The 57,671-nt window shown below is 58.3% G+C and carries 50 protein-coding genes and 2 pseudogenes (1 of these 52 running past the window's edge); 26 read left to right on the plus strand and 26 right to left on the minus strand.

The features are described from left to right. Window positions 1–415 precede the first annotated feature (415 nt). From FHT73_RS26825 to FHT73_RS26835, 3 genes are all read left to right on the plus strand, one after another. Window positions 416–2,137, plus strand: coding sequence for a penicillin-binding protein 2 (locus tag FHT73_RS26825; RefSeq protein WP_112610998.1), 1,722 nt, complete (start codon window positions 416–418; stop codon window positions 2,135–2,137). 630 nt (window positions 2,138–2,767) lie between these two features. Next, complete coding sequence (locus FHT73_RS26830) at window positions 2,768–3,265, plus strand: HIT family protein (RefSeq protein ID WP_112611000.1); 498 nt, start codon at window positions 2,768–2,770, stop codon at window positions 3,263–3,265. Between the two features lie 566 nt (window positions 3,266–3,831). Further along, complete coding sequence (locus FHT73_RS26835) at window positions 3,832–4,002, plus strand: hypothetical protein (RefSeq protein WP_181476491.1); 171 nt, start codon at window positions 3,832–3,834, stop codon at window positions 4,000–4,002. Between the two features lie 184 nt (window positions 4,003–4,186). On the opposite strand, the gene repC is transcribed toward FHT73_RS26835, so the two are convergent. The 4 genes from repC to FHT73_RS26855 all read right to left on the minus strand — a co-directional run bounded on the left by repC (window position 4,187) and on the right by FHT73_RS26855 (window position 9,630). Then, window positions 4,187–5,410: a plasmid replication protein RepC gene (gene repC, locus FHT73_RS26840; protein WP_112611002.1), complete on the minus strand. Its 1,224-nt coding sequence runs from the start codon at window positions 5,408–5,410 to the stop codon at window positions 4,187–4,189. Between the two features lie 186 nt (window positions 5,411–5,596). Then, entirely contained in the window at window positions 5,597–6,631 is a 1,035-nt protein-coding gene (repB, locus tag FHT73_RS26845; RefSeq protein ID WP_112611004.1) for a plasmid partitioning protein RepB, read from the minus strand. Beyond that, entirely contained in the window at window positions 6,628–7,851 is a 1,224-nt protein-coding gene (repA, locus tag FHT73_RS26850; RefSeq protein ID WP_183716049.1) for a plasmid partitioning protein RepA, read from the minus strand. The genes repB and repA overlap by 4 nt, the downstream gene beginning before the upstream one ends. 873 nt (window positions 7,852–8,724) lie before the next feature. Beyond that, a complete protein-coding gene (locus FHT73_RS26855; protein WP_112420499.1) occupies window positions 8,725–9,630 on the minus strand; it encodes a LysR family transcriptional regulator in 906 nt (301 codons plus the stop codon). A gap of 90 nt (window positions 9,631–9,720) precedes the next feature. Here FHT73_RS26855 and FHT73_RS26860 point away from each other — a divergent pair, with 90 nt between their 5' ends. After that, complete coding sequence (locus FHT73_RS26860; protein ID WP_183716051.1) at window positions 9,721–10,692, plus strand: nitrilase family protein; 972 nt, start codon at window positions 9,721–9,723, stop codon at window positions 10,690–10,692. A gap of 28 nt (window positions 10,693–10,720) precedes the next feature. On the opposite strand, the gene FHT73_RS26865 is transcribed toward FHT73_RS26860, so the two are convergent. Then, the gene (locus FHT73_RS26865; protein ID WP_183716053.1) at window positions 10,721–11,341 is read right to left on the minus strand and encodes a class GN sortase; all 621 of its coding nucleotides are present in this window, start codon (window positions 11,339–11,341) and stop codon (window positions 10,721–10,723) included. Beyond that, entirely contained in the window at window positions 11,338–13,596 is a 2,259-nt protein-coding gene (locus tag FHT73_RS26870) for a marine proteobacterial sortase target protein (protein ID WP_183716055.1), read from the minus strand. The genes FHT73_RS26865 and FHT73_RS26870 overlap by 4 nt, the downstream gene beginning before the upstream one ends. A 170-nt stretch (window positions 13,597–13,766) precedes the next feature. On the opposite strand from FHT73_RS26870, the gene FHT73_RS26875 reads away from it, so the two are divergent. Further along, window positions 13,767–14,528 carry a helix-turn-helix transcriptional regulator gene (locus FHT73_RS26875; RefSeq protein WP_183716057.1) on the plus strand — a complete coding sequence of 254 codons (762 nt, stop codon included), beginning with the start codon at window positions 13,767–13,769 and terminating at the stop codon, window positions 14,526–14,528. An 8-nt stretch (window positions 14,529–14,536) separates the two neighbouring features. Here FHT73_RS26875 and FHT73_RS26880 read toward each other — a convergent pair whose 3' ends face one another. Beyond that, on the minus strand, window positions 14,537–15,286 hold the full coding sequence (locus tag FHT73_RS26880; RefSeq protein ID WP_183716058.1) for a 2OG-Fe(II) oxygenase: 750 nt from the start codon (window positions 15,284–15,286) through the stop codon (window positions 14,537–14,539). 196 nt (window positions 15,287–15,482) lie between these two features. Between FHT73_RS26880 and FHT73_RS26885 the strand changes: the two genes are divergently transcribed. Beyond that, on the plus strand, window positions 15,483–15,992 hold the full coding sequence (locus FHT73_RS26885) for a cytochrome P460 family protein (protein ID WP_183716060.1): 510 nt from the start codon (window positions 15,483–15,485) through the stop codon (window positions 15,990–15,992). A 474-nt stretch (window positions 15,993–16,466) separates the two neighbouring features. Continuing rightward, complete coding sequence (locus FHT73_RS26890) at window positions 16,467–17,753, plus strand: epoxide hydrolase family protein (protein WP_183716062.1); 1,287 nt, start codon at window positions 16,467–16,469, stop codon at window positions 17,751–17,753. 151 nt (window positions 17,754–17,904) lie between these two features. Here FHT73_RS26890 and FHT73_RS26895 read toward each other — a convergent pair whose 3' ends face one another. The 3 genes from FHT73_RS26895 to FHT73_RS26905 form a co-directional block, all read right to left on the minus strand. Beyond that, window positions 17,905–19,056 carry an MFS transporter gene (locus FHT73_RS26895; RefSeq protein WP_183716064.1) on the minus strand — a complete coding sequence of 384 codons (1,152 nt, stop codon included), beginning with the start codon at window positions 19,054–19,056 and terminating at the stop codon, window positions 17,905–17,907. Window positions 19,057–19,338: 282 nt separating this feature from the next. Continuing rightward, complete coding sequence (locus tag FHT73_RS26900) at window positions 19,339–20,550, minus strand: MFS transporter (protein ID WP_183716066.1); 1,212 nt, start codon at window positions 20,548–20,550, stop codon at window positions 19,339–19,341. Between the two features lie 11 nt (window positions 20,551–20,561). After that, window positions 20,562–21,386 carry an aldo/keto reductase gene (locus FHT73_RS26905; protein WP_112611022.1) on the minus strand — a complete coding sequence of 275 codons (825 nt, stop codon included), beginning with the start codon at window positions 21,384–21,386 and terminating at the stop codon, window positions 20,562–20,564. A gap of 167 nt (window positions 21,387–21,553) precedes the next feature. On the opposite strand from FHT73_RS26905, the gene FHT73_RS26910 reads away from it, so the two are divergent. After that, a complete protein-coding gene (locus tag FHT73_RS26910) occupies window positions 21,554–22,462 on the plus strand; it encodes a LysR family transcriptional regulator (protein WP_112611024.1) in 909 nt (302 codons plus the stop codon). Window positions 22,463–22,554: 92 nt separating this feature from the next. Beyond that, window positions 22,555–24,006: a GAD-like domain-containing protein gene (locus FHT73_RS26915; RefSeq protein WP_183716068.1), complete on the plus strand. Its 1,452-nt coding sequence runs from the start codon at window positions 22,555–22,557 to the stop codon at window positions 24,004–24,006. A gap of 15 nt (window positions 24,007–24,021) precedes the next feature. Here the strand turns inward: FHT73_RS26915 and cueR are convergent, their stop codons facing one another. After that, on the minus strand, window positions 24,022–24,471 hold the full coding sequence (gene cueR / locus FHT73_RS26920) for a Cu(I)-responsive transcriptional regulator (RefSeq protein WP_183716070.1): 450 nt from the start codon (window positions 24,469–24,471) through the stop codon (window positions 24,022–24,024). 317 nt (window positions 24,472–24,788) lie between these two features. Between cueR and FHT73_RS26925 the strand changes: the two genes are divergently transcribed. Continuing rightward, complete coding sequence (locus FHT73_RS26925; RefSeq protein WP_183716072.1) at window positions 24,789–26,264, plus strand: multicopper oxidase family protein; 1,476 nt, start codon at window positions 24,789–24,791, stop codon at window positions 26,262–26,264. A 181-nt stretch (window positions 26,265–26,445) separates the two neighbouring features. Further along, window positions 26,446–27,780, plus strand: coding sequence for an acetyl-CoA hydrolase/transferase family protein (locus tag FHT73_RS26930; protein WP_183716074.1), 1,335 nt, complete (start codon window positions 26,446–26,448; stop codon window positions 27,778–27,780). Between the two features lie 170 nt (window positions 27,781–27,950). Here the strand turns inward: FHT73_RS26930 and FHT73_RS26935 are convergent, their stop codons facing one another. The 4 genes from FHT73_RS26935 to FHT73_RS26950 all read right to left on the minus strand — a co-directional run bounded on the left by FHT73_RS26935 (window position 27,951) and on the right by FHT73_RS26950 (window position 33,570). After that, a complete protein-coding gene (locus FHT73_RS26935) occupies window positions 27,951–29,042 on the minus strand; it encodes a porin (protein ID WP_015343906.1) in 1,092 nt (363 codons plus the stop codon). A 365-nt stretch (window positions 29,043–29,407) separates the two neighbouring features. Then, window positions 29,408–30,613, minus strand: a complete 1,206-nt coding sequence (locus FHT73_RS26940) for an adenylate/guanylate cyclase domain-containing protein (RefSeq protein ID WP_112606103.1) — start codon at window positions 30,611–30,613, stop codon at window positions 29,408–29,410. A gap of 30 nt (window positions 30,614–30,643) precedes the next feature. Then, entirely contained in the window at window positions 30,644–32,266 is a 1,623-nt protein-coding gene (locus FHT73_RS26945) for an MDR family MFS transporter (RefSeq protein ID WP_183716076.1), read from the minus strand. A gap of 77 nt (window positions 32,267–32,343) precedes the next feature. Next, a complete protein-coding gene (locus FHT73_RS26950; RefSeq protein ID WP_183716078.1) occupies window positions 32,344–33,570 on the minus strand; it encodes an HlyD family secretion protein in 1,227 nt (408 codons plus the stop codon). A gap of 138 nt (window positions 33,571–33,708) precedes the next feature. Here FHT73_RS26950 and FHT73_RS26955 point away from each other — a divergent pair, with 138 nt between their 5' ends. From FHT73_RS26955 to FHT73_RS26965, 3 genes are all read left to right on the plus strand, one after another. Continuing rightward, window positions 33,709–34,611, plus strand: a complete 903-nt coding sequence (locus FHT73_RS26955) for a LysR family transcriptional regulator (RefSeq protein ID WP_112606112.1) — start codon at window positions 33,709–33,711, stop codon at window positions 34,609–34,611. Window positions 34,612–34,678: 67 nt separating this feature from the next. Next, window positions 34,679–34,945 (plus strand): type II toxin-antitoxin system prevent-host-death family antitoxin, encoded by a 267-nt coding sequence (locus FHT73_RS26960; protein WP_162708031.1) that lies wholly within the window; start codon window positions 34,679–34,681, stop codon window positions 34,943–34,945. Further along, a complete protein-coding gene (locus tag FHT73_RS26965; RefSeq protein WP_112606115.1) occupies window positions 34,942–35,385 on the plus strand; it encodes a type II toxin-antitoxin system VapC family toxin in 444 nt (147 codons plus the stop codon). The genes FHT73_RS26960 and FHT73_RS26965 overlap by 4 nt, the downstream gene beginning before the upstream one ends. Window positions 35,386–35,431: 46 nt before the next feature. Here FHT73_RS26965 and FHT73_RS26970 read toward each other — a convergent pair. The 5 genes and pseudogenes from FHT73_RS26970 to FHT73_RS26990 all read right to left on the minus strand — a co-directional run bounded on the left by FHT73_RS26970 (window position 35,432) and on the right by FHT73_RS26990 (window position 41,367). After that, window positions 35,432–36,199, minus strand: a pseudogene (locus FHT73_RS26970) (SDR family oxidoreductase). Window positions 36,200–36,356: 157 nt separating this feature from the next. After that, entirely contained in the window at window positions 36,357–37,118 is a 762-nt protein-coding gene (locus FHT73_RS26975) for an ABC transporter ATP-binding protein (RefSeq protein WP_112606121.1), read from the minus strand. After that, window positions 37,115–38,164 carry an iron ABC transporter permease gene (locus tag FHT73_RS26980; RefSeq protein WP_348648169.1) on the minus strand — a complete coding sequence of 350 codons (1,050 nt, stop codon included), beginning with the start codon at window positions 38,162–38,164 and terminating at the stop codon, window positions 37,115–37,117. Before FHT73_RS26980 ends, FHT73_RS26975 begins: the two co-directional genes overlap by 4 nt. Before the next feature lie 5 nt (window positions 38,165–38,169). After that, window positions 38,170–39,198, minus strand: a complete 1,029-nt coding sequence (locus tag FHT73_RS26985) for an ABC transporter substrate-binding protein (RefSeq protein WP_112606197.1) — start codon at window positions 39,196–39,198, stop codon at window positions 38,170–38,172. 393 nt (window positions 39,199–39,591) lie between these two features. Continuing rightward, a complete protein-coding gene (locus FHT73_RS26990; RefSeq protein WP_246712249.1) occupies window positions 39,592–41,367 on the minus strand; it encodes a tetratricopeptide repeat protein in 1,776 nt (591 codons plus the stop codon). On the opposite strand from FHT73_RS26990, the gene FHT73_RS26995 reads away from it, so the two are divergent. The 4 genes from FHT73_RS26995 to FHT73_RS27010 all read left to right on the plus strand — a co-directional run bounded on the left by FHT73_RS26995 (window position 41,353) and on the right by FHT73_RS27010 (window position 46,911). Next, window positions 41,353–41,601 carry a hypothetical protein gene (locus tag FHT73_RS26995; RefSeq protein ID WP_162708032.1) on the plus strand — a complete coding sequence of 83 codons (249 nt, stop codon included), beginning with the start codon at window positions 41,353–41,355 and terminating at the stop codon, window positions 41,599–41,601. The genes FHT73_RS26990 and FHT73_RS26995 overlap by 15 nt on opposite strands. A gap of 127 nt (window positions 41,602–41,728) precedes the next feature. Then, window positions 41,729–42,202 (plus strand): VOC family protein, encoded by a 474-nt coding sequence (locus tag FHT73_RS27000; RefSeq protein WP_183716080.1) that lies wholly within the window; start codon window positions 41,729–41,731, stop codon window positions 42,200–42,202. A 503-nt stretch (window positions 42,203–42,705) separates the two neighbouring features. After that, entirely contained in the window at window positions 42,706–43,827 is a 1,122-nt protein-coding gene (locus tag FHT73_RS27005) for an efflux RND transporter periplasmic adaptor subunit (protein ID WP_246712250.1), read from the plus strand. 9 nt (window positions 43,828–43,836) lie between these two features. After that, window positions 43,837–46,911 carry an efflux RND transporter permease subunit gene (locus FHT73_RS27010; protein ID WP_183716082.1) on the plus strand — a complete coding sequence of 1,025 codons (3,075 nt, stop codon included), beginning with the start codon at window positions 43,837–43,839 and terminating at the stop codon, window positions 46,909–46,911. Window positions 46,912–47,233: 322 nt separating this feature from the next. Here the strand turns inward: FHT73_RS27010 and FHT73_RS27015 are convergent, their stop codons facing one another. Next, on the minus strand, window positions 47,234–47,818 hold the full coding sequence (locus FHT73_RS27015; protein WP_183716084.1) for a protein-tyrosine-phosphatase: 585 nt from the start codon (window positions 47,816–47,818) through the stop codon (window positions 47,234–47,236). A gap of 221 nt (window positions 47,819–48,039) precedes the next feature. On the opposite strand from FHT73_RS27015, the gene FHT73_RS27020 reads away from it, so the two are divergent. After that, a complete protein-coding gene (locus FHT73_RS27020; protein WP_246712251.1) occupies window positions 48,040–49,338 on the plus strand; it encodes a divalent metal cation transporter in 1,299 nt (432 codons plus the stop codon). Between the two features lie 122 nt (window positions 49,339–49,460). Here FHT73_RS27020 and FHT73_RS27025 read toward each other — a convergent pair whose 3' ends face one another. Continuing rightward, on the minus strand, window positions 49,461–49,664 hold the full coding sequence (locus FHT73_RS27025) for a cold-shock protein (protein ID WP_015343887.1): 204 nt from the start codon (window positions 49,662–49,664) through the stop codon (window positions 49,461–49,463). 328 nt (window positions 49,665–49,992) lie between these two features. Here FHT73_RS27025 and FHT73_RS27030 point away from each other — a divergent pair, with 328 nt between their 5' ends. Further along, window positions 49,993–50,262, plus strand: coding sequence for a hypothetical protein (locus FHT73_RS27030; RefSeq protein ID WP_112606136.1), 270 nt, complete (start codon window positions 49,993–49,995; stop codon window positions 50,260–50,262). A 10-nt stretch (window positions 50,263–50,272) separates the two neighbouring features. On the opposite strand, the gene FHT73_RS27035 is transcribed toward FHT73_RS27030, so the two are convergent. The 3 genes from FHT73_RS27035 to FHT73_RS27045 form a co-directional block, all read right to left on the minus strand. After that, window positions 50,273–51,238, minus strand: a complete 966-nt coding sequence (locus FHT73_RS27035; RefSeq protein ID WP_183716086.1) for a DUF72 domain-containing protein — start codon at window positions 51,236–51,238, stop codon at window positions 50,273–50,275. Between the two features lie 68 nt (window positions 51,239–51,306). Beyond that, on the minus strand, window positions 51,307–51,516 hold the full coding sequence (locus FHT73_RS27040) for a hypothetical protein (protein ID WP_112339117.1): 210 nt from the start codon (window positions 51,514–51,516) through the stop codon (window positions 51,307–51,309). Between the two features lie 110 nt (window positions 51,517–51,626). Continuing rightward, on the minus strand, window positions 51,627–51,953 hold the full coding sequence (locus FHT73_RS27045) for an oxidoreductase (RefSeq protein WP_183716088.1): 327 nt from the start codon (window positions 51,951–51,953) through the stop codon (window positions 51,627–51,629). A gap of 168 nt (window positions 51,954–52,121) precedes the next feature. Between FHT73_RS27045 and FHT73_RS27050 the strand changes: the two are divergent. The 3 genes and pseudogenes from FHT73_RS27050 (at window position 52,122) to FHT73_RS27060 (ending at window position 53,678) form a co-directional block, all read left to right on the plus strand. Then, window positions 52,122–52,516, plus strand: a pseudogene (locus tag FHT73_RS27050) (hypothetical protein). A gap of 330 nt (window positions 52,517–52,846) precedes the next feature. Next, a complete protein-coding gene (locus FHT73_RS27055; RefSeq protein WP_162701062.1) occupies window positions 52,847–53,341 on the plus strand; it encodes a sigma-70 family RNA polymerase sigma factor in 495 nt (164 codons plus the stop codon). Window positions 53,342–53,516: 175 nt separating this feature from the next. Further along, on the plus strand, window positions 53,517–53,678 hold the full coding sequence (locus FHT73_RS27060) for a hypothetical protein (RefSeq protein ID WP_183716090.1): 162 nt from the start codon (window positions 53,517–53,519) through the stop codon (window positions 53,676–53,678). A 232-nt stretch (window positions 53,679–53,910) separates the two neighbouring features. Here the strand turns inward: FHT73_RS27060 and FHT73_RS27065 are convergent, their stop codons facing one another. Further along, window positions 53,911–54,264, minus strand: coding sequence for a hypothetical protein (locus tag FHT73_RS27065; RefSeq protein WP_112606146.1), 354 nt, complete (start codon window positions 54,262–54,264; stop codon window positions 53,911–53,913). A 144-nt stretch (window positions 54,265–54,408) separates the two neighbouring features. Between FHT73_RS27065 and FHT73_RS27070 the strand changes: the two genes are divergently transcribed. The 3 genes from FHT73_RS27070 to FHT73_RS27080 all read left to right on the plus strand — a co-directional run. Next, window positions 54,409–55,053, plus strand: a complete 645-nt coding sequence (locus FHT73_RS27070) for a UdgX family uracil-DNA binding protein (protein ID WP_112606149.1) — start codon at window positions 54,409–54,411, stop codon at window positions 55,051–55,053. A gap of 65 nt (window positions 55,054–55,118) precedes the next feature. After that, the gene (locus FHT73_RS27075; RefSeq protein ID WP_183716092.1) at window positions 55,119–56,264 is read left to right on the plus strand and encodes an HlyD family secretion protein; all 1,146 of its coding nucleotides are present in this window, start codon (window positions 55,119–55,121) and stop codon (window positions 56,262–56,264) included. 1 nt (window position 56,265) lies between these two features. Next, window positions 56,266–57,671, plus strand: the 5' portion of a protein-coding gene (locus tag FHT73_RS27080) for a DHA2 family efflux MFS transporter permease subunit (RefSeq protein WP_183716094.1). 202 nt of this gene lie beyond the right edge of the window; only the first 1,406 of its 1,608 coding nucleotides appear in the window; the start codon lies at window positions 56,266–56,268; its stop codon lies off the right edge, out of view.

The following is a 57,671-nucleotide window of genomic DNA, read 5'->3' on the forward strand; positions in this document are numbered from 1 at the left end:
CCAATCCCTTGACCAAAGCCTGATCAGAAAACCATATTTAAACGTGGCTCACTTCTCGGTGGAAAAACCGGCTCTGTTCCGCGTGAAAACCAACAACGGTGCATGGGGACGAGAGATGAAGGGGTAGACGCTGGGTAGAGGGGCTACCAGTCCCAAAATCTGCCTCGCATACTACTGTAAGGCGCCTGGACGTACTGTTGTCCTCCGGACGCCAATCGTCGCTTTTCAGAAAGTGTCCTTCCCACTAGCATTTCCACTTTATCACTTGCCGGCCGGAAGTCCGCTTGGTGCACTCTCTTTCACGCACGAGGATGGTAATGGGAGCTTATGATTAGACTCCTGTTAACCATCTTGCGTTTAAAGATTGTTAATCGAGAGGCAAACCCGCCCTCCCAGTTTTTGCGAATTATCGTTCATGTCGATCATCCACGCCCTCGGCGCAAATAGCGGTCGCCTCATCAGAATCACCTTTGGTCCTGTGGGCCGCGAGCGCCCGCCGGTGCGCGCGACGGGCCAGGCGAAACTTGCCAAAGCGCGTATCATGATGCTCGCGGGTGGGCTGCTCGTCTGCTATGTGGCGATCTTCGCCAGGCTTACCTATTTCGACATGGAGCCGAGGACCGACACCTCGGCAATTCCTCCGGATCATGTCAGCGCCGCGCGTCCGGATATTGTCGACAGAAACGGCGAATTGCTTGCAACGGACATCCGCACAGTTTCGATGTTTGCCGAGCCCAACCGTGTAATCGATCCGGACGAGGCAGTGGAAAAAATCGCCTCGATCTTTCCCGATATCGACCGCAAATCCCTTTATAAGAAGCTTGCTGATCGCCGCTCGCATTTTGCCTGGCTGCGCCGGCAGCTGACGCCGAAGGAACAGAGCGAAATCCTGGCGCTCGGCATTCCGGCGATCGGATTTCGGCCTGAGGTCAAGCGCTTCTATCCGGGCGGACGAACCGCTGCCCATATTCTCGGCTATGTCGATATCGACAATCACGGCGTCGCCGGCATGGAGAAATATCTCGACATGCAGGGCCTGTCGGATCTCGCATCGACGGGCCTGACGAGCCGCGACCAACTGGAGCCCGTGCGGCTTTCGATCGACCTGCGCGTTCAGAACATCGTCCACGACGTGGTGTCGGATGCGATCGGCCGCTACCAGAGTCAGGCGGCCGGCGCCGTCATTCTCGACATCCACACCGGCGAAGTCCTGGCCATGGCTTCGGCACCCGACTTCGATCCAAACGATCCGCAGACTGATGTCAAAGGCTGGCTGAACCGCATGTCGAACGGCACCGACGAGATGGGATCGGTTTTCAAGACCTTCTCGATCGCGATGGCCATCGATACCGGCACGGTCAAGCTGACGGACACCTTCGACGCCAGCTCTCCCCTGCACTACGGCGGCTTCACCATCCATGACGACCGCGACGTGCCGCGGCGTGTCCTGTCGATCCCGGAAATCTTCCGTTATTCGTCCAACATCGGCACGGCCAAAATGATGGACAAGGTGGGCATGACCATCCAGAAGAGCTACCTGACCCGCTTCGGTCTGCTGTCGAAAATGCAGACGGAACTGCCTGAGGTGAAAGCGCCGAGCCAGCCAAGAGTTTGGAAGAAGCTCAACTCCATAACCATAGCGTTCGGCCACGGCGTCGCCACCACGCCGATGCAAACCGCCGTCGCGGGTGCCGCCCTCATTGACGGCGGCAAGCTGATCGAGCCGACCTTCCTGCCGCGCACGCAGGAAGAGGCGGAAAAGACCGAAACGATGATCGTCAAGAAGAGCACCAGCGACACGATCCGCTACCTCTTCCAGTTGAACGGTGAGCAAGGGTCTGGCAAACCTGCCGACGTCCCCGGCTATCACGTCGGCGGGAAGACCGGCACCGCAAACAAGGTCATCCACGGGGTTTACTCGCACAAGCTCAGCTTCAATTCATTCCTGGCGGCGTTTCCAATGAATAACCCGAAATACGTGGTGCTGGCCTTCGTCGACCAGCCGCTGACAGGCCAACACAATTTAACCTTCGCGACCAACACGGCGGCACCCATGGTTCACGACATCATTGCCCACGCCGCGCCGCTGCTCGGTGTTGAGCCGGATTTCGGATCGAACTTTCTGGCCGCATATTAAGGATCACGCTCGCTCCGAAGCGTGGCTGCGGCGGCGGACGCCGCTGCAGCTGCAGCCACGCGGGATAAAATGGCGGTCCGCCCGCGTGATTCAGCCTGCCGTTTATCTTCCCGCCGAAATCCTCCTGGCAAGACTGACCGGGTTTCTGCTCTGCCGCATGGCGCATCAATGCCAGGAATCCCGTACAATCAAAACCCTGACAGCTGTCAGGGTTTGCGGTCAAAGCTTATTGATAGGCAGCATGACATATGTTGTCTTCCGGCCCGTCGCCTTACGCAGGGTAGATCTTTCCATACCGCCTCCCACATACGCCTATTGGAAAACCCTGACAGCTGTCAGGGTTTGTTGTGAGCGCGAAACTGGAGAGAGCTTTTCCGAAGCCACTACAAACGACTTTGAGGTGCCGTCAACGCTAGAGAACTTCACATCATATCGTTACCGCCGTCTATTTCCTCGGTGTAATCTGCCGGGCGCCCAGTAAGAATTGCAAATGGAAAGGACCATACTGTCTGCCCCTTCATTCAGACCAATAAAGGGGGCCAGCTCATGCCCACCGAATTCCACACCGCTTTTGCGCTGGACGCGGGGTAAAAATAGCCGGCGAACAATAGCAGGAACGGGAGATCCGAAATGAGGCCCGCTTCACAGTTTTTCATCGCTGAAACCGACGGATGGGTTGTAGGTCATCGCGCGAACTCTGCTCTCCCCGGCTATCTTGTCGTTGCCTCGAAGATATCTGCAGATGATCTGTCGGACTTATCCGATGACGATTTGCGCGAAATCGGTCCGTTGTTGGCGCTGTCTCAAGCTGCCCTGAAAGAGGAACTCCGCGTTCCGCGCGTCTATATCGGGCGCTATGGTCACAGCTCCGGACTCGCTTTTCATTTCCATATCATTCCTATCTATGAGTGGGTCGAGAAACTGTTCTGGCGAGACGCCCGATATCGGCTCCTCGGGCAATTTACGGAAGGGGAGGCGGAAAGCGAAACGGACGGCGCCGAACTAACCCTGTTCGTCTGGCGGGAGTTCTGCGAACGCGCGCTGCCGCCTCCGATCGAAGGACCGACCGTTTCCGAAGCAATCGACCTTCTGCGCAAGACAATACGTCTCCGTTTGCAGGCCATATGAAAGATGTTGCTGAACGACAATTTGCTTGACTATTCCCTCCCCTGCCTTGCTATACATCACAAAACAAGCGGAGCGCCTCGCTATTCATACCCGAATTCGCCACTGTCTAACTGTCGGATTTTTCAACGAAAATCTCTCATCCTGAAGCTATATGGGTATTAGCTTCCATAAGCGATACCGGGTTGACTAAACTTTTTAGCGATGGCGGGAATGTGCACCCACTAGCTCCGATTTCGTTTTCAGTAGAGAAGAAAATAGGTGTCTGAGCGAGTAATCCGAGCGCACTTATTCGCCGGTTTCGTTCCCACATTCGTCCATGACCGTTCCAATGACTCGATCTCGCTGGAATAGTGATGAGACATAATGCACTGCGTATTGTCGATTAAGCCGGGATCTAATCTCTGAAGCTCAATTCTACCCCTTTTGAAAATTCGTCGAGCGAGTTGCTGGCGCTAAAGTTCATTACAAAATCGTAAGGGTGCTATTCATTTTCGGTTAAGCCTTAATCAGTCATCAAAGTCATGCGTAAACACGCAGCATCACCCCCAATGCTTATGAGGTTTCACATGAAAAGCCTGCTTCTCTCCACTGCCATCGCCCTGGCTTCGGTCGTTGCCGTCAGCGCTCCCTCCCAGGCAGCTCCATTTCATCGTCATCACCACAATTGCTTTGTGAAGACCGTAAAGCATAGGGTTCATGGCCATTGGGTAGTTCGCAAGGAGCGCGTCTGCCGCTAATCCAATGTGCAGCTTTGGCCGTCGGCAAGGTTCGATGGCCAAAGCTGAATGGCTTGCCGCAGCCATATCGCACAAGAGGATGTATATCCTGGTGCTTCTTTCCTGTGTTGACCCGAAGGCTCATTCCGATCGTGTACCGTTGGTGTCTCGGAACCAGCGCATCTCAGCAAGCCGATCTGATATGTCATGAAACTTCTAATACGATATCGCCGTACCCCGCGTTTGTGCGAAGCAACGCCATAAGTACCGGACCAAGTGAAAATTCGCCGCGTTTTGCCTTGCCTGCAAGATTACGTAGATAAGCACCGGCTGAGTTGATATGCCCTGATCGCTCGAGAATGCAGGCCATCGTCACGGCGGCATTTTCCGGCCCCATCGTCTCGCAAGCCTGCTGATAGGCCGAGGGCGTGACACCCAGCATCGATCGTACCACGATGGCTGCAGACATGAGATCTCGCCAATTGCTGATCACGCCTGCAGGGGCATAGGAGCTAATTTCGGGGCATGCCTTCAGCACGAGAGCTAACGGGAAGATGCGCATCGGCTCTTTTTGTCGCTCGTCCGTTTTCCGAGATCTTGCTTCCAACTTTGTTCGAAAGCCTGGTTCAAGTTCATTAAAGGATTCGGGATTCGAATTCTTTATGTGGCGCTCACCATGGGCATCATTGGTGCTATAATTTTCAATTTTTTGCTGTTTTTCCAGCAGGTTGATGATTTCGCCGCGCAGTAGCTCCATATCACTGAGAATAGAGGTAATCTCAGACATCGTCGGGGAGCGAGGAATGCGCGCGAGGAGGGCGCTATAGATTTCTTCGATCCGAGGCCAGTCGCCCTCGACGCCTTCCGTGATAGCCGCCGCAATCAGTTTACGGACGTCGCGCCGGCAAATTGTCAGGCTCTCCTTGGCCCGCCGAAAGGCGATCCGATCAGCCACGACCTGTTGAGCAATGACTGCAAGTTCTTCGGCGCGCAACAACAGCGGTGAGATATCGAAGCCGAATGCGTTTTCGATCTCGCCTGTTCGGCCTTTTCTCGCATAGCGCTTGCCATTGGCGCTATCCTTACGAACGATCAGGCCAGCCTCGACGAGAAATGCCAGATGCCTGCGAAGCGTGGCGCCTGCAATGCCATGGGCTCGTAAGGTCAATTGCGTATTGGATGGAAAGACGATGAGCTTGGCGTCCTGACGAAGCTCATTGTCGGGATAAAAACTCAGCAACGCGTCGAGTACCGCCAGGCTGCGATCCTGCAGACCGAGCTTTTCTCGTGCTTCGGATATGTCTCGAAAGACTTTCCATTTATCGGCCGTCTTGTTTGGTTCGATCGCGGACGTGGCGACCTGCCGTCTCATTAAGGCAAGCGTCATCGGCCGCCGCCCAAAGGGCGTCGTCACACTTCCGTTCTGCATTTTCTTCACCTTCAAGAGGCAAAAGAAATACGATCACCAAAAACGGTGCCAAAAACTCTTGACTGTGATTCGGGGAAATGCGATTCTTCAGTTGCTACATTGAAGAGAAGGCTTCCACGACGGCAACGTTTGGGGGCCTTTTTTCTTTTGCTAGTTTCCTTTCCAATCAGAAAACCCTGACAGCTGTCAGGGGTTGCGTTTGTCTCTGAAACGAGTGAAGCGCTCGACAAGATCGGGCAACTCCTCCTCGATAAATCTCACGAATTCCGTACCCAGTTTGCCCTCGGCAGAAATTCGAACTTCCCGAGGGGAGGTCATGAACACACCCAACCTAGTTCCGGATGTATCGGAAATCGCAATTTGCGTGTTGCGCGGCTCAGACGGAGGCTTGATTGCCTTCAGCGCCACCTGAAAGCGCTGGTCCGAGGTTTCATTGGCCCTGTTTGCATCCAAGAGAGCGGCGCGCACCACATCAAGAGCATTCGGGGCTGCGGATATGGCCTTCGCCAGATCCAGCCAACGCGGTCTGCCAATCTTCGGAGCCCTGCCGATCGCTTCAATGATATCTGCCGGAATTGCGCGATAGACACTCCGCATTCGCGCAAGCTCCGCATCCTCAATCGAGAGAGCCGCATAGATGTGGCGCGCCTTGATGCCCGCATCATCCATGCGCGAGGCAAACAAGGCGCGTTCGATCCATGTCAGGTCCTGCCGGCTGGCATTCTCGATGCCCTGCGCCAGAACGAGATCGAGATCGGAAATCTCGACTTCTATGGCACGGACGGTGCGACCGAGCTCTAGAGCAGCCCGCCATCTGCGATGGCCGTAAACGACCTGATATCGATCGCTTGAAGAGGGATGCCGTCGAACCTGGATCGGAACCTTTTGGCCCTCTTCCTCAATGGAACGCTTGAATCTCTCGAAATCCTGAGGATCATCGTCAGGCAGGCGATCCGGATAAGGAGAAGCATCGATCACCTGAGGATCGAGGTCCTGTATCCAGCCTTCGCCGGATTCGACAATGGCACGCAGCCGGTCACGCTCGGCGCGTATGTCACCGATCGCCCGATGCGCGGCCCCGATCACACCGGCACCGACACGGCCGGCTTGCGCGGGGGCAGGGGCCGGCGGCGATGAATCCGTTTTGTTTTCGCTGCTTTCCAACTCCGCTGAGAGCAGACCGAAACTGGCGACGATGGATTTTCTCGGGCTTTTGCTCATCCACGTCCCCAACTTGCATTGATGAGTTGCACGATCGCCTCGTTGACGGCGTCGACGGCCTCACGCGCGCGCTTGTGCGTGTCTCGGCCGATCTGCCCCATTTCCAGCTCGTAGAGGGAGCGCTTGGCAAGTCCGGCGGCCTCGACTGCGGTGCTCTCTATCGCCGTCGGCAACAAGACATCGGTGCCGAAGAGATGGCGCAACATCGCAACGACCTGGGACTGTGGCGCATCGTTCGGATCGTGACGCGTTACCAGATAGCGAATGAAATCATGATCGAGCTGCGCACCGCTTTCGTTGAGCACGCTGATCAGGTCGCCCATCATGAGCAGGAATTGGCTCATCGATGCCACGTCCAGCATGGCCGGATGTACCGTGATGATCATGCTCGTTGCGGCATAAATAGCGCTGAGGGTCAGAAATCCGAGCGACGGCGGCGTGTCGAGGATGACGATGTCGTAATCGCTTTCGACTTCCGCCAGCGCTAGCTTAAGGCGCTCGAAAAAGATCACGCCCGAGCCGGATTTTTGAGCCAGGACGCGAGGGGTCTCGTGCTCATACTCCATGACCTCCAGGTTGCCTGGAATAAGGTCAATGCCGTCGAAATAGGTTTTGCGAATGATCTCGCGGATGGGACGCCTTTCGGCCGTCTCATATCGAAGTGCCGCATAGATGGTTTCGTTGGCGCCGACATCGATTTCCGGCTGCGCGCCAAACATGGCCGAAAGCGATGCCTGCGGATCGAGATCGAGGGCAAGCACGCGATAGCCATGCAGTGCGAGATAATGCGCGAGATGAACGCAGGTCGTCGTCTTGGCGCTGCCACCCTTGAAGTTGGCAATCGCCATGACCTGCAGATGTTCGCCCGGTCGGCGCCGAGGCAGGAAGCGAAGCGCTTCCGTAGGCTTCTGCTTGGCAAACAGTTCCCGCAATTCGTTGATCTGGGCAAGCGTATAGACCCGGTGATTGTTCTCCAACCGGCTGGGAACAGGACCGCGGCCTTCACTCGACATCAGCTTCAATGTCGAATCCGGGATAGACGTGAGCTTTGACACTTCATTGGTCAGGAACTGGCGTAGCATCTTCTCGGATTTCGGCGGATACATACGCGTTCTGAGCTGCTGGAGCTGACCAGACAGTACAGTTGCGTGCCGCGCGATCTTGCTGGCTGCATTTTCCTTTGAAGGAGCTATTGTCTCCGTGCGGCTCGCTATCGCCATTTATCCCTCTTGGCGGCCTGTCGCCGGTTTGCCGACATTTGCCCGCCAGAACATAGAACACGATTCTGTCAGGCCGTCCAGAGATTAACGGATAATGAACGGTCAGCGTGTGACAGCCAGGACTTTGGCCGGGCCGTTTAACGCGCTGTCTTTCCTGCACTTTCTGCAGCCACCCGCTGGAAATAACTGCGGATGAAGGCTTACGCTTTTGACTGCATAATGTCGTTGCCGCCGATCTGCCGATCTCTATCCGGCTAAGATTGTAACGATTTCGACAACGGGAATCACCGAATGGGGCTGTGTGAGTCGGCTTCGTGCGGATGCTCTCACACAGGATCTCCGGCTTTCCCTTTCAGCGATCATGGCACAAGTGCAGGCAGCGAGCATATAGCCGTTCGGCATGCCTGGAGCGTTGAGCGGATCAGGCTCTGCCGTCTTTTGTTACCCCCCGGGCGCTGTGCGCCTGCCATGGATAAAGGCTGGATAAGTTCATGTAACGGCCATTGAAAATATCCGCTGTGGACGAATCACCGCCTTCCCTTGTCGAAAGTTGGATCGGCCCTAGTTTGCGAATCATTAATGATTTGTGAGGGTTAGTAACTTTGAACTATGATTGGAGCGGCGTCAGGGCACGGCGCATCAAAGCGATCAAGATGGCAGTTTCAGTGATGATCGCAGTGGCGGTGCTGGGTATGCCGACAATGCTTTGGCTGCATGGTTCGTTTTGAGCATCAGGGCACTCGAACCGTCCGACGACGAGGTCGGGCAGTCTCACGTTTAGCGTCTTTCGGAGAACGGGGTTGGATGCATAACCTCATTGCCGGCAACGAGAGCGATCGCTTGCATCGCAGAATGCCGATGCAAGCTAGGCCTTTATCCCGATTGCCACTCTGAGGCTGGGTGGTCGAATTCCAGATTCTTCGTTACATGATCTACAAAGCCGGCTAACAGGGGGCTCGTATGTTTGCGATGCCAGCAGATTCCTACCGGCCATTTTGATTCCGGTCCTGAGAGAGATTGCGTGCGGATGGACCCCGCCAATGCCCGCACGCCATGCCAAGGCAGGAATGCCGCGCCCAGGCCGGCAGAAACGATGGCGTGCACGGTCAGTATGTCGTCGGCATATTGGGCGACGCGAGGCTCGAAACCGGCAAGCGAACACCAGCGCCTGATCTGGTCATCCAGTCCCGGTCCGCGCGACGGCGAAAGTGCAACAAACCCGAGTTCGTTCAGCTCCGCCAGCCGATCCTGGGCCGGCATGGTCACCCCACTTGGAAGCGCCAAGGCTAGATGCTCTTCGACGACGGGCATAAAAGCCAAGCCGCGATCGTCCTCCGGCGCGCGGCAGAAACCGATATCGAGCCGGCCGTCGAGCAGGCGCTGATGCTGTTCCCGCGATGGCAGGTCGTTGAGCGTGATGCTGCAATCCGGTGTCGCCGCACGAAAACCGGCGATCAGCCGTGGTGCGACGGCAAGTGTCGATATTCCAAATCCGATGTCAAGATATCCGCTAAGGCCGGCTATCGCGCGATGCATCTTCCTGTCGACGTCGTCGTTCAATTGGAGAAGCGGACGTGCTTCGCGCTGCAGAAGTTCTCCGAGAGGCGTCAGTTTGGCGCCATGGCGGCCGCGCTCGAACAACGCTCCGCCCATTGCAGCTTCCAAAGCCTGAATCTGCTTGGTAAGGGTCGACTGGGTGACGAACAATTTTGCCGAAGCCTTGCCGTAGTGGCCGGTGTCGATCAATTGAATGAAGGATCGGAGAAGCTTTATTTCCATTCTGTCCAGGAATAATTTTAATCGATAAAGTCATTTTACGAAAGAGATGGCGCGTGGTCAAATAGGCTCATGACGAAAGGAGCAATCGACATGACGCTCAAAATTTCATCCGTACAGTTTCAGCATCGGGCCAATGACAAGGCCTACAATCTCTCGCGTATAGAGCATTTCACGGAGGAAGCCGTTCAGGCAGATAATCAGCTCGTCGTATTTCCCGAGATGTGCATCTGTGGATATTGGCATGTTCCCAAGCTCGATGGTCCTGCGCTGCAGGCGCTGGCTGAGCCGCTCTCCGGTCCCTCGATCAGTCGAGTAGCTGCCCTGGCGCGGGAGAAGGGCATCGCGATCGGCGCCGGCTTCCTCGAGCTGGGTGAAAACGGAAAGCTCTATAATAGTTACGCGGTCTGCATGCCGGATGGACACATCCATCGCCATCGCAAACTGCATGCCTGGGAGCATCGCCTTATTTCCAGCGGCGATGCCTTCACGGTCTTCGACACACCTTGGGGAATTCGTGCCGGCATCCTGATCTGCTGGGACAATAATCTGATCGAGAATGCGCGCGCCACGGCGCTGCTTGGCGCCGAATTGCTGATCGCTCCACATCAGGCCGGCGGCGGCCATTCGGTTAGTCCGCACGGGCTTAAGCGGATACCGGTCGAAAAATGGATCAATCGTCACGAAGATCCGCAGGCGATCGAGGCTGAATTTCGAGGTCCGAACGGCCGGGAGTGGTTCATGCGCTGGCTGCCGTCGCGCGCCCACGACAATGGAATGTTCCTCGTCTTCAGCAATGGCGTCGGACAGGATGAAGACGAAGTGCGCACCGGCAATGCCATGATCCTCGATCCTTATGGTCGCATCCTGGCAGAAACCTGGGCGGCGACCGATGCGAGGGTGAGCGCTGAAATCGATCTGGCCTTGCTCGACAAATGTACGGGCCAGCGCTGGATAAGAGGCCGCCGCCCGGAACTCTATGGTATCCTGACGCAACCCAATGCCAACGGCCTCGCACCCATGGACGCGCGCTACTCGCAAGCGTCTACCCGCAACAGCGGGTAGGGTAGATTTCCATATGGCTGGCCGTGGTCTATTTCGCCATCGTTTCTTCGAGATCGGCATAGACCAGATAGCGAAGTGGCCCCGAGGTCACGGCGTCAAAGGGAAAGCATGTCGCCAGGACGAGATGGGCGCCACGCGCATCGGGGTCGATCTCTGCTTTGTCCCAGCGGGCAATCGCCATGTGAGTCACGTGGAAAGTGAAGGTCCGGCCATCGCTGCGTGTGATGCGGATACGGTCGTTCACATGGATATCTTTCAGGAAAGTAAAATGGGTATCGCGGTGTGCTGCATAGACCGCTGTACCCTCTTCGCCTGCCTGCGGGGTATTGTCGAGATGGCCTGGGCCGAAGGCAAGCGCCTGGCCGCTTGCACCCTTCAGGGCGATAGCGGAAACGCCAAGGCGTGGAACTTCAATACGCGCCACCGGCCAGGTATCGGCCCAGCTCCAGGGCTTGATCGGTGCGCCTGATATCACGCTCTCGGCAAAGGCACGTTCCAGAAGGACTTGCGCCAAAGCCGCCTTGGCGTAGATCCATCCGCCTTGCGCGGCGAGGAAGAGACCGGCGGCGATGAAAATGCCGGCGGCAAAAGTCAGAAGGGAGCGCGCTGGCGCGCTCCCCATGGTTTGGAGGCGAGTGGCGGCGATCATGCCCGGCTCCTTCGCGATGCCAGGAACAGCAGCGAAGCCCCACACAGAAGAGCAAGCAATCCCTGGAGAATGAGAAGCATTCCCGGCGTTGCGGTCTGCGGTAGCGGAACGCTGGCCGGAGCCGGTGCGGAGATTGGCTCGAGCTCCGCATCGCCATCCGCACCCTGCAGCTCATCGGCTGTCTGCCCGTGCCTGCTGCCAGCCGTCGCATCCCGCATTGCACCGATGCCGAGGAGCTTGTTGTAATCCCAGCCCGCGGGAAGCTGCAATGGAATGTCGGCCTGTGTCAGCGGCGCGTTTGTCGGCCGCAGACGCTTGGTATCGACGGCGACGAGACTTGTGAGGCGCGTGACCAGATGATGGTCGAGAGCCAATTGCAGGATATGCTTGTCGGCATCGGCCTGCGAGATCTTGCCGAGCGTGAGATTGACCTCGGCATCATCGATCTGACGCCGTGCCCAGATCTTCGAGATACCCTTGGCATTGCTTGCCTGATCGAGCGGCAGGGAAATCGTCCACGGACGGTCACCGATCTTGCCGCTGACGGTCAGGGTTCCGGCTGCTTTTCGCATCCGGGCCGCCAGAACGAGCGGTTCGCCATGGTAGATGTCGGGCAGGAGGTTGGATGACAGGCTGACATTCTTCTCCGAAAAGGCAGCGGCGACATCGGTGACGGCGGGGTTCTCCAGCTTGTCGAAAAGGGCGCGCATGCGCTCGTTCACCTCGGCGACCGAACCGATGTGGGTGAAGCTGCCACGGCCAAGTTCGGCGGCGCGGCTCATCAGGTAGGTATTCGGCGCCGAGCCGATGCCGACCATGAAGATGCGAGAGCGCCCGCGCGACTTCGCGATCGCATCGAGAAGCTGCTGCTCGTTGCTGACTTCGCCGTCGGTCAGGAACACGACCTGGCGCAATCCGTTCGCTTGATAGCTGTCGTCGAGTGCTGCTTGAAGCGGTGGCAGCATTTCCGTTCCGCCGGCAGCTTCCAAGCCGGTGACGAAGCGGCGGGCCGAGGCGATATTTTCAGCCGTCGCCATGACCGAATCGGGGAAGAATTTGGTCATCGTGTTGTCGAAGCGGATGACGTTGAAGCGATCATTCGGCTCAAGCCGGGACAGGGCATAATCGAGGCTCGCCCTCGCCTGTTCGATCGACGTGCCGCCCATCGACCCGGAATTGTCGATGACGAAGACCACTTCGCGGCCCGCCTTCTGCGGCGTTGCCACCGCCGGCGGCATCACATAGGCAAGCACATAGTCATCCTTGCCGACATGCTCGCGGAAGAGACCGACGCTTGGCATATTGCTTGCGATCGCGCTCCATTCGAGCACGAAGTCGCGATCTGCAGTCGCATCGCCATCAAGGGCGATCCGGCGCTCGGTGTCGCTTACTTTGTCGATCTTGACCGAATGATAGAGGCTTTTGACGTCATCGAGCGGAAAGCCGGCATTGAGATTGACTTTGAGGGTGACAGGGTTGGTGCGGTCGTCGCCAGGTGCCATCAGGGGCACCGAGACAGGCTTGTCGCTGACCTTACGCGATGAGCTCTGTTTGGACTGACCCCAGCCGGCCTTAAGATCGGCTTGCTGGGTGATGGGCGATGCGTCCTGCGGGTTATAGCGCGGCGCGACGACCAGCGGCACCCGCAGGGAGAAGCGGCCGTCCGCCAAACGGACCGACTGCTGATATTCGATCTGAACGACGATCTTTTCATGCGGGCCAACGTTTGCGACCGCATTGGTGAAGACGTTCGGGCGTTGCTGTTCGACCAGGGAGGCCTTCTTTCCTTCCCTGCGCGCTTTCTCGTATATGGCGCGCGCAGCCTGCTTCTCCTTGATATCAGCGATAACAACCCGGTTGCCGACAATCATCTTTAGGGAATAGACGGCGCTGTCTTCCGGAAGAGGAAATACGTAGAGAGCTTCGACCCATTTGTCGGTCGTGTTCTCGAAGGCTTGCGTGAGGACGGCGCGTGCCGTCGGTCCATTGACGTCGAGATCGACATCGGTCGCAAGGCGGGGCGCCTCTATATATTTTCCTTCGTCCTTGGTCTGAAGAAGAAGGCTGCCGGTGCCCATTTCGTTCGGCGTGACGAAGGCTGTCGGTTGCGCGTGCGATTCCAGCGGATGCAGCAGTGCGAAAATGACGGCAAGCACCGGCAGCAGGATGGCATTGCTGAACCAGAGCAGCAGGCCGAATCTGATGAGGAAATTTTGCCGCTTCTGGTAGCGCGAGACGTTTGGCGAGGCTGACATGACAGGCTCCTTGTTCGCTGGTGGATTGACTGAAGCCATTGTGAACAAAGGCTATTTTCTCGCCAGCGTAAGCTTTGCCCTGTTTCGTCCGCATCTTGCCGCAAACGGTCTTGCCGGTTACGGCCATGTGTGGAATTGTGAAAAAAATTACGCAAACAGGAAACGAAGGAATGGTCCAGGGCGACCCCTATCTGTCCGACAGCCAGAACAGCGCCGTGGCCGCGCGGGTTCGTGAGGAGATCGCCCGACGGCGCATTTCCAGGCAGCGTCTTGCCAACGATGCCCGCATCAGCCTTTCGACCTTGGAGAAGGCTCTTTCAGGCCACCGTCCTTTCACGCTCGCGACCCTCATTCGGCTGGAGCAGGCGATGGGTGTCGTCCTGCGGGAGCCGGCTGGAACGCAAGCGACCGTTGTCAATGACAAGCCCGGCCATGCCCCCGAGGAGCTTGGTGCCTATTCCCGCGCCTCGGTTTCCTGGCTGGAGGGCACTTATCTAACGCTTCGTCCGTCCTTCGGCGATGCGAAGGCAATTTTCGCCTATTGCACCGAGATCGCCTGGGATGGAGAACGGACCTGTCTGAGCTTCCGGGAACGCGAGCGCAGCGATGCCTCGTTTTCACAGCAGGGCTCGGTGTCGGTGCCGCACCTGTCGGGGCATATCTACCTGGTGACGAATTCGTCCGGGCAGTATCGCATGGCGATATTGTCGAGGCCCAGTATCACCGGCGAGATGTTCGGTCTGCTGATGACATTGCGCGCCGGGCAGGGCTCACATCTCACACCCGTCTCGACGCCGCTCGCCCTCCTGCCCATGTCGGCTTTCGCGCAGCCGTCGCTCGGGCGCGTCTTGGCGGGCGATCAGAATCACGAGGCATACTCGGCCATCATGCACAGAATTACCGGAGAAAATTACGCCGGCTTCGTCGGTTAGCGGCGCCCTTAGCGGGCGTCGTGAAAGATGATCCCCACAGTGTGGCGCATGCCTGAGCGGACGCGGCTTACCCCGTGTCTGAGATTGACGCGGTAGCTTCCCTTCGTTCCGCGCACGGGCCGATTGTGGACCGCAAAGGCGACGGCATCGCCCTGTCGAAGCGGCACGACTACCACGCGGCTTTGCATGCGCGGCCGCTGCTCGGTCAGGACAAACTCGCCACCAGTGAAATCCTGTCCCGGCTCCGACAGCAGAATGGCCACCTGGATCGGAAAGGCGAGTTCGCCGTAGAGATCCTGATGCAGGCAATTGAAGTCTCCCGGCACATATTGCAACAGCAGCGGCGTCGGGCGCCTCTGGCCGGCCTCATGACATTGCCTTAGGGAGGCGGCATGCTCATCGGGATAGCGTTCCTCGACGTCCATCCGTGCGTTCCAGCCGTTTGCGATGCCGGCGAGGTGGGGATAAAGCGCTGTGCGCAATCCACCGAGAAGCCGCGGCAGCGGATAGTTGAAATAGCGGTATTCGCCTCTTCCGAAGCCGTGACGAGCCATGATGATGTGGCTGCGGAAATGATGTTCCTCGGGATAAAGGCTGGAGATTGCATCGCATTCCTCCGATGCGAGAAGCTTCGGAAGGATGGCGCAGCCGAAGCCGTCAAGTTCTCCCGTCAGCGACGGCCAATCATAAGCGTCGCCCCGAGCCTCTATAGAGTTTTCCGTGAAAGCCGGCGTGGAAGTGGAGATCGATGTGTTCATGTCGGGTCCTCGGAAGCCGCGATAAGCTGAAGCCTAGCGTCCGAACCGGGGCGGTAGCCACCCGATTTCCGATGAGCAGCTCACACGAATGGGTTTCCCTGGCTACATTGCGATACAATCGAGCCGTTTCCTGAAATTTAGCGGATACAATTCCCGGCGATCTTCTGCGGGATTATCCGTCAGGCAGGAGTCAAAAATGAAATTCGCATTCCTTAGCGCATTGGCCGTCTCAAGCCTTGCCGTTGGCATCGCCGCGTCTCAATCGGCAGGTTCTGCGACGCCGCCGGAAAATGCCTCGCCGATTTATGGCGTCACCATACCGGAAGGCTATCGGGACTGGAAATTCATTGCGCCGGCACAAGAGGCTCCACCGCTTGACGAACTTCGCGCGGTACTCGGCAACGATATCGCTATCGACGCCTATAAAAAGGGTACCCTGCCTTTTCCGGATGGTTCGATCCTCGTCAAGCTTGCCTATAAGCGCAAGCAATCAACGGAGTTCGCGCCGGCAACGGTGCCTGGAACGCCGACCACGGTGCAGGTCATGGTGAAGGATTCCAAGAAATATCCCGACAGTCACGGCTGGGGTTTCGGACGGTTCATCGACGGCAAGCCGGTTGACGTTGCGCAACATGAAACCTGTCTCAGCTGCCATGTCGGCAACGTCAGGGATCACGACTACGTCTTTACGCGCTACGCGCCGTAAGGTGCGGCAACGCGATTGAGTGAAATTTGCCGGTCTGATCTCATCATATCGCGGCCGGCCGGCTATCCATGGTTTCTCCTCCCGCCAGGATAGCCGCCCCTATTTTGCCCATAGGCGAGCGCCGCTTCGAGCAGGTAGCCATCGAGCCGCTTCCATCATCGAAGACGACTTCCATACGCTCGCGCAAACCCTCTGGTTCCACTTCAGGGTTCGGCAGCGCCGCATTGCCTCATTTCCCACCCCCGAGATTCTCCAAAAATTCCTCTTCACTGGCTACTCGGCCAAGTTCCATATTTTTCGCGTGCATTTTGCCGCTGGCAAAGCCAAAACGCAGAGTTCTGTGTTCCATTGTAGCCTCGGTCGATCTGGACAAAGAGGGATACAATTTGGCTGGGTTGAGGACACAGCCGGGATACACGCAGAGAGCAAAACTTCGCGGCATTCAACAAGCCTCCCAAACATTTGGAGATTCTGATGTCGCCTTTATCCTTCTCAATGAATAGACGCGCCTTTGTGACTGCGGCTGCCGTCGCCGGTGCAGCCTCGCTCCTGAAGCCCGCCATATCCTTTGCCGCATCGGACGCCTTGCCTGATGGTGTGAAGCCGTTCAAGGTCCATATTCCCGACAGCGCGATTGCCGAATTGAAGCAGAGGCTTGCGACGGCACGCTGGCCGCTCAAGGAGAATGTCGCTGACGACTCCCAGGGCGTGCAACTCGAACGCCTGCGCGATCTCGTTGGATATTGGGCCGACGGCTATGATTGGCGAAAGGTGGAACAGAAGCTCAATTCTCTGCCGATGTTCATGACCGAAATCGATGGGCTGGATATTCACTTCATTCACGTGCGCTCCCCACACGAAAACGCAATGCCGCTGATCATGACCCACGGTTGGCCGGGCTCGGTTCTGGAAATGCTCAAGGTCATCGATCCCTTGACGAATCCGACCGCTCATGGCGGCAAGGCCGAAGACGCCTTTCATCTCGTGGTGCCATCGATCCCCGGTTTCGGCTTCTCCGGCAAGCCGAAGACGAGGGGCTGGGGTTCGGACCATATCGGCCGGGCATGGGGCACGCTGATGAATCGGCTCGGATATGAGAAGTTCGTCTCGCAAGGCGGTGATTGCGGCTCGGTCATCTCCGAGCGCATGGCGCATCAAAAGGTGCCCGGACTGCTGGGCATTCATCTCAACATGCCTGCGATCGTTCCAAAAGAAATCGTGCCGATCTTGGCTGCAGGTGCCCCTGTGCCCGCAGGTCTCACTGCGGACGAACGCGCCTGCTTCGAGAAGCTCGCAATTTTCTACCGGGACAGCGCTGCCTACGCCCAAATGATGGTTACGCGTCCGCAGACGATCGGTTACTCGCTCGTCGATTCGCCGATCGGAATGGCCGCGTGGATGTACGACAAGTTCGCCGAGTGGACGTATAGCAACAAGCAGCCGGAAAAGGTTCTCACTCGGGACGAGATGTTGGACGACATTTCTCTCTATTGGTTCACGGAGACGGGTACCTCGGCAGCCCAGATCTATTGGGAAGACCACACCAACAATTTCAACGCTCTCGAAAGGATCCCTTCCGTGCCGGTCGCGGTTAGTGTCTTTCCGGGAGAAATCTATCAGGCACCCAAGTCGTGGACGGAGCGTGCCTTCGGCAATCTGATCTACTTCAAAAAGACCGAGAATGGCGGCCACTTTGCGGCCTGGGAGCAGCCGGCGATTTTCACCAATGAAGTCAGGGCGGCATTCCGCTCGCTGCGTTAAGCGGGCAGAGGCTCCTGGTTTGGTGAAAGCACCGCAGGCGAGCGATGCCCCACGCTTGGCTGCGGAGGAGGGGGAAGCGTATAGCGTTCCCCCTCACAGCGAATAACGGATGCTGGCGAAGATGGAGGCGACTTCAGCGATAGGAGAGCCCTTATGCAAAAGCGCTGCGGCGTGCGGAGAGCGACCCGATGCCCATCAAGGCGGCGAGGATGACCGGGATGCAGACAAGGTAGGCCGTGCGAATTCCTGCATGTTCGGCAACGAATCCCAGCAGCGGTGGAGCCAGGAAGAAGACGACGAAGGACATTTGTCCAAGTGCGGCAACATTGACATGAGCCGGACGATCGGTGCGCTGGGCGGCGGCCGAAACCGCAAGCGGATAAACAGCGCTGCAGCCGGCGCCCATGAGGGCAAAGCCGAGCAGCGCCACATTGGAGTGGGGCGCGACCCAGACGGCGCAGAGGCCGGCAGTCGAGAGGAGCAGCAGCGACAGTGCAACGGAGCGGGAGCCGAAGCGATCGACGAACTGGTCCGCAAACAATCTTGCCAGCGCCATGAAGAAGGTAAAAAGCGTCAATCCGAGACCGCCGACCAAGGGCTCGACGTGAAAGACGTCGCGCATGTAGATCGCCGACCAGTCGATACCTGCGCCCTCGACCAGAAAAGCGGCAATGCCGATCACGCAGAGAGGCAGAAGGCCGAGCGTCGGCAGCGCGACATGCCCGGCCTCCGGATGATCCTGTGCCGGGCGGGCGGGCGCATTACGCATGCCGGCAATGACAAGCGAACCCACGATCAGCACGAAAGTGAATGTCAGGGCAAGGTGCAGCTGCATCGAAATGCCGGCCTGGCGGATGACCGAAGATGCGAGGGCGGTGACGAAGAAGCCGAGGCTCCAGAACCCATGGGCGCGGTTCATCACGCCCCGGCCAAGCTGCGCCTCGATGCGATCGATCTCGACGTTGAGATTGATTTCAAGCGCTCCGGCCAGCAGACCTTCACAAAGCAGGATGGCAAAGACAAGCGGAGCAACGCCCATCCAGGGCACGAGCGCCAGGGATGCGGAAGTTCCGAGCACGGTGATGAATGCCGTCTTGCGCGCGCCCAGACGTGCAACGATCGGGGAGGCGAAGGTGAGCGATATCAGGGCGCCGATAGCTGCGCCGATCAGTGTCAGACCGAGCTCCGATTTGTCGATCTGCAAGGCGTCCTGCAGATCGGGAAGGCGCGACAGCATTGCGCCCATCGATACCGCAAAGAGGAAGAAGCAGACATAAATTCGCTGCTGCGGTTCAAGACGCATTTCGATGCTCCGGAAAATCTGAACACGAGAGATGGAAAGGGTCTATCCGAAAGCAACCAGCGCTGGCAATACGAAGGCCTTTAATTCATCAGACAAATTAGAAGTGCCGGCCAATTTCGGTATGTGCGGCACCGGCCAGCACAATACGATAAGGCGTGCCTTCAACAGGACAAAGCTACAAGTAATCCCCGGGATGGCGCAAAACCGCCTGCAGGCGATGGCATCAACCTGCAGACGGCATGATCAGGCCTCATTATCGAGGGCTTGGACGCCTTGAGCTTATCAAGCGCCGCAATTTGCCGGGAGCGATGACGGCTTGCGCGTACCGATCAATACAAGCGCCAGACCGGCGGCGGCCAGCAGGCCTCCGGCAATCGCGACCGCCGCATAGCCGAAGCCGAGGCTGATGACGGCGGCACCGGCGGCCGCCCCCAGAGCATTGCCGAGATTGAAGGCCCCGACATTGATGGAGGAAGCAAGCCCCGGCGCTTCTGCCGCCGCTTCCATGACGCGCATCTGCACGGGCGGGACGAGGGCAAATGCCGCGCCACCCCAGAGAAGCAGACCGATGGCGGCACCAACGTGGGTGACCATCGCCAGCGGCAGCGCGAACATGATGGCTGCGAGCAGAGCCAGGAAGATCTTGGTCGCACCGTCGAGCGACCAGTCGGCGAGCCGTCCGCCCAGCCAGTTGCCAATCGTGAAGCCGACGCCGATGAGGATCAACCCGAGGGTCACGAAGCTATTGGATGCGCCGGTAAGTTCGGTGAGAGCCGGAGCGACATAGGTATATAGCGAGAACATCGCGCCTGCGCCCATGACGGTGGTTGCCATCGCAAGCAGCACGGTGGGGTGAGTAAGTACGGTAAGTTCCCGCTTGATATCAGGTATCGCGCCACGCTCGCCTTTCGGCAGGGCGAACCATAGCGCTGCAATGGCGGCTATGCCGATCAGTGCCGTTCCTGCAAAAGCCATGCGCCAGCCGATCGCTTGACCGACCCAGGTTGCGGCCGGCACGCCGCCGATATTGGCGATCGTCAGCCCCATGAACATGGCGGCAACGGCGCTTGCCTGCTTTTCCTTCGGCACGACGCTAGCCGCCACCACCGCACCCAGGCCGAAGAAGGCGCCATGGTTAAGGCTGGTGACGAGCCGCGCAAGCAGCAGCGTGAAGTAGCCCGGCGCCATCGCCGACATGAGATTTCCGATCGTGAAGATGCTCATCAGCAGCATCAGTGCCGTGCGCTTGCCAAAGCGACTGAAGGCGAGCGTCATGAAGGGGGCGCCGACCATCACGCCGATCGCATAGGCGCTGATCAGAAGGCCGGCGGTCGGGATCGAGACGTCGACCCCCTTGGCGATGACGGGGAGAAGTCCCATCGGCGAAAACTCGGTCGTGCCGATGCCAAAGGCACCGATCGCAAGGGCGAGAAGCGCCCATTGGGCGTGAGAGGATGTTTGGGCCTTTTGGGTCGTCGAAATCTTGGTGTCCATATTGAAGCTCCTTAGGCGTCCCATTCGGGCGCGAGACCGGGCGGGCTGACGATCCGGCCATCCGGGCGTGCGAGATTGGCGATGGCGGCCATATCCGCCTCGTCGAGATTGAAGTCGAAGATTGCGATGTTTTCCTTGACGCGCTCCGGGTTGGCCGTCTTGGACAAAGCGATGTGGCCTTGTTGGATCAGCCAGCGAAGACCGACCTGCGCGGCGCTCTTGCCATATCTGGCGCCGATCCGCTGCAGCACTGGATCCTTCGGCACCGCACCGTCGGCCATGCCGTAGTAGGCGGTGATCGCAGGACCGCTTGCTTTTGCGGCTGCAACGAGCGCGTGCTGGGGCAGATAGGGATGGATCTCGACCTGATTGGTCATGATCGGCGTGCTGGAAAGTCTGACCGATTCCCGCATCTGGGCGATATTCTGGTTGCTGACGCCGACGAAGCGGGTTTTGCCGGTGGCTTTGACAGCGCTCAGCATTTCGATCTGCTCCGCGACCGGCACCTTGTCGCCCGGCCAATGCAGAAGGAGAAGATCGACGCGGTCGGTCTTGAGCTTGTCGAGGCTCTCGTCGACCGAGGCGGCGAACCTGTCCTGACTATAATTGTCGACCCAGATCTTCGTCGTCAGGAATAGATCATCGCGCTTGGCGCCGGCGGCAGCAAGAGCCCGGCCGAGGGCCGCCTCGTTCTGATAGATCTGTGCGGTATCGAAATGACGGAAACCGGCCTCCAGTGCGGCCGGGATGACCCGCTCTACTTCTGCGTCCGACATGCGGAAGACGCCGAAGCCGAGCGCGGGAATTGTTGCGCCATGGGCGGTAACGGTAAGCATCGAAAACTCCTTTTGAAAGCCTCGGCGGCTTCGGCCGCCGTGAATGGATCGAGCACCGGACTTGATGGCGCAATCTCTTCCGCCTATGAAATAGAGAGCGCGTTCTCGATTGAGAATTGGCTGAGTTTTCACATTATTTGTGAAACTAAATCAAAGATTGGTGTTCCATGGACAATCGCGCTGGCGAAATGCAGGTATTTCTTCGTGTAGTGGAAGCCGGCAGCTTTTCGGAAGCGGCGCGCCTGCTGCGGATGACGCCTTCGACCGTCAGCAAGCTGATCTCCCGCATCGAAGCCAGGCTCGGCGTGCGGCTCGTCGAGCGTTCCACCCGGCGGCTGTCGCTGACCCCGGAGGGCCAGATATATTATGAGCGCAGCCAGGCCCTGCTGCACGATCTCGACGAGGTCGAACAGGAGCTGGCACAGGGTGCGACGACGACCGGCGGCACGGTGCGGGTCAATATTGCCGTTGCGCTGGGGGTGCTCGGCCTCGAGCCGCTCTTGCCGGAATTTTGGCGGACCTATCCCAATGTTGTCGTCGATCTGTCGCTTTCCGATGAAATCGTCGATCTTTATCTCGACCGCACCGACGTTGCTTTTCGGGTTGGGGCTTTGCCGGCTTCAGGCATGATTGCACGCCGCATCGGTATTGCCCGCCGCAAGATCGTCGCAGCGCCCAGCTACCTCGATCACCACGGAATACCGCTGGGCGTCGATGATCTCTCGCGGCACAATTGCCTGGGTTTCAATTTCCGCCGTCTTGCACCTGTCTGGCCGGTGCGGGAAAGCGGCCGCATCGTCGATCGCGCCATGACGAGCTCGCTGCTTGCCAATAATGGCGAAACCGTACGGCGCATGGCGCTCGCGGGTGTGGGGCTTGCCCGCATGGGCGACTATCACGTGCGGGCCGATATTGCGGCCGGTCGTCTCATCGAGGTGCTTGCCGATGTCGTCGAGCCGGACGAGGAACAGATACACGCGGTTTTTCTCGGCGGCGCGCGCATGCCGCAGCGCGTGCGCGTCTTCCTCGATTTCGTCGTGCCGCGTCTCCGGCAATTTCTGGATGGCGAAGCCTGAGCCGATTGCTTCGATCAGGTGGGGAATAGGGAAATTGCGTGGCTGGACGATCGGTATCTTGTCCGATGGACGCCGCCGTCCATATACAACTTATGTTTGATCGCCTTGTTCTTCCGTTTCGCCGCCTTGCTCTTCACCGCTTCATCGCAGAGCATCCGCCATCGCGGCAGGTTTCCCGAGCTGACAGCGAGCTCGTCGCCGCCTATGAAGGCATTCTTCCCGCCAGCCTTCTCGAATTGTGGCGTCGCAAGGGGCTTGGGTTCTATGGCGAAATGCAACTGGCCCTGATCGACCCGCGACCATGGCAGGCCGTGCTTAACCGATGGATCATTTCGCCGCCGGATGACGTGCGGCGCATCCCGATTGCACTGACGCCATTCGGCGTCCTTCTATATTACCGCAAGTTGACGGCAACCGACGAGGATGTCGTCTTCATCGATCCCGTATCGAAAAGGACGAGCGACCTGGCTTGGAGCCTCGATGAATTCTTCAATCGCTTCCTTTGCGACAGGCAGTCGCTTGAATCCCTCATTTCGCCGGCATTAGTGCGGTCGGCGCGTGAGGAATGCGGAGCACTCTCGTCGGGCGAGGTCTACGAGATCGACCAGATGCTGTTTTCGATGCAGATGCTGCAGATCGCGAAGGTCGATGCCTTCGAGATACACCAGCGTCTTCGCGATGCCGTCGATCCGCCCAGGCCGACGGCCGAGAAGCCAACGACGGTGGCCGACGCCTTGCCCGTCGAATATCGCCCCGGCTTCGAGGATGTTGCAGCCGGTCAGGGTCTGACCGGCCTGTACTTGTCTTCCTATATCGACTGGCACAGGCTCCTGGCGCTTCGGGCCGATGGTCGTTACAACCTGTTGTTCTGGCGTATCCATCATCGGACTTTGGAACGCGTCGAAGTGCGTTTCTACAGCGGGGCCTATGAAACCTCCCGCAACGCTCAAGGTGATGAGATCGTTGAGCTCGATATCCGCTTGCGCACCGATTCCCTCGGCGGCGACGACAATGACGACCGTCTCGTGGTGATGCATTCGGGCGGAACCAGCTTCCTCCTGCGTGTCCACGATCTGGACGATATCGCAACGGCGATCGGCGGCTGGGACGAAATGGGGCACAGCGAATACTATTTCCGCCGGGTCACGCTGGATGAGGCTTTCGACGAAGAGCCGAGCGACGGTCGTGCGGCACCGCCCTTTGCCGATCTTCCGCATGCCCTGCATGCCCTCGTGCATGTCGAGCCGCTTCGCACCACGATTACGCATGTGGCGGACCCCAACCTTGACGAAGAGGACGACGGCGAAGGCACGGTCATGTGCACGCTCGATCTTGGCGAGGACGACGGACTGCGGTTCAACATGCCACTCTACTCGCCCCCCGACACCGGCCGCCATCTCAAGGGCTGGATCTGGGAAATGGCCCCTCATGCCTGCAAGGTCGGCGTCCAATATCGGCGCGGCGAAGACGGCACGATCGAACATGGCCCGGTGATCGGCGATATATTGACGACCCGCGCACCAGACGAGTCGCTGAGCGGATGAACCGATGAGCGGAGATCACTGCAACGCCCGCGGTATGGCGCCGGTTCGAGGCTGGATCGACAGATTTTCGTCTTCCCGATCGGTCTCGAGCCGCTGCAGGATCGGGCAATGCGGACGATGGTCGCCCTGACAGGAGTTAACGAGCATGGTAAGTGTGTGCTCCATATCCTGCAGGTCCGCGATCTTTTTCTTCAGTGCCGCGATATGACCCTGAGCGAGGCGCTTGACCTCGGCGCTCTGGCGGCTTTCGTCGCGCCAGAGCCCCAAAAGCTCGCTGATTTCAGCAACGGCAAAGCCTAGATCGCGCGCCCGGCGGATGAAACGCAGCATGTGCACGTCGGTATCCGAATAGTCGCGATAGCCCGATGCCGTTCTGCCGGCCGCCGGAATAAGGCCGGTTTCTTCGTAATAGCGGATCATCTTCGCCGATACACCCGATGCTTTCGCCGCCTGTCCGATATTCATGAATGTTCTCCTCAGGCACCGCCTGATGTTGCCGATGGAAGATCGGCCTTCCAACCATGGGAAGGTCAATAGCATATTTTCCGCCGCAGGACACTTGACCTTACCATGGTTGGAACCTCCACTTTGAGCACCATCAGATCGAAACAGATGAGAATTCTCATGGTGCTGCGACTTGAAAACATGACCTGCGGCTGCGCCAGATCCGCCACCAAGGCAATCAGTCTGTCGCTCCAGACGCCAGGATCGAGACCAGTCCGGATGCGTTGACGGTGGTGAGCGCGCTTATGAGGATATCGTTGAGTAAGAGGAAGCAATCGATGCATCGACGTAATTTTCTGACAGGGCTGGCGGGTCTTGCGATTTCCGGGCCGGCCGCGGCCCAGATGATGCATGACATGGGACATATGGGAGCAAACGATGCTCATGACATGGCGATGACCGGCGGTAAACCTGTCCTGCCGGAAGGGCAGCCTTTGCGGGAGCTGCCGCGTTTGCTGAACGAGGCCGGCGAAGCGGGTCTGTTCAAGGCAAGGCTTGCCGCCGAACCGGGGTTGGTTCGCTTCGCAGACAGGCTCGACACGCCCGCGCTCCTCTATAATGGCGGAAATCCGGTGATCGAGGCGCGTGAGGGCGACAGGGTCGAGATCAGCTTCAGGAACGGCATTCCCGATGAACCGACGACGGTTCATTGGCACGGAATGCCGGTGCCAGCCGATCAGGATGGCAATCCCATGGAATCCATCGCCTCGGGTAGCGAGCGCCTCTATGCTTTCGATCTGCGGCAAGGCAGCGCAGCATCCTATTGGTTTCATCCCCATCCGCACGGCTTCACCGCCGCGCAGGTCTATCGGGGTCTCGCAGGCATCTTTCTGGTGAAATCCAAGGATGACCCGATCCCTGCGGAATATGGCGATACTGTTTTGATGTTCACCGATCTTCGGATCGCTGAAGATGGAAGCATGCCGGCGAGCAACATGATCGATGTGATGAACGGGCGCGTCGGCGATCATGTGCTGGTCAACGGCCAGAAAAATCCGGTATTGACCGTGAGGAAAGGGGAGAAGCGTCGCCTGCGTCTCTTCAACGCGACAAATGCGCGCTTCCTGCGACTGGCCTTCGAGAATGCCGCCATGGTGCTTATCGGAACGGATGGCGGCCTTATCGAGGCTTCTGTCGGCATCGACGATTTGCTGCTTGCACCTGCCGAGCGCGTTGAGCTCATCATATCCTTCGATAGGCCGGGAGCGGCAAAGCTTGCCACGCTCGACTATGATCGCGGGTGGATGGGACCCGGCAAGCCCGAAGCGGCCGGCATAACCCTGCTGACCGCAAATGTTTCAGAGGAGGCTGCACCCAACGTGCCACCGCTTCCCGCGACGCTGCGCTCCATCGAACACCTTTCTAAGCCGGCCGTCACGCGTGGCTTTGTGTTGACGGAATCCATGGAAGGCATGGAGATGAAGTTCCTCATCAACGGCGCCAGCTTCGATATGAAGCGCATTGACGAAGTTTCGAAGGTCGGACAGGTCGAGCTCTGGGAAATCGTCAACCAGGCGGATATGGACCATCCGTTTCATGTGCATGGGACACAGTTCCAGCTTGTCGAACGCGAAAAGAATGGCGCGGTCACCCAGCCATCCTACCGGGCCTGGAAAGACACCGTGAACGTTGCCGCCGGCGAGACGGTCCGTATCCTGCTGCGACAAGATTTGCCGGGGCGGCGCATGTATCACTGCCACATCCTCGAGCATGAAGATCTCGGCATGATGGGTACAGTCGACGTCCGGGCCTGACACTTCCATTCTTGCCGGTGTGAATGCGATGTTCGGGTCTTGCGCAAACAGCGGGTTCGGCGCTTTTATGTAAGCGTGTTCCACTGCAGCAAGCGCTCGCGGCGGCCTCGGAGGAGGGCCGGCCACGATCCTGCAGTGGATGCCAAATTGTGCTGACGGTGGCATTCAAGGGGAGGACTCGATGGCCGCTAATCATCAGACGCAATACCGCGAACGCGTTCGCTCTGCCCATGAGGCCGTTGCTCTAATACCGTCCGGCGCGAAGATCGCCATGCCGATCGCTGCCGGCCAGCCGCCTGCCATCCTTGCAGCATTGGCCGAACGCGCGCGGGCCGGGGCGGTGGACAACGTCCGGCTTTATTACCTGCTTTGCACGGGTGTCGCCGGCTCCAGCGTGCTCGACTTCGACCTACGCGACCGCATCATTCCCATGAGTTATTTTCATGGAGCGGTAGATCGTGCCTTGGATAAGCGGCGAATGGCGGAGACGCTGCCTGCCGCCGAAATCGTGCCATGCCATTTCAGCCAGGTGCCGCGCTCGCTTGTCGAGCATGTCGGCGTGGATACGTTGATCGCTACTGTCTCGCCCATGGATGCGGACGGGAATTTCAGCCTCGGCGCCAGTACGGATTATGCGCTGGCGGTCGCCCGCAAGCCCGGCACTCGGCTGATCCTCGAAGTCAATCCCAGCATGCCCTATGTGCGGGGCAATTGCATGATCCCGGTCTCGCGCGTCACGGCACTTGTCGAGAATGACGCAAACCTGCCGGCGCTTGCTGCCGCGCCTCGTTCGCAAGTCGATGATGCGATCGGTGCTATCATCGCCGGGCTTGTGGATGATGGTGATTGCCTGCAGATGGGCATCGGTGCGCTTCCTGACGCAGTTTGCGCCGGTCTCTCACAGCACCGCCACCTCGGCATCCATACAGAAATGATGACATCGGGACTTGCCGCTCTAGTCAGGGCTGGCGTGGTCGACAATAGCCGCAAGCAGATACATCTTGGGCGAACCATCTTCACCTTTGCGCTGGGAGACAAGCCGCTTTACGACTTCCTGAACGATAATCCCGATGTCGAGGCGCATCCCGTTGATTATGTGAACAATCCGTTCGTCATCGCTCAGAATGATCGTATGGTGTCGGTGAATGCGACGCTGCAGATCGATCTCAATGGCGCGTGCAATTCCGAATTTGTCAACGGAAGGCAGTTCAGCGGCTCGGGCGGCCAGGTGGACTTCGTTCGCGGCGCCTATGGCTCACGCGGCGGCCGCTCGATCATCGCCTGTCATGCGACGGCGGCGAAGGGAACTCTTTCGCGTATCGTTCCGAACCTCACAGGTCCCGTAACGACGTCGCGCAACGATATCCATATCGTTGTTACCGAATATGGCTGGGTGAACCTCAAGGGCAAATCGGTGGCAGAGCGGGCAAAGGCGATGATCGGGCTTGCTCATCCCGATTTCAGGGAGGCGCTGGATCGTGCCGCTCATCAGGCGGGCTACTACGCGCCAGACTGATGTCGTTTCTGACGACAGGAAGGGCGTAGGTTCGCTGGGCAATAAGAAGGAACCGGAGGGAAACCGGATCCTTTGCTTTGATCGGAGGTCAACCGATTGCTATGAGAAGCCTGATGGATCGGTACATCAGGCTTCCCGTACCTGGTCCCAGGAGACCAGGTAGGTCGCTATTAGAAGCTACGCTGGAAGCGCAGGATACCAGCCCACTGATCCTGGTTCACAGAATCGAAGTTGGTGTAGGAGACTTCCGGCTCGATGAGCAGGTTCTTGACCGGGTTCCACTTGACGTTGGTGGTTGCGGCAAAAATCTTCGAGTCGGTGTAGGCGAGCTGCAGGTTCCACTTCAGCTTTTCGTTGATCGGAACGCCGACGCCGCCCCAAACAGCCCAGTCACCCCAGCCGCACTTCGATGCATCGTTAGCCGGGCAAGAAGAACGAGCCAGGTTGGTGCCGGCATACTTGTTCAGGTTGTCGCCATCGGTGTTCCAGCCGCCCATCAAGAAGGCCGAGAAGACGCCGAAGTCAGCATCGACACGAGCCTTGATAGCGCCTTCCGACTTGATCGAGTCGTAACCGCCAATGACCTTGAAGCCCCATGCGCCGGACTTGAAGCCAGCACCGGCAACGACGTCAGGAGCGTAGTGGTTGGCCTTGTCGTCCGATGCCCAGCTTGCGCCGTAGCCAGCGCCCGAGCCGCTGGAGTTCGAGTCTTCGACCGAGACCACAGCCGTGAAGCCGTTGCCGGCGTCGTAGTTGTAGGTCAACTGGTTGAGTTCGTACGGACCGTCATAGATCACGTCGTCGTTGATGACGTCGCCGGCATAACCGATGTAGGAGTTGAACTGCGAGTCAGCCTTACCGACCAGAAAGCCGCCGAGGCTGATGTTGGCGAACAGCAGCTTAGAGGAAGTGGAGTTGCCTTCCTGCCAGTCCCAACGGATGACCGTGTTGGTCTTCAGCGGGCCGTATTCGGTGTCGGTCGCGGTATCGAGGCTCAGCTGAGCGCGGGTATGCCAGAGAGTGCCGTTATGGCTGTTGGCATTGTAGGCGTCGTACCACTTGCCTTCGGTACGGACCATGCCGCCGACCTTGAGGCAGGTTTCAGTGCCTGGAATGAAGAAGTAGCCAGCGCCGTATGCATCGCAGATGCGAACGTATTCCAACGGCTCGGGCTCAGCAGCGACGATTGCGTCAGCCGCATGGGCGCCAGAAACTGCTGCCAGTGCAGCAGCGGAGCCGAGAAGGAGGCTCTTGATGTTCATTATTAAACTCCTGATTGCAACGGATCGTACATATTCCAAGGAGCGGGCACAACGGACCATCCCGGCGACACTGCTTGCAACGCGAAGCAACCACCAGGCATCTGCGAGAGACTGCGGGTATTATCCCCACCCCTTTGGAACCTCGTTAGCTGGCGGCTGAAATAACACCCCACCAGATCGCAAGCTAATTAGCTCCCGGCAACACAGCTATATACATTCTGATTGTTTGTAAATCAGCTCCGGAAGTATCCGGAAACGGAAAAAAGGGTTGTTGATTTCATGCAACACATGCCAGGCGGGAAAATTCGGCGGGAGGGGAGCCGGCCTCCTTATAATGCCCTGCGCTGCATCTCCTGTCCGCCGCTTCAATCAGCGATCGTGAACAATTCCATCGCCTCGGCAAAGCCCTTCAGCCTCTGCCGGCCGATGGAGATTGCATCGTTGATTCCGGCCTCATCTCGAAACGCGTCGGACATCAGGAGCGCTTCGCCCCTTTCGCTGCAGACGTTCTGTATGCGGCTAACGATATTGACATCAGGACCGATCAACGTGAAATCCAGGCGATTGCCGGAGCCGACATTGCCGTAGCTCACCTCGCCATAGTGCAGCGCGATGCCGACCTTGACTGGTATGCCGCTGTATTCGAAACCGCTTAGCTCGGAGAGGACTGTCCTGGCTGCGGTGAGCGCCGCATCGCAGGCTCCGGACGTGTCGGCGCCTGGAAAGAATGCCAGAACCGCATCGCCCATGAATTTCAGTACTTCACCGCCTTCATGGGCAATCGCCGGTATCACTTTGTCGAAATAGGCATTCAGCAGTTCGAGGACGGTGCTGCCTGGCTGGCGATTGGAAAGCTCGGTGAAGCCGCGCAGATCGCACAGCAAAAGGGCTGCCTCCATCGATTCGATTTCGCCGCGACGAATGTGTCCGGCAAGGATACGGCTCGCCGTCATCGGGCCGATATAGGTATCGAGAAGGCTGAGTTCGCATTGTCTGAGGACGCGGAGTTCGCAGGTGTTGCGCAATGCCGGCAGGATGCGCTCGATAAGGTCATGCTCGCCGGATGTGAAGCCGCCTGGCCGCCGCGTGGCGAAGACGGCGCTGCTGATCGGCCCGTCAGCGTTGCAAAGCGGCGCCACGATCAGTTGCACCAGTCCCCGGCCGGAAAATATGTCGATATGCTGCCAGCGCCCATGCGGACTTTCGCCCGGACCGACGACGAGCGGCTCGCGCATCTCCTGTGCCTTCATGAGCGGCGTATTGGCAAGCGCGAGGCGTGAGCCATGTTCGCGATCATGGATCTCGACCGGTTCGCCGGGCGCCCAGGCGAAGGTGCGGCCGATGAATTCGGGATGCAGCGTCGTCAGGTGCAGTGTCAATCGATCGACGGGAAGGCCAAGCGCCTGCAGGCGGCGGCCAAGCCCGGCAACGAGGCTGGCCTCATCGAGAGCATGGCATTCGTCGCCGGTCAGCCATTCGATGAGGCTCAGTGTTGCTCTGTTACCGATGCCGCCGTTAAGCGTCTTGGGGTCGGCTGTTGCGGATTTTGGAATGTCATGCAGCAAGGTCATGGTTATTTCCTCCTCTTCGAGGTGCGGCGCTCAGTGCGCGCCGCCGCCGGAAAGTTGACCGGCTTTTTTCAGAAGCAGGCTGGCAATCAGGGCAACGACCAGCGCGACGCCGAGCAGATAGAAGGTATCGCTGAAAGCCATGATATTGGCTTGCTTGCGAAGGCTGGCGGCTACTGCGACAATGGCCTTGTGCGCGGCAAGCGCCTGATCGCTCACCCCATGGTTCATGAAGTAGTTGGTGAGGTTGGCAATGCGCGCGCGGGTCGCCTCTTCGAACACCGAGACTGAATTGGTGAGGATGTTGGAGTGGAACTGCTCGCGTTTGGTAAGGAAGGTCTGCAGCGCGGCAATGCCGACCGCACCGCCGAGATTGCGCATCATGTTGAACAGCGCCGAAGCGGATCCAGCATTTTCCTGTTCGATGCCGGCGGTCGCGATCGCCGTCAGCGGCGTGAAGGCGAGTGCCTGGCCGACCGCACGCACGATATTTGGCCAGAAGAGCTGATCGCTGGCATAGTTGCTCGTCATGTAGATGTTCATGAAGTTCGAGGCGGCGAAGAGCGCGAAGCCGACGATGATCAGCAGGCGAGCGTCGATGCGCTTCATCAGCCGTGGGACCAGCGGGATCAAGATCAGCTGCGGAATGCCGGTCCAGGCAAGCACCATACCGATCTGCTCGGAATTGTAGCCCTGGATGCGCGTCAGATAGATCGGCAGGATGAAGACCGAGCCATAGAGGGCGACGCCCATCAGGAAGTTGGCGACGATACCGAAGCCGAAATTGCGGCGCACCAGCAGACGCAAATTGAGGAGCGGATGAGAAGCGCGAAGCTCGATGAAGAGGAAGAGCGTCAACGAAACCGCGGCAATGACGGAGAGACGGACGATGAAAGGCGAGCCGAACCAGTCGTCCTTGTTGCCTTCTTCGAGCACGGTCTGCAGTGCTGCAAGACCGACTGCCATGGTGATGATGCCGGGCCAATCGCCCTTGGCGAGCAGCGAAAGATTCATCGGCGCGCGGTCGAGCGAGATCCAGAGCATGCCGACCATCAGGACGCCCGGTACGAGATTGACGTAGAAGATATATTCCCAGCCCCAGTTTTCGGTGAGATAGCCGCCGATGGTCGGGCCGATGGCCGGCGCGAAGGTGGCGGAAAGGGCAAAGAGGGCAAGACCCATCGGCTGCTTGGGTTTCGGCAGCAGCGTGATGATGATCGTGAAGGCCATCGGGATCAGCACGCCGCCGGAAAAGCCCTGGATGGCGCGCAGCACGATCATCTGTTGCAGGTTTGCGGCAAAGGCGCAGGCGACTGAAAAGAGCAGGAAAAGGACAGCGTTGGTCAGCAGATAGTTGCGCACTGAAAAGACGCGAGCAAGCCATGCGCTAAGCGGAATGACGACGATTTCTGCGATCAGGTAGGAGGTCGAAATCCAGCCGCCATCGTCCGTTCCGGCGCCGATCGCGCCCTGGATGTCGGCTAGCGAGGCATTGACGATCTGGATGTTGAGAACGGCCATGAAGGCGCCAAGTGTCGAACCAACCACGGCGGTCCACATGCGCAGCGGGCTCATGGCCGGTCGGACGACGGTAGCGTTTGAAGCGCTCGGCGATGCGGCTGAATTGTTGTTTGCGGCGATCTGAAGAGTGGCCACGGCGTGTCTCCTTCCGGCTCATGCCGGAACAATCTCATGACGATGCTGAGGTGATAATCGACGAAAATCGGGAGGGATCATCCAGCCTGGCTGGATGATCCCTGTGCGCCGGCTGTCGATGTCTGGGCAGCCTTGGTATCGATTTCCGGCTCCACCGACATGCCCGAGCGCAGCAATCCGGCGAGATTATCGTCGTCGATGACGATCTTAACCGGTATGCGCTGGACGATCTTGGTGAAGTTGCCGGTGGCGTTGTCAGGCGGCAGCAGCGAGAATTCGAGCCCGCTTGCCGGCGAGAGGCTGTCGACATGGCCCTTGATGGTGACGTCAGGGAAGCTGTCGACCTTGATTTCGACGGACTGGCCGGGGCGCACATAGGTCAGCTGCGTTTCCTTGAAATTCGCAACGACATAGACCGAATGCAGCGGCACCACCGCCATCAGCTGCGTGCCTGCCGTCACATATTGTCCCACGCGGATCGAGCGGGCACCGATCGTGCCGTCGACGGCTGCGACGATGTTGGTATAGGAAAGATTGAGCTCGGCTTGCTGGACGGCCGCAGCGGCGCGATCGCGCTGGGCTGCTGCCTGGTCTCGCTGGGTCTGCAGCACGGGAACTTTGGTTTGAGCCGCGACGAGCGCGGCCTGGTCGCGCTCGACAGCCGCCGCTGCCTGCCTTCTGGCCGATTCCGTCTCTTCAGCGCGCGACTGTGTGCCAACGCCGTTGGTAATCAAACGAGCCGAACGGGCGGCATCCGATACAGCATAATCCAGAGAGGCTTGCGATGCGTCGACCGTTGCCTTGGCTTGCCCGATCAGCGATTGCTGCAGCCGGATCTGCGCATCGATATTAGCGATCGCTGCATCTCCAGCCTTTAAATCGGCTTTTGCTTGGGAAAGCGCGGCCTGGAAGTCGCGGTCATCGATGCGGGCAAGCAGCTGGCCGGCCTTGACATGGTCATTGTCGTTGACAAGCACCTCCTTGATGTAGCCGGCGACCTTTGGGGCAATCGTGGTGTAATCGGCCTTCACATAGGCATCGTCGGTGGATTCGACGAAGCGTCCGACCGTCCAGTAGCGATAGCCGAAATCCGCTGCGACCGCGACGCCGGCCAGCAGCGCGGCGATCAACAAGCCACGCTTGATGAGCTTCCTATCTGCCTTGGGGCTGGCGTCAGCGACAGGCGCTTCGGCAACTCTTCCTTGCGGAACGTCGGCGGCGGGAGATTTCGCAACCTCGTTGACCGGAGCAGCATCGGCCTGGCTTGCGTTCTTGAACGCCTCGTTGCGCGGTAGTTCGACCATCGTCCGTTTCCTTCAGTACGCTACCCCTTTTGTTCGGGGTCATTTTTGATGCCATGAAGATGCGTCCGAACGATCCTTCTGATAATCTCCTCAAATCGGGAAGGATCATCAAGTCACAGTGGATAATCCGAGGACAATATGGATCGGTTGACCAGCCTCGCAGTCTTTGGCCGGGTGGTGGAATGTGGTGGTTTTTCCGCCGCCGCCCGCCGCCTCAACATGTCGGTCACCATGGTAGGCAACCATGTGCAGTCATTGGAAGATCACCTCGGTGTGCGGCTTCTGAACCGCACGACGCGCCGGGTCAGCCTGACGGAAACCGGCAAATATTATTATGAGCGATCCTCGCAGATCATTGCCGATCTCGAGGAGGCCGACCGGACGGCGGGCGCGCTTAGCACCATGCCGCGCGGCACGCTGAAGCTCTATACCAGCGGCGCCATCGTCCGGTTCCTGCTCCCCGTCGTCAATGAGTTCATGACGCTATATCCGGCGATCTCGCTCGATTTCAACGTCGGCGAACGGTCGATCGACATGATTGAGGAGGGCTACGATCTGATGATCCGAACCTTGCCGGCGCCGGACTCGACGCTCGTCGCGCGCAAGCTCGCGCCCTGGCGCCATATGCTCGTCTGCTCGCCCGAATATCGTGAAACGCATCCCATGCCGAAAGTGCCGGCCGACCTCGCGGAGCATAATTGCCTGCAATATACCTATTATCCCTACGGCGACGAATGGCGTTTCGACGATGCTGACGGGAAGCAAGTGAGGGTCAAGATCTCAGGCAATGTCGTCTCGAACAATGCCGAGACGCTGCGCTTTCTTTTGGCAAGCGGACAGGGCATTTTTCTGGCCCCGAGCTTCATCGTCTTCGAAGAGGTCGCCGCCGGCCGTCTCGTGCGTGTCATGCCCGACTACCGCGCCGTGGAATTCACCATCAGCGCGATCTATCCCAACCGCAGTCATCTGCCGACGAAAGTGCGTTTGTTCATCGACCTTTTGGCAGAGCGTTTCGTTGAGCACCGCAAGTGGATGACCTGAACGCGCCTTGATTTTGCACGAACGCGTTTCTAAAAGAGGTCATAAGTGACCCTTTTAGGAGCCTGCCATGACAATGATCAGCTTAAAGGATGCCAAGGCGTCGTTTTCCCATATCATCGATCAGGCTGCGGCCGGTGAGTTTGTAACAATTACCCGTCATGGGCGTGCCGCAGCCGTCGTTGTCAGCGTGAAGGCAGCCGAAGAGGCAAAAAAAGCGATCCGGAAGGGCCGACCGAGCCTGGTTCAATACCTGAAGACCTTTCCGGCTGATTTCGATCCCACCGAGGATGTTTTCTCCAGAAATCCCGCTCCATCTCGCGAGGTCGATTTGTGAGCTTTCTTCTCGACACCAACGCCATCTCCATGTTCGCTCCGTCCAAAGCCAGCGCATCGAATACTTTTGCCGAATGGGTGGATGAACAGGATCGGCAGGATGCAGTCTACCTTTCAGTCCTGACGATCCACGAGATCGAAAAGGGGGTGCGGTTGTTGGAAGCAAAAGGCGCCAAAGCAAAGGCTGCGGGAATTCATACCTGGCTGCAAGGATTGATTGCCGGCTATGGTGATCACATCCTGCCCGTCGACAAGGACATCGCTCTTGAATCCGGGAGGCTCGAGGCGAAAGCAGTCATCGCGGGACATACTCCTCGCACGGCGGATGCGATCATCGCGGGAACGGCAAGCACTCACAAGCTGACCGTGATCACCGCCAATCTCAAACACTTCCTGCCCTTCGGCGTAGCCGTCAAGTCACCGGATCAGGTGGGGCGCTGACGCCGTCTCGACAGAATGTTTGGTGGCTTTACCACTGCGTCGGTGATCAGATGGCGGTAAAGCCGTTGTCGACGAAGAGATGGATGCCGTTGACGAAGTTGGACTCGTCGGAGGCAAGATAGAGGGCGGCCCGCGCTACATCCTCGGGTTCGCCGATCCGCCCTTGCTAGGCCGCGATTGCCGCATCCGAGACATCGACGCCAAGGGCCTGCAACTCCGCCACTTCGCGCAGCCCATGCGGCGTGCGGATGAAGCCGGGGCATACGGCATTGCAGCGGATATTGCGATCGCGGAACTCGACTGCGATGGCGCGGGCAAACATGTGCACCGCTCCCTTCGTCGTGTCATAGAGAACTTCCATCGGGGTTGCGGCAACAGCCGAGATCGACGAGGTGCAGACGATGGAACCGCCGCCGGCTGCGATCATGCCCGGCAGTACGGCCTTGGTCATCAGGAACATCGAGCGGACGTTGACGCCATGAAGCCATTCCCATTCCTCAAGCGTCGTTTCGAGGAACGGCTTGATGACGATGGTGCCGGCATGATTGAAGAGCACCGTTACCGCACCAAAGCGGTCTTCGATGCTTTTGACCGCCGCATTGACGGCCGCCTCATTCGAAACATCGGCAACCCAGTGGTCGGCAACGCCGCCGGCGTCTCGGATTTCGCGCACGGTCGCAGCCGCTGCGTCGCCGTTTCTGTCGATGATCGCCACCTTGGCGCCTTCCGCCGCAAACAGGCGCGACGCTGCGCCGCCCATGCCGGTGGCGCCGCCCGAAATGATGGCAATCTTGCCCTTGAGCCTATCCGTCACGCATTTCCCCCATCCGCCGCACGCGCAAAATCGATGCCGATGCGACCCTTTGCCGATGCCAATCAAAACTCTCGGAGATGCCGAGTGTCATTGCGAAAGATGCGCTCGGTTGCAGTTCGAGGCAAGGATGATCAGGGGACAGATTCCGAATTTCCCCTCAGCGCAGATAGTGAATGTGCGGCCGGGCGTGGTGAGGAGAGGTCTCGATCCTTGCCTCAACGGCAAAGACATTTCTCAGCAAATCTTCCGTCAGCACGTCTTCCGGGGCTCCGGAGGCCACGACCCCGCCTTGCTGCATGATGATCAGCTGATCACAGAACATCGCGGCATGGTTGAGATCGTGGAGAGCGATGATGCTGGTTACGGGCAGGCCGGCAACCAAGCGCATCAGACCGATTTGATGCTGGATGTCGAGATGGTTGGTCGGCTCATCGAGGATCAGTTCCTTCGGCGACTGTGCCAAAGCCCGCGCAATGTGAGTGCGCTGCTTTTCGCCGCCCGACAGGCTCTGCCATCGGTCCTCGCGTTTCTCCTTCATGCCGGCGCGCTCGAGAGCGTCTTCCACGGCCTCGTCATCTGCCGATGTCCAGCCTGAGAACATCGAGCGATGCGGAAACCGGCCGAGCTTTACGACATCGATGACCCTGAGATTGGCATTGGTTGCGCTGTGCTGCTCGACGAAGGCGACACGCCTTGCGATGGAGCGGCGGGACATCTGCTGCAGATCCTTCTCTTGCAGGGTGATGCGGCCGGAGTTCGGCCGTTTCAGCCCCGCAAGCAGACGCAGAAGCGAGGTCTTGCCGGAGCCATTCGGCCCGAGGAGACCAAGCATCTTGCCTGCAGGCGCCTCGAAAGAGACGCCGTTGAGAACGGTCTTCGCGCCGATTTTCCAGGTGATATTGTCGGCCTTTATGCTCATGATGCCCGCTGGAGCCGGTAGAGAATGACGGAGAAGAAGGGAACGCCGACCAGCGCCGTGACCACGCCGATCGGCAGAACCTGCTGCGGAATAAGGATGCGGGAGGCAATATCGGCGAGAACCATGAAGATGGCGCCGGTAATTGCACAGGCAGGCAGCAACCGGATGTGAAGCGGTCCGACGACGAAGCGCGCCGCATGCGGGACGACCAGACCGACGAAGCCGATCGTGCCGACCATGCTGACGATGGTTGCCGTGATGACCGCGGTCAGCGCAAACAGAATGATACGGGTGCGGCCGACATTTACGCCGAGCGAGGCGGCCGCCTCGTCGCCAAAAGCGAAAGCGTCAAGCAGACGCGAATAGAACAGGCAGACGATCAGACCCAATCCGACGACAATCGACACCAGTGCAAATTCCGGCCAGCGCACACCACTGAAGCTTCCAAGCAGCCAGAACATAACGTCGCGCGCCTGCTGGGCATTGCCGGAGGTGGTGACGACGTAGGATGTCGCTGCATTGAATAGCTGCGACGTGGCAACTCCCGCCAAAATCGTTCTGTCCGGGCCACCGCGTGCTCCGTTCGAAAGCACGGCGACGAGGATAAAGGCCGCAAAAGCACCGGCGAAGGCACCGGCGGAGAGCGAAACGGCGCCAGCTCCGATCCCGAGAATAACGACAGCAACCGCGCCGGTGGAGGCGCCAGCGGAGATGCCGAGCACGTAAGGCTCGGCCAAGGGATTGCGCAGCATGGACTGCATGATCGCGCCGCAAAGCGCGAGACCCGCGCCGCAGAATACGGCAACCAAAGCGCGGCTCAGCCGATATTCCCAGATGACGGTTTCATGGATGCGGTTGAGCTCGACCGAGGTCCAGCCAAACTTGTTCGTGATGGCGAAATAGGTGGTGGAAAGCGGGATGGGCATATCGCCGATCCCCACACTGATGCCGACCACCAGCGCGATCGCTGCAAGGCACGCCAGAAAAAGTCCGGCAGGGGCGGCGACCCGCGGCAAAAGGCGACCGGACTTACTGGTTTCCGCCACGATGCTCACCTGAGGCCGAGTACCTTCAACTGCTCAGCCACCTGTTCGGCGCCGAAGATTGTCTGCACGCTCGGATTCATCGCCTGTGCGGGCATGATCACCATGGCCTTGTTCTTCACCGCCGTCATCTGGCTGGTCGCCGGATCGGTCGTCAGGAACTTGATCTTTGCCTGGACTTTGTCGAGTTCCCAGCGATTGCGGTCGACCTGCGTGACCACGATGACGTCGGGATTGCTAGCGATGATGCTTTCCCAACCGAGCTGCGGCGATTCCGCATCGGTTTTGATGGCGTTGGTTCCGCCGAGAACGTCGGCGATATAGCCCGACGGGCTGTTTTTTCCGCCGACATAGGCATCTGCAGATGGGGATGGGCTGGAGAACCAGAAGACATAGGAGAGCTTCTTGCCATCCTTCGGCGCATTGACGCGCAGTGCCTCTTCCCGCTTTTTCAGATCCGTGATCAGAGCCTGGCCCTTGTCGCGGACGTCGAAAATCTGCGAGAGCTCGTCGATTTCCTGGTAGAGCGTGCTCATGTTCCAGATCTGGCTACGGGCGGCATAGCCGTATTTGTCCTGAGAGGCTCCCTGGGCTGGGCACATACTGGGGGAAACATAGGTCGGAATATTGAGCTTTTCGAAGTCCTCGCGCTTTGCCACTTTGCTGCTTGGTCCCATAAGGGTCGGCAGGGCGGCTGTAACGAAATCAGGATTTTCCGAGAGGATCGATTCAAAGGTCGGGAACTCGACCGTCAGCAGCTTGACCTTGGAATTGGCTTCCGCAAGCTGCGGCAGAACCTTGTTGGGCCAGAAAGCGGTGCCGACCATTTTGTTTTCGAGGCCGAGCAGGAGAAGAATTTCGGCGCTATTCTGGCCGAGCCCGATCGCGCGCTCCGGAGCCTTTTGAAACGTGACCTTGACGCCGCAATTATCGATGGTCAACGGATAGCTGGTCGAAGCGGCAAAGGCTGTTGACGCGGCAAAGCCAAGGGTCGCACAAAGAGCTGAAACGGCCAAAACTGATTTCAATATGGTCACGAAAATATCCTGATGACTGTTGTCGACGAGATCGAACGAAGGCGCGTGCGCGATATAGCCGTGTAACCGGGTCAAAACAAGAGAAAAAAAGTCATATTATTTATACGACGCCGTTTGTAAACTTTGCCGGCATGCATTCTCGAGAGAAGACGTAATTCTCATCGGTCTCGCCGGCTGGATTTCGAGGCTACAACAGGAAACCAGTCGCTGCCCAGCCGAAATGGTATTGATGAGGGTGGCTTTCGCAGCTTCAGCCGTTCAACGATTTTTGGCCGGAAGCGCTGCGTTGTTGTTCGCTCTTGCTCTGTGAGGTCAAAGGGCGCGCTATGGCCAGCCAGGTGCATGCGCGCTAGCAAGAATAACTCAGGACCACCGAAAGAAGAAAAGACGCGACTATTCCTGCTTTTCTAGCCTTTTCAGGGATTCTTGAGCAGTTGCGAGTCCCTGGTCGGACGCCTTACGGAACCATTTGATTGCCTCGTCCCGATCCCGCGCAACTCCATGGCCCATTGCATACATGTTGCCGAGATTGCCTTGGGCCACATCCAGGCCCTTGTCGGCGGCTTTTTTATACCAGGCGATCGCTCGACCGTAATCCTGGGGAACGCCCAGACCTTGGTCGTATAAGAGACCGAGGGCGTACTGGGCCATGGCAAAGTCCTGATCGGCGGCACGGCGATACCAAATCAACGCTTGCGCATAGTCTTGGGGAACGCCTTGGCCGCTTTCGTAGCTGTATCCCAGATTATACTGAGCAACAGCGAGCCCCTGCTCAGCCGCTTTACGGCCCCAAATCACAGCTTGCGCATAATCTTGCGGAACGCCTTGGCCGACGGCATAGAGATCACTAAGGCTGCTTTGCGCTTCCGCCCAACCTTGCTCCGCTGCCTTTCGGATATAGGTGACAGCGAGGGCGGAATCTCGATCGACACCTAAACCGAACTGATAAAGCCCGGCGAGCTTATATTGCGCGACCGCCGCCCCTTGATCGGCGAGCGGCTTCCAGTAGCTCAGCGCGGCGGCGTAGTTGCCGCTATCATAGGCGGCCTGTCCTTCCTCGATCGCCGATCTGTCGAAAAGCTGCGACTTGGCTGTCGCGGAATTGGTATCGGGCTCTGGCTGCAGAGCAACAGCGGATGGCAACATGGCCTGGCTGTTCCAGTTCGACAGCTCGGGCAGACTTGCCGGCAGGTCCTCGCGCCAGACATGGCTCATTGCGGTAGTCTTTATGCCGCCGCTTTCCGCAGCAACTGTTTCCAGCGCTTCAAGTGTCGAGCCGTCGCGCAGGGACACGATGAATGCCATCGTCACGTTTTTGCTGACAATTCTGGCGGCAGCCAATTGCTCGCCAGTAAGCTGCTTGGCCTTTTCACCAAAGCTTGCGATCACTCCCTCGACGGCTGATGCCTGCGATTGTTGGAACGCCACTTTGTCATAGGCTTTTTTGAGGCTGAAAGTGGCTGTTTGATTGGCCAAATCCGCGGCTTCGAGCTTCCATTCTATGGTGGCAGGAACAGGCATGCCCCGCGAATATTCCATCGTCGCCACCGTTCCCGTTTGGCCGACATCGTATGTCGCGGCGTCCTCCTGCTGTATGGTGGCGAGCAGCTCCGCTTCCGGTGCGAGATTATGAATAACCAGCAGCGGATTGCTTTTTATACCGTCAATAATATTTGTGAGGCTGCTTTGCGGTGCGACGACAAGGCCGTCTGGTCCAACTGCGGCCGCATTCTGTATGTTACGGAGGATCGCGTCGAATCCGACTAGTCTATTTGGAAAGCCGTTCAACCCCGCTTCATATTCCAGTTGACGGATACCATAGACCGACAATGAATTTCCGTAGAGGGCGTTCATTGCGTAGGAATCGGCGGCGCCTTCGGCACCTTGCGGCAGATCCGCGCTGAGGGACCAGCGAACCTGCATACTATTTGCATTTCGCGAGACGACCGTCATACGCTGACGGAAATCTCCACGTATGATCGCGGCCGGCTTATTGAACCATAAGGACATGTCGGTGGAGGTGGTCTTGCGAGAGCGATAGACGTATTCGACGCCCGTTTTGGGAGCGTATCCTGGAATCGTCACGCTATCGGCAGCGCGAGCAGTCTCCATGCAAATCAAAAGGCATGGTGAGAGGAGAAAAAGCAGGCTCTTTTGCAAGCTGTCCATTTTTTATTGTTCCCACTCTTCAACCATATTGGCGCGAACCGAAATATCCAAAAAGTAGTTGCGGCCAGAATGCCGGAACAACCGCTTTTCGATTTCCTGCGCGTTTCCGACCCGGAGATCGATCATGAATTGATCAACGGCGACGGCCCCGTTCCCCATCATTTACTCAAGGTTGCGGCATCTGCCAATATGGCGTCATTACAACCGCGCCGCACGCAAATTATTTCAGTCTGAGAAGGGTGCCGAGGTTACGACAGGAAAACGGTCATTGCCCAGCCGAAATGGCATCGATGAGGGTGGCGCAATCCGATCTCGCGCCTATTTCAACAATCGGGAAATGGAGAGCAGGAGGATGAGAACAATGGCAAAGAACACGATTTGCCTGTGGTACGACAAGGACGCAGAGGCCGCCGCCAATTTTTATGTCGAGACTTTTCCAGATAGCGCCATGGGTGCCGTCATTCGCGCGCCGGGAAACTATCCGGAGGGCAAGCAAGGCGATGTGCTGGTCGTCGAGTTCACGGTTGCGGGTGTTTCCTGCGTCGGCTTGAATGGAGGTCCGATGTTCAAACACAACGAAGCCTTTTCATTTCAGATCTACACCGAAGATCAGGAAGAGACGGATCGTTATTGGAATGCCATTGTCGACAATGGCGGCCAGGAAAGCGAATGCGGCTGGTGCAAGGACAGATGGGGTGTCTCCTGGCAGATCACGCCGCGTGTTCTGATGGAAGCGCTGCGCGAGGGCGGCGATCAGGCAAAGCGGGCTTTCGACGCGATGATGACCATGAGGAAGATCGATGTGGCCGCGATCGAAGCGGCACGCCGAGGCTGACGTGCGAAGCCCTTCCTCAATACTTGGATCGTCGATGCCGCGGCAGTTTGTGAAGTCGGCGGCGTCGACGTCATGATTGCTTTTATTCAAGACTCCATTAAATATGGTTTCAGGAATATGCAGCCGGCTGTTGTAGATCGGATATCGGCAACCTATCCTTGATCGAGTGAAGCGGCGGCCGTTGGCGTTTGACTGGTGAGGTTTGCAGAGGATGGCCGCACGAAACGCCGCCAGCTGGAATCATTGTAAGGTCAGTGTCGTCTTCAGCGGGCGAAATCCGCGTGACAGGCGCAGCAGCCAAGGAACTTGGCTGATCGAACCTGTCAGCCTTGATAAAGGCTACTTTCCATACAGAGATTGGCCGCGGGCTACCATATGCTTGCGATTGTCTCGGCGCCGGCGGGTTTTTGACAGAATTGCCGTGAAATCCCGTTGCGCCGACACCAATAGAATTTCTCCCGACCTGTTTCCGAAGAGTAGAGCTGACACTCATGATAAAACGCATGATCATCATGCTGATCGTCATAGGCCTGATCCTTGGCGGGATCTTCGGCTTCCAGGCATTCAAGAATCGCATGATTGCGGCCTACCTGGCTAATCTCAAGGCGCCACCGCAGACCGTCTCGACAATCACCGCGGCAGCGAGCCCATGGCAGACGACGCTGCAATCGATCGGCAGCTTCAATGCCGTCGAAGGCGCCAATCTTTCGGCGCAGGTCCAGGGCATCGTCCAGAAGATCGGCTTCGAAGACGGCCAGGACGTCAAGAAGGGCGATCTCATCGTGCAGCTGCTTGCCGATCAGCAGATCGCGACGCTTGAACAATACAAGGCGACGATGGCCAATGCGCAGATCGCCTATGATCGCGATTCCAAGCTGATCAAGGCGAATACCATCGCGCAAAGCCAGGTCGACAGTGATCTGGCGACATGGAAGGCGGCGCAGGCGCAGGTCGCGTCACAGCAGGCGTTGATCGATCAATATTCGATCCGCGCTCCCTTCGATGGCCATCTCGGCATCAGGCTGGTCAGCCTCGGTCAGTATCTCTCGGCTGGGACCGCAGTCGTCACCCTGCAGTCGCTCGATCCGATCCAGTTCGATTTTTCCATGCCGCAGCAGGCTCTGTCACAGCTGAAGGTCGGCCAAGCGGTAACGGCGACGGTCGATGCCTATGGGAACCAGACTTTCGACGGCAAGATCACGGCGATCAGCCCGCTCGTCGATACGCAGAGCCGCAACATCACCATCCGGGCAACCTTCCCCAATGCCGATCGCAAGCTGCTGCCGGGCATGTTCGGCAACATAACGGTGGTGGTCGGGGAGCCGAAGGAATACATCTCCCTGCCGCAGACCGCCGTCACCATCAATCCTTATGGCAACGTTGTCTACGTGGTGACCGACAAGGGCAACGGGGCGGATGGAAAGCCGCAGCTTGTCGCCAATCAGAAGTTCGTCAGCACCGGGCAGGCGCGGGGTGATCAGATCTCCGTGACCAAGGGCTTGAATGCGGGCGAAGTGGTGGTCACGTCAGGCCAGCTGAAACTCAACAACGGCTCGCCCGTCATCATCAACAACGAAGTCCAGCCGTCGAACGATCCCAATGCGAACCCGGCGAACCCCAACTGAGGTGTAGCGATGAATATCACCGATATCTTCATCAAGCGCCCCGTTCTCGCCCTCGTGGTCAGCGCGTTGATTATCGTGATCGGCTACCAGTCGTTCCGTTCGCTCACCGTGCGCCAGTATCCGCAGACCCAGAACGCTGTCGTTACGGTGACGACCACCTATCCCGGCGCGGCGCCCGACGTCATTGCCGGCTTCATCACGACGCCGCTCGAAAACGCCATCGCGCAGGCCAACGGCATCGATTATATGACCTCGACGAGCACCAGCGGCACGTCGACCATCACCGTCAACTTGCGGCTCAACTACAGCGCCGATGCGGCGATGACCGAAATCAACGCCAAGGTATCTTCCGTTCTCAATCAACTGCCCACGGGGACGCAGCAGCCGATCATGACGGTTTCCATCGGCCAGTCGATCGACGCCATGTATATCGGCTTCCGAAGCGACGTTCTGGCCAGCAACCAGATCACCGACTATCTGACGCGCGTCGTCCAGCCGAAATTGCAGGCGGTCAACGGCGTTCAGACGGCCGAGATCCTCGGCGCGCGAACCTTTGCCTTGAGAGCCTGGCTGCAGCCGGACAAGCTTGCCGCCTATGGCCTGTCGGCCGGCGATGTCTGGACCGCGCTTAGCGCCAACAATTATATCTCCGGCATCGGCACCACGCGCGGCCAGATGACGCAGACGGTGCTGACGGCTAGGACCGACCTGCATTCGACGGATGAATTCAGGGAAATGGTGGTCAAGCAGATCGGCAGTACGATCGTGCGGCTGAAGGATGTCGCGACCGTTGCGCTCGGATCTCAAAATCCCGACGTCCAGATCGGCTTCGATGGGCAGGACGGCGTGTTCATGGGCATCCAGATCGCCCCGACCGCCAACCTGCTCGACGTGATCGCCGGCGTGCGTGCGGTGTTTCCGGGTATTGAGCAGCAATTGCCGCAGGGGCTCGAAGGCTACATCGTCTATGATTCCAGCACCTTCGTCACGACCTCCATCGATGAGGTCGTAAAGAGCCTGGTCGAGGCTCTCGTGATCGTCATTTTCGTGGTCTTCGCCTTCCTCGGCTCACCTCGATCGGTCGCCATTCCCGTCGTCGCCATTCCCCTGTCGCTGGTCGGCACGTTCGCGATGATGTTGATCTTCGGCTTCTCGATCAATCTTCTGACGCTGCTCGCCCTGGTTCTGGCGATCGGCCTCGTCGTCGATGATGCCATCATCGTGGTGGAGAACGTCAATCGTCACATAGAAGAGGGATCGACACCCATGAGGGCGGCGCTGGATGCGGCGCACGAACTGGTCGGGCCGATCCTGGCCATGACGGTGGTGCTGATCGCGGTCTACGTGCCGATCGGTTTCCAGGGAGGGCTCACGGGCGCACTGTTTACGGAATTCGCTTTCACCCTGGTCGGCGCCGTGACCGTGTCCATGATCATTGCGCTCACGCTGACGCCAATGATGTGCTCGCGCATCCTCAAGCCGCACCTGACCGATCGCAGCGGCTGGGAAGAGCGTATTTCCGACTTCATCGACCGCCGCTTTTCGGAAATCCATCGACCCTATGTGCGCATGCTGCACGGCAGCTTGAACACCGTGCCGGTGACATTGTTGTTCGCCGCCATCGTTCTGGGCAGCATCTATTTCCTCTATTCCAGTGCCAAGAACGAACTGGCCCCTAACGAGGATCAGGGCTTCCTCGGCGCGCAGGTAACCAACGCTCCCAACGCGACGCTTCAACAGAAATTGCTCAATTCCGACCAGGTCACCAAGATCTTCAAGAGCTTCCCGGAGACCGACAAGACCCTGCAGGTCGAGGCGCCAGGTACTTCATTCGAGGGTATGGTGCTGAAGCCATGGGATCAACGCACGAGAACGGCGGATCAGCTGCAGCCACTGGTACAGGGCGACATGGCAAAAATTGCCGGCGGCCAGGCGGTGGTCTTCCAGATACCGCCGCTGCCTGGCGCCAGCGGTCTGCCCGTGCAATTCGCCATCGGTAGCACCAGCGGTTTCGAACAGCTCAACGAGGTCTCCACTGCCTTCCTGCAGGAAGCGCAGAAATCCGGCGAGTTCATCTTCCTAACGAAGGATCTCTACGTCGATAATCCGCAATATTCGATCCAGATCGACCGCAGCAAGGCCTCGGCCCTCGGCCTGTCCATGAACAATGTCGGCTCGGCGCTCGCTTCCATGCTGGGCGGCGGCTATGTCAACTATTTCAGTATCGACAACCGTTCCTATCAGGTCATTCCGCAGGTCGAGCAACGGTCACGGCAGACCATCGATCAGATCATGAACTATCCGATCGCAAATGTGAACGGCAACAAGATCCCGCTTTCGGCGATCGCGACCGCGAAACTTCAGGCCACACCGCGCTCGGTTGCGCACTTCCAGCAATTGAACTCGGCCACGATCTCCGGCGTGCCGGCGCCCGGTGTTGCCGTCGGCGATGCGCTCAATACGCTGAAGTCGATTGCGGCGCGGACATTGCCGCAAGGCTACTCGGTCGACTACGGCGGGCAGTCGCGCCAATATGTGCAAGAATCGAGCGGCATGGCGACGACGTTCGCGCTCGCCCTGATCATCGTGTTCCTGGCGCTTTCGGCGCAGTTCAACAGCTTCCGAGACCCGTTCATCATCCTCGTGTCCGTGCCGATGTCGATCGCAGGCGCGCTCGCCTTCATAAGCCTCGGCATCGGCGGCGCCTCGATGAACATCTATACGCAGGTCGGTTTGGTGACGCTGATGGGGCTGATCAGCAAGCACGGCATTCTGATCGTCGAGGTGGCAAACACGTTGCAGGCCGAAGGAAAAACCAAGCGCGAAGCCATCGAAGGCGCTTGCGCCATCCGCTTGCGGCCGATCCTGATGACGACAGGCGCCATGGTTCTCGGTGTCGCGCCGCTGATCCTGGCGACCGGAGCAGGCGCTGTCGCCCGCTTCAACATGGGCCTTGTGATTGCCACCGGTCTTGCCATCGGAACGCTGTTCACGCTCTTCGTCGTGCCTGCGGTCTATATGCTGCTCGCGGCTGACCATCATAAGAAGGATGCGCCCGAGGCAGAGCCGGCTCCTGCACATTGAGCGTGCCGGCCGCCGAGACGGCCGTTGCAATGATCCGGCCAATCCCGCCTGGTCAAGCGGCTCCAGTTGTCAAAGGTTTCGAGCTTAGAGCATTTCCGCTTTTCTTCGAATCGCGAAAACGCTCTATCTCCTTGTTTTTACGCAGTTCCGGACGCAAAGCCGCTTCGCACTTTTGCTGGAACTGCTCTAGGCCTACGACAAATCGGTCGCGGCATAGATTGTCACCAAAGTGATATTGATTCCCGTTAGGGAACCGTCACGGCTAAGGAGGAAAGGCGCTGCGTCGTGCAGACCGGCCCTCTTCAGGCCGGAGGCACACTCTTTACGCCGGGATTGCCATATCGAGTTCCGCCTGGCGTCCGAGGCGGGTCATCCATTCGACAAAGTCGGGCCTTCCCTTGATCTGCCGGCCATAGTGGCGGGCAAGTGCCGCCTTCAAGTCGCCGTTCCTGCCGAGTTGCTCGTCGGCGAAGCCGATCATTTGAGAGTTCGGCCAGGCCTGCGGGCGGATGGCAATCAGGCGAGCAAAGAGGCTCTCCCCCGATTCTTCGGGGTTTGATTGCGCCATCAATGAGAGCATGGCTGCGGTCGAGCGCGATACGCCCATATGGCAATGCACCAGCAGATGGCTCGGCGCCTGAGGGTCTTGCCGAGCCTGAAACTCGGAGCCGAATTTCAGGATCGCTTCGACATGTTCCGGCTGCGGCATCACGCGACCCGGCGCTGACGCTATGATGTCGTGAAAACGCAACGTCGTGCGATGGTGCTCGGCATAGGAGTGGAAGACATCGAGCTCGGGATATTCCGGATCGAGGAGGGAAAGCACGTGGGTGACGTTTCGCACGCGCTGATCGGGCAGCTCCTCAATGCCGCAAACCGTGAGTTCGGGAGAAAGAAGCACGCTCATTGTCATATCCCTTTAATCAGCTGGCGATTCCGCCGCGCTCGATACGATAAGTGTCGTCGCTCTGAAGTGAAAGCGTTTTTACTCCTTGCCAGGCACGCCCTAAGCTTGGGTGGGTTCCATTCCGGCAATCTGCTTCTCGGGAACAAAACGCCTGCAAGTGCGGTTCACTCGCACCGGACGGCACGATGATGCGCTGTGCCGGTTTCTGCTGGGAGGCAGTCATGAGCGACTATCAGATGGATGACAAAAGTGAGGTCGTCGAGCCGTCAAAGCCGAGAATTTTTGAAATCCTGGGGCCGGGCCTGGTCACCGGCGCCTCGGACGACGACCCGAGCGGGATCGCGACCTATTCGCAGGCCGGAGCGCAATTCGGGTATATCGCGAGTTGGACTCTGCTCCTGACCTATCCGCTAATGGCTGCCGTGCAGATGATCAGCGCGCGCATCGGCCGGACTACGGGACGAGGTTTGGCGGGCAGCATGGCGAAGTGTTATCCCAGATGGGTGGGGATAAGCATAACCTTTCCGCTCCTGATCGCCAATGTCATCAATCTCGGCGCCGATCTCGGTGCGATGGGAGATGCCGCACATTTGCTGCTGAGCGGCAATTCGCTGATTTACGTCGCTGCCTTCGGCATCGTTTGCATTCTTCTGCAGGTCCTTCTCAAATACAAGCGTTACGTTGCAGTCCTGAAATGGCTGAGCCTGGCACTTTTATCCTACATCGCGACCCTGTTCGTGGTGCATATCGATTGGTCGGCTTTCACCCGCGGACTGCTGCTGCCGACCTTTAAGACCGATCCGAACTACTGGTCCATGATCGTCGCAATTTTCGGAACGACGATCAGCCCCTATCTGTTTTTCTGGCAGGCGTCCCAGGAGGCCGAAGATCTGAAGGAGAAGCCGCGGCAGGAACCGCTTGTGAAACACCCTCAGGAAGCGAAAAGGGCGGACACTCGCATCACGTTGGACACCCTCATCGGCATGGCCGCATCCAACATCGTCGCGCTCGCGATCATCACGACCACAGCAGCCACGCTTAACAAGGCCGGTGCGACAAACATCGAGAGTTCCGTCGATGCAGCGAAGGCGATTGAGCCGCTAGCCGGACAATTTGCCAAGATCATTTTTGCCACAGGGATTATCGGAACAGGCCTTCTGGCTGTTCCAGTTCTCGCAGGGTCGGCTGCATATGCTGTCGGGGAGGCGGCGCGGTGGAAGGTCGGGCTGTCGCGCGAGCCGAGCGAGGCGAAGGCTTTCTATACGACGGTGGGCTTGGCGACGGTGGTGGGCATGCTGTTGAACTTTACGCCCATCCCGCCGATGAAGGCCCTGTTCTGGAGTGCCGTCATCAACGGTGTCGTCGCGATTCCAGTTATGGTGATTCTGATGCTGATCGCCACCAATCGCGACGTCATGAAACAGTTCGTCATCCGGGGCGGGTTGAAAGCGCTTGGCTGGATCGCCTGCGCTATCATGTTCGTCGCCGTGATTGGCATGGCCGTGACCGCATTTATGTAGGAACGATCGGACGACGCAAATGGCCGTTTCGGCTGACGATGGTTCAGGCGAAACGTCGGCAGGCGCCCCATAGTGGCCGAGTGCACTACCCGAAATGTCGGGTAGTGACATATTTATAATCGTCAGAGCGGTCTGACGTTTTCCGCCTTTGTCTTGCCTGTCTTCCGGTCCTGACCGAGATCGTAGGAAACGGACTGTCCCTCCCGAAGCACGTTGCCGTATTGCAGGGCGGAGACATGAACGAAAACGTCAGGTCCTCCACTTTCCGGCGTAATGAAGCCGAAACCCTTGTCTGTATTGAAAAACTTAACCGTGCCAGTTGGCATGATATCCCCATATCTTTGCGTTTGATTGCGGCGGCAACCTAGCGGGCAACCGCTGTCAGATCAAGCATATCTGCTGCGGCTACCTAAAAATGCCTATGATCAGACCACCGAACGCGCCTCACGCTGAATTGCGCTGACGATTTCTTTGCGCCCAATTGCCCGCTTGGCCGCCTCGGCCCGCGCAGCTTATGCCCATGGGGAACCAAAGCGGAGGAGGACAGTTTGGATTGTCACCGATCGGCCGGACACTTGCCGGACAAAATGCATGGTTCTCTTGTAACGGCAAGGCGTGCCCCGCCTAAGAGACTCCGAGGTCAGGAGGTGTAAGATGGAAATCTATCATCGATATCGCGAGAACGCGGTGGTGCAGGGTTCTATTGTCGTCAAGTTCTACCATTCTGGCGATCAGATCCGCGGATTCCTGCGCAGGGTCACGCCGCCCGGCGAGGATGACATCATCTTTCCGGGCGAGGAGATGGAGCCCGATGACGCTTTTCGGGCAGCCCGCAACAAAATGTCCGGCGAAATCATGAGGCCGATTTACGTCGAATTGTCGGAAGGCGTGAATTGGAACCCGGCATGGGGTCAGCTCGAATGAGCTGAGTTGATTACGCTGACCGATGTTGCGGTCGGGACTTTGGGATTTCCCGCCGATGCCGCCGCACGTGCTTCGTAGGGGCTACAGTCTCCTTCTGCGGGGTTAGTCCAAGGCACTCGTTCAGTCGCTGTGCGTCGGCCGGCGCACGTACCTTCACATCATTGTCGAAATAGACATAGACGTCGCGGCCACGCTGTGGTTGTTTCAGCGGTTCCAGGACGCGGTTGGCCTTGGTCGGCTCGCGCCCGTGCGCCCAATCGTCGATCCGTACTGCCCAGACCTTCAGAGCCTCGTCATCATATCCGCTGACATATAGCTCCTCCGAGCCATGCAGGCGGCAATAGACGAAGTCTGCGGTGACATCCATGAGCAAAGGCCATTCGACTGTATCTGCGCAGACGAGCCCGATCTTATGCTTCCGTAAGAGTTCGATAAAGTCTGGGTTCACGAAGCTCTCGTTGCGGATTTCGAAGGCATGGCGGAGCGGTCTTTTTTCTTCCGTCCGCAACCAATCGCGGCCGTTCACCCGGTCGTCGTGCCGCCTGGCGAGATGAGCAGCTTCATCGGTATCTTTCGGCAGCATCTCTATAAAAGAGGAAAATAAGACCGGATCAAAGCGCAGTCGCGGAGGAAATTGCCAGAGGATCGGGCCGAGTTTTTTTCCCAGGCGCAGCACGCCGGACGCCATGAAGTTGGCAAGCGGCACCTCGACATCCCGGAGCCTGCGCAGATGGGTTATGTAGCGGGATCCCTTGACTGCGAAGACGAAATCATCCGGTGTCGCGTCCCGCCACCTGGCAAAAGTCTCGGGAGTTTGAAGGCCATAGAAAGTGCCGTTGATTTCGATGGATGGAAATTGCGAGGACGCGTAAGCGAGCTCCCCTTTTTGCGGCACGTTCTTCGGATAGAAAACACCGCGCCAGGGAGCGTAAGTCCAACCTGAAATACCGATACGGATGGTTCCAGTTCTTTTCATGTTATCTATTGTGCTTGCATCGGATTGCGTTCATGCGGGACGTTGCCGATGTCCAACGTCCTGTCGTCTCAAGTGACGTTGATGGAAGGCAGGAATGACATGACTTCGCTTCGTCGCTTAGGCGGCAGACTCTCGATTTCCCTTTTCCAGAAGGCTTCCGCTTCGAGGGGATCGGCCTCCCAACTATTGGTCGACAGGATGTTATCGTCCATCACCAGCAGTCTTTTGCCCCCAAGCCTTAAATATTCTTCGGCAAGCTCTTGAGCACTGTTCATCATGATTCTGCTCCTCGAATGATCCGCCTGTTGCGGGCAATCCACATTATGGATGCCGGCAACGAGGGGAGTTCGTGAAATTCAGATGGCATTGTCGCATCCATCAGCTGATGTCACTGCGGGCAATTGCTGCGTGATGTGCTGTCACTCGACTGGCCGCTACTTTGGGTATCCGCACCTTGCGCAGTATTCTTGCCGGTCTTCATGGCATTGCAATCCTGCGATTGACCATTGGAATTTGGGGTGCCATTGGTTCCCGTCGTATTGTTGCCGGTACCTACATTTCCACTGGTGGCAGCTCCGTTCTGCGAGTTGGTGCCAGCGCCGTTACCGCTACCTGAGCCACCTGTTCCGGTTCCTCCAGAACCAGATTGCTGCGCCATGACTGCCGTAGCCATGCCGATCGAAAGGGCACATACCGCAATCATTCTTGTCAACATTGGTATTTCCTCCTTTGGCTTTGCTGCCTTCAAACTCGGAACCCGCGCCGTTGTTTCCGGATTTTTGGATTTTTCGTCCGTTGGGAGTGGATCGGGTCTACCTGCTCGAATGTCGGGAACAAGCCGTTCGTATGAAAGTTGGGGTTCTTTTTTACCAGAGGCCCCCTCATGTCTTCCTTTAAAGATCGCCCTGTCATCAGCGACTTCCAGCAGCCCGGCCAGGCTCCAAGCGGTGATCCGCTTTTGGGCACGATCGATAGCGAGCTTGCCGACGAGGGCTTCCTTCGTCACCAGCACGGACGAACTCGCCACCTGGGCTCGCGGTGGCACCCTGATGTGGATGACATTCGGACTTGCCTGCTGCGCCATCGAGATGATGCAGATGTCGATGCCGCGCTATGATGTCGAACGCATCGGTGCGGCACCGAGAGGCAGCCCGAGGCAATCGGATCATTCCGATCGATATCTATGTGCCCGGGTGTCCTCCCACTGCGGAAGCGCTGCTCTGCGGCGTTCTGCTTCTTCAGCGCAAGATTCGGCGCAACGGGACGATCGAGCGATAGCCGGAATAGAGCGATTTCGCTTCCTTCCTATCGTCCTGATTCGATAGACTGCAATTATTTGGATTCTCTTGGAACAAGCTCCGGATGCAACCGTTCCCTTGAAAGATGCCAGGAGCATCCCGAGTAGGAAACGCTCCGAAGCATCCTGATATGCATCACCGCGCATAGCGAGCAGCAAATCTGCACAACTCGTCAAGTCGTTTTGTTCTAACGACTCCTGGGTGTGCTGACGCGCGTCGCGCCTCGGCAGCAGCCGAGTCCCGGCATTGCGATCCAATGCCGCCGGATACCGCTATGCGCTGCTTCCCAAGGAGAAGGCTTGTGAGCGATATGTACCGAACGGCCGGTCTGCAAGATGAAATCGTTGAGCTTATTCCAGCTCTTCGCGCCTTTGCGCGTAGCTTTCACAGAAATGCCAACGACGCCGATGATCTGGTCCAGGAAACCTTGACGAAAGCGCTGGCCAATCTCGACCAATTCGATCGTGGCACCAGGCTGAAATCCTGGTTGTTCACGATCATGCGCAATACCTTCTGCACCAAATTCCGTATCAACAGGCGCGAAGCTCCCGGCGCCGACAAATGCGTTTCCGGCGAGGGAGTGGCGCAGCCATCACAGGAATGGACCGTTCGCGCGAAAGAGCTCGAGGAGGCATGCAATCTGTTGCCGGAGCACTATCGCTCGGTGCTTCAATACGTTGTCATCGAAGGGCGGTCCTACGATGCTGCCGCGGAAAGATTCGGTTGTGCGATCGGCACGGTGAAAAGCCGGATCAACCGTGCCCGCCAGCAATTGGCGGCGCGCCTCGGCGAAGAGGCTCATTGACGATCTTATCATTCCCCGATCTTGCCTCAACACGGAGGTTCCGGACCCCATGCGGAGACCTCTGCAAAGCCGCTTTATATCGGAGGATTTGAGGAGCAAATGCCAATATCCGGTGTTCGATCCAACGGGAGGCGGGCATCCAGAAGAACGAGAGGCAGGAGATGGGGAGGATTGGATGTACGATGTCATTGATGTGGAATTCACGACGCTTTGGACCAAGCCAGTCCGTCTTGCAGCCAGTGATCGAGACGATCAGATGATCCGGGCGCCAGAGGCATCAAGAGCTACTTTCGTGACCGCCTACCTCGATGCACGCCTTGTGTTGGAGCAGGTATAGCCATGAAAACCGGAAGCGACGATAGGAACTCCGAAGACGAGGCGTATGAGCTCGGCAGAAGGGCCTTTGCCAAAGGGGCGTGCAGCGACAACAATCCGTTTGCACAGGGCGATCAACGGCGCGATGAATGGGCGCATGGCTTCACGGATGCGCAGAAGATTCGCAGTGATCAGCATAAGCCGGGCCACCCGCCAAACTGATTGCATGTGATTGCCAAGAGCGGAGACCCGCCTCAGCGCCCGCTTTCCCGTTCGTTGATCTCGATCTGGCCTTTCTCCGCTAGGATGGGCAGGGCGATCTTGTGCTGTGCCTCGTCCACCTCCTGGACCGTGACCAGCGTTCCTCCCTGTTCCAGCGCCGCCGCATAGGCTGTGCGCTGTTCTTCATGAAAGAAGATGCCCGTCAACGCGTCGAGAAAGCCCATATGATCGATTGGCGTTGTATCGGGCCGATTACCGGGCGTCATCGTGATCGCGTCTTTCGGAATGCCGGCATCTACCAGTTCCTGGGCCGCAGCTTCCGCATCATATTCATCAGCGAAGAATGCACTGAGTGCGAAGGGGCCTGGTTTGCTTTGACCGCTCATGAGGATTTCTCCTTTTGGATGTTCCTATCGATCTAACGAATGCCGGTTGCGCGGGTTCCCTGCAGCGGCAAACTCACACGAATGGAACAAACAGAAGAGCGATTAGTTGATCGTTGAAGAATCTGGAACCATTGCGAGCCCCCAATGCTCGAGAGATTTGCTTCGGCCGGCGCAGGCCCATCGTTAGCGTATGAACATGCAGACGCAGAGACACTCGACGAGCTGCGTGACGATGCGCAATCATGCCAACGCTGCGACCTTTATCGCAACGCCACTCATCTTGTATTCGGCGAAGGGCCTCGCACCGCTGAAATCGTCCTCGTCGGCGAGCAACCCGGCGACAAGGAGGATCAGGCTGCTCGGCCTTTCGTGGGGCCTGCGGGCCGGCTGTTGGATCAATGCCTTGATGAAGCAGGGGTGGATCGCGATCGTTGCTATGTCACCAACGCCGTCAAGCATTTCAAATATCAGATGCGCGGCAAGAAGCGTCTGCACGCTCGGCCGAATGCCGGAGAGATACAACGTTGCGCCTGGTGGTTAGGCGCGGAACTCGAGCTGCTCCAGCCAAAACTGGTCGTCGCCCTCGGCGCAACCGCCGTATCCTCCCTGCTGGGGACAAAGGTGAAGGTCATGCGTGATCGCGGACATATCCTGCATTCCGCCACGAAGCTCAATGTTCTCGTGACCATCCATCCCTCGGCGTTGTTGCGGATCAGGGAGGCTGACGAGAGAGAAAGAAACCGGGCCGCCTTCATCCAGGATTTGAAAAAGGTCACGCGCTTTCTATAGGGCTGACCACCTCTTCATTGAACCGCCGAAGTCAGATTGAGCAGGACAAAAGCAAAGGTCATGTCATGGCTGACAATCAATCCACAACCATGGAAACCAGGCCCGACCGGCCGACACAGCAGGTTTCAGATGAAATCGAACGTCAGAGGGAGGCCCGGCAGGAAGCAAAGCGGCCTTCCTTCCTTCGCCGTCATCCCTTCTGGATCCTGTTCGCGGCCGTAGCTCTGGTGGTTCTCATTGCCGCCGGATGGTTCGCCTGGAAGGTGTATTTCTATCCCTACGAGACGACGGACGATGCCTTCGTCGGCGCTCGTAATTTCTCCGTTGCCGCCAAGGTCTCCGGCTACGTTTCCGACGTGCCGGTGACCGACAACCAGCATGTTAAGGCCGGCGATGTCATCCTGCGGATCGAGCCGCGGGATTACCAGATCGCGCTTGACCAGGCAAACGCGCAGATAGAGGCCGCTAAGGCTTCTGTCGAGAGCGCGAGTGCACAGATCGAGGCGGCTGCCGCCTCCGTCGATGTGGCAAAGGCGCAGCTGAATTCGGCCAACGCGGCTCTGCAATATGCGCAGCAGGAGGCCAATCGCCAGCAGCAGCTGGTGAAATCCGGATCGGGCAGCGTGCAGGCGGTGCAGCAGGCGGCGTCCACCTTGCAGCAGGATCAGGCAAGCCTTGCCCAGATGCAGGCAAACGTGACTTCCGCCTTGAAGAACAAGGCCGTGGCCGAAGCGCAGAAATCGAGCGCGCTCGCAAGCCTCAAGCAGGCGCAAGCGCAGGCCGAAGAAGCCCAGCAAAATCTCAGCTATACGACGATAACCGCTGCGCAGCCCGGCCGCGTCGTCCGTCTCACCGGCGCAAAGGGCCAGTTCATCGATGCCGGCCAGGCGATCGCGACCTTCGTCCCGGATGAAATCTGGATCACTGCGAATTTCAAGGAAACGCAGCTGACCGACATGCGTCCGGATCAGCCGGTGGATGTGACGATCGACGCCTATCCGGATCATACGCTTCATGGCAAGGTGGCCTCCGTCCAGCCAGGCTCCGGCACAGCCTTTTCACTCCTGCCGGCGGAAAACGCGACTGGCAACTATGTGAAGGTCACGCAGCGCGTACCGGTGAAGATCGTCGTTGACCAATGGCCCGCCGATCTCCCCATCGGCCCCGGCATGTCCGTCGTGCCGACGGTCACGGTCCGGCCGAGGAACTGAGATGAGCGGCACAGCAACGGCAAATGGAGGCGCGGCCTCATCCGAGCGTGCCACGAACCCTTGGCTCATTGCCATCGTCGTGTCGCTCGCGACCTTCATGGAGGTGCTGGATACTACGATCGCCAACGTGGCGTTGCGCTACATTTCCGGCGGCCTTGCCGTCAGTTCCGATGAAGCCTCGTGGGTGGTGACGACGTATCTCGTCTCGAATGCCATCGTGCTCGTTGCCAGCAGCTACTTTGCGGAACGGTTCGGCCGACGGCGTTTTTATCTTTTGTGCCTCGCAACGTTCACCATCGCTTCCATCCTGTGCGGGTTGTCCTGGAACCTCGAGACGTTGCTGATCTTTCGGATGATCCAGGGCTTTGCCGGCGGCGGCATGGTGCCGACCTCGCAGGCGATCCTGGCGGATGCCTTCCCGCCGGCAAAGCGCGGGCAGGCTTTTGCGCTTTTCGGCGTCGCCGTGGTCGTCGCGCCGGTTATCGGCCCGACCTTGGGCGGCTATCTCTCGGATAATCTTTCCTGGCACTGGTGTTTTCTCATCAACGGTCCCGTCGGCGTCTTCGCCTTCATCCTCGTTTATGCCCTGCTCAAGGAAACGCCGAAGACGAAGCAGATGCGTGAGGAGTTTCGGCGCAAGGGCGTGCGCTTCGACATTGTCGGTTTTCTGCTGGTTGCGACATTTCTCGGTTCGCTGGAGCTTACGCTCGATCGAGGGCAAACCGATGATTGGTTCGGTTCCAACTTCATCATCCTGACGGCGACGATCTGCCTGCTATCGTTTCTTCTTGCCATTCCATGGGTTCTGACGAAGGCAAATCCGATCATCGATGGCTGGCTGCTCGGCACACGGCAATTCGGCTCCTGCTTCATCGTCATGATGGCGGTCGGCGCGATCCTGATCGCAACGACGCAGTTCATTCCCGAAGTCGTGCAGCAGAACTACGGATATACCGCAACATGGGCGGGGTTGGCCTTGTCACCGGGCGGACTTGTCACCATGGTCATGATGTTCGTGGCCGGACGCGTCAATTCCATAATACAACCGAAATATCTGATCGCCATCGGCGCGGCGATTATTGCGGTATCCATGTGGCAATTGACCAGGCTTTATCCGGGATTGAACTTCAGTTTCTTCGTCTGGTCGCGCCTCTATATAGGACTTGGCCTACCGCTGATCTTCATTCCGATCACCTCGGCTTCCTATTTCGGTCTGAGACCGGAGCAGACCAATCAGGCATCCGCCATGATCAATGCCGCCCGAAATATTGGCGGTTCGATCGGCGTCTGCATTGCGTCGAACGTGCTTGCTCATCGCGAGCAGTGGCATCAGAGCCGGCTCGTTGAGCACATCACGCCATCTTCACCCGCCTATCACGACGCGCTGCAAACCATGACACGCTATTT

The organism is Rhizobium sp. BK098, assembly GCF_014193155.1.
Taxonomy (GTDB): Bacteria; Pseudomonadota; Alphaproteobacteria; order Rhizobiales; family Rhizobiaceae; genus Rhizobium.

Excerpts from the sequence above, each read along its gene's own strand:
- FHT73_RS26835 (WP_181476491.1), top strand. The coding sequence starts at position 3,832 with ATGAAAAGCCTGCTTCTCTCCACTGCCATCGCCCTGGCTTCGGTCGTT.
- FHT73_RS27010 (WP_183716082.1), top strand. The coding sequence starts at position 43,837 with ATGAATATCACCGATATCTTCATCAAGCGCCCCGTTCTCGCCCTCGTG.
- repB (WP_112611004.1), bottom strand. The coding sequence starts at position 6,631 with ATGAGCAAAAGCCCGAGAAAATCCATCGTCGCCAGTTTCGGTCTGCTC.
- FHT73_RS27035 (WP_183716086.1), bottom strand. The coding sequence starts at position 51,238 with ATGAAAAGAACTGGAACCATCCGTATCGGTATTTCAGGTTGGACTTAC.
- FHT73_RS27045 (WP_183716088.1), bottom strand. The coding sequence starts at position 51,953 with ATGTTGACAAGAATGATTGCGGTATGTGCCCTTTCGATCGGCATGGCT.
- FHT73_RS27030 (WP_112606136.1), top strand. The coding sequence starts at position 49,993 with ATGGAAATCTATCATCGATATCGCGAGAACGCGGTGGTGCAGGGTTCT.
- FHT73_RS26855 (WP_112420499.1), bottom strand. The coding sequence starts at position 9,630 with ATGGAAATAAAGCTTCTCCGATCCTTCATTCAATTGATCGACACCGGC.
- FHT73_RS26960 (WP_162708031.1), top strand. The coding sequence starts at position 34,679 with ATGACAATGATCAGCTTAAAGGATGCCAAGGCGTCGTTTTCCCATATC.
- FHT73_RS27020 (WP_246712251.1), top strand. The coding sequence starts at position 48,040 with ATGAGCGACTATCAGATGGATGACAAAAGTGAGGTCGTCGAGCCGTCA.
- repA (WP_183716049.1), bottom strand. The coding sequence starts at position 7,851 with ATGGCGATAGCGAGCCGCACGGAGACAATAGCTCCTTCAAAGGAAAAT.
- FHT73_RS26915 (WP_183716068.1), top strand. The coding sequence starts at position 22,555 with ATGTTTGATCGCCTTGTTCTTCCGTTTCGCCGCCTTGCTCTTCACCGC.
- FHT73_RS26955 (WP_112606112.1), top strand. The coding sequence starts at position 33,709 with ATGGATCGGTTGACCAGCCTCGCAGTCTTTGGCCGGGTGGTGGAATGT.
- FHT73_RS27070 (WP_112606149.1), top strand. The coding sequence starts at position 54,409 with ATGCTCGAGAGATTTGCTTCGGCCGGCGCAGGCCCATCGTTAGCGTAT.
- FHT73_RS26990 (WP_246712249.1), bottom strand. The coding sequence starts at position 41,367 with ATGGACAGCTTGCAAAAGAGCCTGCTTTTTCTCCTCTCACCATGCCTT.
- FHT73_RS27025 (WP_015343887.1), bottom strand. The coding sequence starts at position 49,664 with ATGCCAACTGGCACGGTTAAGTTTTTCAATACAGACAAGGGTTTCGGC.
- FHT73_RS27000 (WP_183716080.1), top strand. The coding sequence starts at position 41,729 with ATGGCAAAGAACACGATTTGCCTGTGGTACGACAAGGACGCAGAGGCC.
- FHT73_RS26885 (WP_183716060.1), top strand. The coding sequence starts at position 15,483 with ATGAAATTCGCATTCCTTAGCGCATTGGCCGTCTCAAGCCTTGCCGTT.
- FHT73_RS26925 (WP_183716072.1), top strand. The coding sequence starts at position 24,789 with ATGCATCGACGTAATTTTCTGACAGGGCTGGCGGGTCTTGCGATTTCC.
- FHT73_RS27065 (WP_112606146.1), bottom strand. The coding sequence starts at position 54,264 with ATGAGCGGTCAAAGCAAACCAGGCCCCTTCGCACTCAGTGCATTCTTC.
- FHT73_RS26865 (WP_183716053.1), bottom strand. The coding sequence starts at position 11,341 with ATGATCGCCGCCACTCGCCTCCAAACCATGGGGAGCGCGCCAGCGCGC.
- FHT73_RS26940 (WP_112606103.1), bottom strand. The coding sequence starts at position 30,613 with ATGACCTTGCTGCATGACATTCCAAAATCCGCAACAGCCGACCCCAAG.
- FHT73_RS27055 (WP_162701062.1), top strand. The coding sequence starts at position 52,847 with ATGTACCGAACGGCCGGTCTGCAAGATGAAATCGTTGAGCTTATTCCA.
- FHT73_RS27060 (WP_183716090.1), top strand. The coding sequence starts at position 53,517 with ATGTACGATGTCATTGATGTGGAATTCACGACGCTTTGGACCAAGCCA.
- FHT73_RS26910 (WP_112611024.1), top strand. The coding sequence starts at position 21,554 with ATGGACAATCGCGCTGGCGAAATGCAGGTATTTCTTCGTGTAGTGGAA.
- cueR (WP_183716070.1), bottom strand. The coding sequence starts at position 24,471 with ATGAATATCGGACAGGCGGCGAAAGCATCGGGTGTATCGGCGAAGATG.
- repC (WP_112611002.1), bottom strand. The coding sequence starts at position 5,410 with ATGCAGAACGGAAGTGTGACGACGCCCTTTGGGCGGCGGCCGATGACG.
- FHT73_RS26905 (WP_112611022.1), bottom strand. The coding sequence starts at position 21,386 with ATGCTTACCGTTACCGCCCATGGCGCAACAATTCCCGCGCTCGGCTTC.
- FHT73_RS26890 (WP_183716062.1), top strand. The coding sequence starts at position 16,467 with ATGTCGCCTTTATCCTTCTCAATGAATAGACGCGCCTTTGTGACTGCG.
- FHT73_RS26870 (WP_183716055.1), bottom strand. The coding sequence starts at position 13,596 with ATGTCAGCCTCGCCAAACGTCTCGCGCTACCAGAAGCGGCAAAATTTC.
- FHT73_RS26830 (WP_112611000.1), top strand. The coding sequence starts at position 2,768 with ATGAGGCCCGCTTCACAGTTTTTCATCGCTGAAACCGACGGATGGGTT.
- FHT73_RS26875 (WP_183716057.1), top strand. The coding sequence starts at position 13,767 with ATGGTCCAGGGCGACCCCTATCTGTCCGACAGCCAGAACAGCGCCGTG.
- FHT73_RS26860 (WP_183716051.1), top strand. The coding sequence starts at position 9,721 with ATGACGCTCAAAATTTCATCCGTACAGTTTCAGCATCGGGCCAATGAC.
- FHT73_RS26825 (WP_112610998.1), top strand. The coding sequence starts at position 416 with ATGTCGATCATCCACGCCCTCGGCGCAAATAGCGGTCGCCTCATCAGA.
- FHT73_RS27005 (WP_246712250.1), top strand. The coding sequence starts at position 42,706 with ATGATCATCATGCTGATCGTCATAGGCCTGATCCTTGGCGGGATCTTC.
- FHT73_RS26900 (WP_183716066.1), bottom strand. The coding sequence starts at position 20,550 with ATGGACACCAAGATTTCGACGACCCAAAAGGCCCAAACATCCTCTCAC.
- FHT73_RS27075 (WP_183716092.1), top strand. The coding sequence starts at position 55,119 with ATGGCTGACAATCAATCCACAACCATGGAAACCAGGCCCGACCGGCCG.
- FHT73_RS27015 (WP_183716084.1), bottom strand. The coding sequence starts at position 47,818 with ATGAGCGTGCTTCTTTCTCCCGAACTCACGGTTTGCGGCATTGAGGAG.
- FHT73_RS26935 (WP_015343906.1), bottom strand. The coding sequence starts at position 29,042 with ATGAACATCAAGAGCCTCCTTCTCGGCTCCGCTGCTGCACTGGCAGCA.
- FHT73_RS26880 (WP_183716058.1), bottom strand. The coding sequence starts at position 15,286 with ATGAACACATCGATCTCCACTTCCACGCCGGCTTTCACGGAAAACTCT.
- FHT73_RS26975 (WP_112606121.1), bottom strand. The coding sequence starts at position 37,118 with ATGAGCATAAAGGCCGACAATATCACCTGGAAAATCGGCGCGAAGACC.
- FHT73_RS26950 (WP_183716078.1), bottom strand. The coding sequence starts at position 33,570 with ATGGTCGAACTACCGCGCAACGAGGCGTTCAAGAACGCAAGCCAGGCC.
- FHT73_RS26930 (WP_183716074.1), top strand. The coding sequence starts at position 26,446 with ATGGCCGCTAATCATCAGACGCAATACCGCGAACGCGTTCGCTCTGCC.
- FHT73_RS27040 (WP_112339117.1), bottom strand. The coding sequence starts at position 51,516 with ATGATGAACAGTGCTCAAGAGCTTGCCGAAGAATATTTAAGGCTTGGG.
- FHT73_RS26895 (WP_183716064.1), bottom strand. The coding sequence starts at position 19,056 with ATGCGTCTTGAACCGCAGCAGCGAATTTATGTCTGCTTCTTCCTCTTT.